The sequence below is a fragment of the Pseudomonas sp. ABFPK genome, from assembly GCF_001586765.1.
Lineage (GTDB): Bacteria > Pseudomonadota > Gammaproteobacteria > Pseudomonadales > Pseudomonadaceae > Aquipseudomonas > Aquipseudomonas asiatica.
In genome coordinates, this window is record NZ_LQXW01000014.1 from 57,216 (window position 1) to 113,659 (window position 56,444).

The 56,444-nt window shown below is 63.5% G+C and carries 52 protein-coding genes (2 of these 52 cut by a window edge); 22 read left to right on the forward strand and 30 right to left on the reverse strand.

Annotated elements, in window-relative coordinates:
* From astD to acs, 10 genes are all read right to left on the reverse strand, one after another.
* Nucleotides 1-1,175 carry the 5' portion of a succinylglutamate-semialdehyde dehydrogenase gene (gene astD, locus WM94_RS11775; protein WP_061551276.1) on the reverse strand. The gene continues 289 nt to the left of window position 1, outside the view, so the window shows 1,175 of its 1,464 coding nt (coding positions 1-1,175); it begins with the start codon at nt 1,173-1,175; the stop codon falls past the left edge of the window.
* Nucleotides 1,176-2,204, reverse strand: coding sequence for an arginine N-succinyltransferase (gene astA, locus WM94_RS11780; protein WP_013973651.1), 1,029 nt, complete (start codon nt 2,202-2,204; stop codon nt 1,176-1,178).
* A 78-nt stretch (nt 2,205-2,282) separates the two neighbouring features.
* Entirely contained in the window at nt 2,283-3,302 is a 1,020-nt protein-coding gene (gene aruF / locus WM94_RS11785; RefSeq protein ID WP_013973652.1) for an arginine/ornithine succinyltransferase subunit alpha, read from the reverse strand.
* A 146-nt stretch (nt 3,303-3,448) separates the two neighbouring features.
* Nucleotides 3,449-4,669 (reverse strand): aspartate aminotransferase family protein, encoded by a 1,221-nt coding sequence (locus WM94_RS11790; protein ID WP_013973653.1) that lies wholly within the window; start codon nt 4,667-4,669, stop codon nt 3,449-3,451.
* A gap of 547 nt (nt 4,670-5,216) precedes the next feature.
* A complete protein-coding gene (gene argR / locus WM94_RS11795; protein WP_024087503.1) occupies nt 5,217-6,197 on the reverse strand; it encodes a transcriptional regulator ArgR in 981 nt (326 codons plus the stop codon).
* A 97-nt stretch (nt 6,198-6,294) separates the two neighbouring features.
* Complete coding sequence (locus tag WM94_RS11800; protein WP_025340127.1) at nt 6,295-7,059, reverse strand: ABC transporter ATP-binding protein; 765 nt, start codon at nt 7,057-7,059, stop codon at nt 6,295-6,297.
* Nucleotides 7,060-7,081: 22 nt separating this feature from the next.
* Nucleotides 7,082-7,780 carry an ABC transporter permease gene (locus tag WM94_RS11805; RefSeq protein ID WP_003260115.1) on the reverse strand — a complete coding sequence of 233 codons (699 nt, stop codon included), beginning with the start codon at nt 7,778-7,780 and terminating at the stop codon, nt 7,082-7,084.
* Entirely contained in the window at nt 7,777-8,466 is a 690-nt protein-coding gene (locus WM94_RS11810) for an ABC transporter permease (protein ID WP_003260113.1), read from the reverse strand. Before WM94_RS11810 ends, WM94_RS11805 begins: the two co-directional genes overlap by 4 nt.
* A gap of 88 nt (nt 8,467-8,554) precedes the next feature.
* Nucleotides 8,555-9,340 (reverse strand): ABC transporter substrate-binding protein, encoded by a 786-nt coding sequence (locus tag WM94_RS11815; RefSeq protein WP_054573801.1) that lies wholly within the window; start codon nt 9,338-9,340, stop codon nt 8,555-8,557.
* Nucleotides 9,341-9,979: 639 nt separating this feature from the next.
* Complete coding sequence (gene acs, locus WM94_RS11820) at nt 9,980-11,941, reverse strand: acetate--CoA ligase (RefSeq protein WP_015271271.1); 1,962 nt, start codon at nt 11,939-11,941, stop codon at nt 9,980-9,982.
* A 398-nt stretch (nt 11,942-12,339) separates the two neighbouring features.
* On the opposite strand from acs, the gene WM94_RS11825 reads away from it, so the two are divergent.
* A complete protein-coding gene (locus WM94_RS11825) occupies nt 12,340-12,594 on the forward strand; it encodes a DUF2790 domain-containing protein (RefSeq protein ID WP_003260110.1) in 255 nt (84 codons plus the stop codon).
* A gap of 141 nt (nt 12,595-12,735) precedes the next feature.
* On the opposite strand, the gene WM94_RS11830 is transcribed toward WM94_RS11825, so the two are convergent.
* The gene (locus WM94_RS11830; RefSeq protein ID WP_025340129.1) at nt 12,736-14,295 is read right to left on the reverse strand and encodes a sigma-54-dependent phenylalanine hydroxylase transcriptional regulator PhhR; all 1,560 of its coding nucleotides are present in this window, start codon (nt 14,293-14,295) and stop codon (nt 12,736-12,738) included.
* A gap of 256 nt (nt 14,296-14,551) precedes the next feature.
* Here WM94_RS11830 and phhA point away from each other — a divergent pair, with 256 nt between their 5' ends.
* The 4 genes from phhA (at nt 14,552) to WM94_RS11850 (ending at nt 17,335) form a co-directional block, all read left to right on the forward strand.
* Nucleotides 14,552-15,340 (forward strand): phenylalanine 4-monooxygenase, encoded by a 789-nt coding sequence (gene phhA, locus WM94_RS11835; protein WP_003260109.1) that lies wholly within the window; start codon nt 14,552-14,554, stop codon nt 15,338-15,340.
* 39 nt (nt 15,341-15,379) lie between these two features.
* On the forward strand, nt 15,380-15,736 hold the full coding sequence (locus WM94_RS11840; protein WP_003254532.1) for a 4a-hydroxytetrahydrobiopterin dehydratase: 357 nt from the start codon (nt 15,380-15,382) through the stop codon (nt 15,734-15,736).
* A gap of 191 nt (nt 15,737-15,927) precedes the next feature.
* On the forward strand, nt 15,928-16,056 hold the full coding sequence (locus tag WM94_RS30760; protein WP_015271274.1) for a hypothetical protein: 129 nt from the start codon (nt 15,928-15,930) through the stop codon (nt 16,054-16,056).
* 91 nt (nt 16,057-16,147) lie between these two features.
* Entirely contained in the window at nt 16,148-17,335 is a 1,188-nt protein-coding gene (locus tag WM94_RS11850) for an MFS transporter (RefSeq protein ID WP_039612608.1), read from the forward strand.
* A 124-nt stretch (nt 17,336-17,459) separates the two neighbouring features.
* Here the strand turns inward: WM94_RS11850 and WM94_RS11855 are convergent, their stop codons facing one another.
* A complete protein-coding gene (locus WM94_RS11855) occupies nt 17,460-20,480 on the reverse strand; it encodes an FAD-binding and (Fe-S)-binding domain-containing protein (RefSeq protein ID WP_061551277.1) in 3,021 nt (1,006 codons plus the stop codon).
* Between the two features lie 152 nt (nt 20,481-20,632).
* On the opposite strand from WM94_RS11855, the gene WM94_RS11860 reads away from it, so the two are divergent.
* Nucleotides 20,633-21,517, forward strand: coding sequence for a LysR substrate-binding domain-containing protein (locus WM94_RS11860; protein ID WP_061551278.1), 885 nt, complete (start codon nt 20,633-20,635; stop codon nt 21,515-21,517).
* Nucleotides 21,518-21,693: 176 nt separating this feature from the next.
* Here WM94_RS11860 and WM94_RS11865 read toward each other — a convergent pair whose 3' ends face one another.
* From WM94_RS11865 to WM94_RS11890, 6 genes are all read right to left on the reverse strand, one after another.
* The gene (locus WM94_RS11865) at nt 21,694-23,112 is read right to left on the reverse strand and encodes an amino acid permease (protein ID WP_161551429.1); all 1,419 of its coding nucleotides are present in this window, start codon (nt 23,110-23,112) and stop codon (nt 21,694-21,696) included.
* A 723-nt stretch (nt 23,113-23,835) separates the two neighbouring features.
* Nucleotides 23,836-24,903, reverse strand: coding sequence for a 23S rRNA pseudouridine(2605) synthase RluB (rluB, locus tag WM94_RS11870; protein ID WP_013973666.1), 1,068 nt, complete (start codon nt 24,901-24,903; stop codon nt 23,836-23,838).
* Between the two features lie 274 nt (nt 24,904-25,177).
* On the reverse strand, nt 25,178-25,948 hold the full coding sequence (scpB, locus tag WM94_RS11875; protein ID WP_061551279.1) for an SMC-Scp complex subunit ScpB: 771 nt from the start codon (nt 25,946-25,948) through the stop codon (nt 25,178-25,180).
* Nucleotides 25,935-26,660, reverse strand: coding sequence for a ScpA family protein (locus WM94_RS11880; RefSeq protein ID WP_161551480.1), 726 nt, complete (start codon nt 26,658-26,660; stop codon nt 25,935-25,937). Before WM94_RS11880 ends, scpB begins: the two co-directional genes overlap by 14 nt.
* A 125-nt stretch (nt 26,661-26,785) precedes the next feature.
* Nucleotides 26,786-27,415: an L-threonylcarbamoyladenylate synthase gene (locus WM94_RS11885; protein ID WP_061551289.1), complete on the reverse strand. Its 630-nt coding sequence runs from the start codon at nt 27,413-27,415 to the stop codon at nt 26,786-26,788.
* 13 nt (nt 27,416-27,428) lie between these two features.
* On the reverse strand, nt 27,429-28,289 hold the full coding sequence (locus tag WM94_RS11890; protein ID WP_061551280.1) for a PHP domain-containing protein: 861 nt from the start codon (nt 28,287-28,289) through the stop codon (nt 27,429-27,431).
* A 67-nt stretch (nt 28,290-28,356) separates the two neighbouring features.
* On the opposite strand from WM94_RS11890, the gene WM94_RS11895 reads away from it, so the two are divergent.
* The 5 genes from WM94_RS11895 (at nt 28,357) to WM94_RS11915 (ending at nt 32,052) form a co-directional block, all read left to right on the forward strand.
* The gene (locus tag WM94_RS11895) at nt 28,357-28,950 is read left to right on the forward strand and encodes a septation protein A (RefSeq protein WP_003259096.1); all 594 of its coding nucleotides are present in this window, start codon (nt 28,357-28,359) and stop codon (nt 28,948-28,950) included.
* Between the two features lies 1 nt (nt 28,951).
* The gene (locus WM94_RS11900) at nt 28,952-29,251 is read left to right on the forward strand and encodes a YciI family protein (RefSeq protein WP_015271283.1); all 300 of its coding nucleotides are present in this window, start codon (nt 28,952-28,954) and stop codon (nt 29,249-29,251) included.
* A 204-nt stretch (nt 29,252-29,455) separates the two neighbouring features.
* A complete protein-coding gene (locus tag WM94_RS11905; RefSeq protein WP_013973673.1) occupies nt 29,456-30,133 on the forward strand; it encodes a response regulator transcription factor in 678 nt (225 codons plus the stop codon).
* A gap of 101 nt (nt 30,134-30,234) precedes the next feature.
* Entirely contained in the window at nt 30,235-30,651 is a 417-nt protein-coding gene (locus tag WM94_RS11910) for a Spy/CpxP family protein refolding chaperone (RefSeq protein ID WP_013973674.1), read from the forward strand.
* Nucleotides 30,652-30,711: 60 nt separating this feature from the next.
* Nucleotides 30,712-32,052: a HAMP domain-containing sensor histidine kinase gene (locus WM94_RS11915; RefSeq protein ID WP_061551281.1), complete on the forward strand. Its 1,341-nt coding sequence runs from the start codon at nt 30,712-30,714 to the stop codon at nt 32,050-32,052.
* 148 nt (nt 32,053-32,200) lie between these two features.
* Here WM94_RS11915 and WM94_RS11920 read toward each other — a convergent pair whose 3' ends face one another.
* Nucleotides 32,201-32,758, reverse strand: coding sequence for a nitroreductase family protein (locus WM94_RS11920; RefSeq protein WP_039612600.1), 558 nt, complete (start codon nt 32,756-32,758; stop codon nt 32,201-32,203).
* A 102-nt stretch (nt 32,759-32,860) separates the two neighbouring features.
* Between WM94_RS11920 and WM94_RS11925 the strand changes: the two genes are divergently transcribed.
* Nucleotides 32,861-34,315, forward strand: coding sequence for a TrkH family potassium uptake protein (locus WM94_RS11925; RefSeq protein ID WP_013973677.1), 1,455 nt, complete (start codon nt 32,861-32,863; stop codon nt 34,313-34,315).
* Here the strand turns inward: WM94_RS11925 and WM94_RS11930 are convergent.
* Entirely contained in the window at nt 34,272-35,333 is a 1,062-nt protein-coding gene (locus WM94_RS11930) for an AraC family transcriptional regulator (protein ID WP_023662138.1), read from the reverse strand. The two genes, WM94_RS11925 and WM94_RS11930, sit on opposite strands and share 44 nt — an antisense overlap.
* Before the next feature lie 153 nt (nt 35,334-35,486).
* Between WM94_RS11930 and WM94_RS11935 the strand changes: the two genes are divergently transcribed.
* Nucleotides 35,487-35,798: a DUF962 domain-containing protein gene (locus tag WM94_RS11935; protein WP_013973679.1), complete on the forward strand. Its 312-nt coding sequence runs from the start codon at nt 35,487-35,489 to the stop codon at nt 35,796-35,798.
* 40 nt (nt 35,799-35,838) lie between these two features.
* Here WM94_RS11935 and WM94_RS11940 read toward each other — a convergent pair whose 3' ends face one another.
* Complete coding sequence (locus tag WM94_RS11940) at nt 35,839-36,651, reverse strand: UDP-2,3-diacylglucosamine diphosphatase (protein ID WP_039612598.1); 813 nt, start codon at nt 36,649-36,651, stop codon at nt 35,839-35,841.
* A gap of 131 nt (nt 36,652-36,782) precedes the next feature.
* Between WM94_RS11940 and WM94_RS11945 the strand changes: the two genes are divergently transcribed.
* Nucleotides 36,783-37,556, forward strand: coding sequence for an AraC family transcriptional regulator (locus WM94_RS11945; protein ID WP_015271288.1), 774 nt, complete (start codon nt 36,783-36,785; stop codon nt 37,554-37,556).
* 178 nt (nt 37,557-37,734) lie between these two features.
* Nucleotides 37,735-38,625, forward strand: coding sequence for a DMT family transporter (locus WM94_RS11950; RefSeq protein ID WP_061551282.1), 891 nt, complete (start codon nt 37,735-37,737; stop codon nt 38,623-38,625).
* 1 nt (nt 38,626) lies between these two features.
* Here the strand turns inward: WM94_RS11950 and WM94_RS11955 are convergent, their stop codons facing one another.
* Entirely contained in the window at nt 38,627-38,908 is a 282-nt protein-coding gene (locus WM94_RS11955; RefSeq protein WP_061551283.1) for a SelT/SelW/SelH family protein, read from the reverse strand.
* 67 nt (nt 38,909-38,975) lie between these two features.
* Between WM94_RS11955 and WM94_RS11960 the strand changes: the two genes are divergently transcribed.
* Entirely contained in the window at nt 38,976-41,162 is a 2,187-nt protein-coding gene (locus WM94_RS11960; RefSeq protein ID WP_013973684.1) for a patatin-like phospholipase family protein, read from the forward strand.
* Nucleotides 41,163-41,291: 129 nt separating this feature from the next.
* Here WM94_RS11960 and WM94_RS11965 read toward each other — a convergent pair whose 3' ends face one another.
* Nucleotides 41,292-41,729 (reverse strand): MarR family transcriptional regulator, encoded by a 438-nt coding sequence (locus tag WM94_RS11965; RefSeq protein WP_013973685.1) that lies wholly within the window; start codon nt 41,727-41,729, stop codon nt 41,292-41,294.
* A 150-nt stretch (nt 41,730-41,879) separates the two neighbouring features.
* Nucleotides 41,880-44,027 carry a DNA helicase RecQ gene (recQ, locus tag WM94_RS11970; RefSeq protein ID WP_061551284.1) on the reverse strand — a complete coding sequence of 716 codons (2,148 nt, stop codon included), beginning with the start codon at nt 44,025-44,027 and terminating at the stop codon, nt 41,880-41,882.
* 246 nt (nt 44,028-44,273) lie between these two features.
* Between recQ and WM94_RS11975 the strand changes: the two genes are divergently transcribed.
* The 3 genes from WM94_RS11975 to WM94_RS11985 all read left to right on the forward strand — a co-directional run bounded on the left by WM94_RS11975 (nt 44,274) and on the right by WM94_RS11985 (nt 46,904).
* Nucleotides 44,274-44,861, forward strand: coding sequence for a YecA family protein (locus WM94_RS11975; RefSeq protein ID WP_013973687.1), 588 nt, complete (start codon nt 44,274-44,276; stop codon nt 44,859-44,861).
* On the forward strand, nt 44,815-45,234 hold the full coding sequence (locus tag WM94_RS11980) for a YbaN family protein (RefSeq protein WP_161551430.1): 420 nt from the start codon (nt 44,815-44,817) through the stop codon (nt 45,232-45,234). Before WM94_RS11975 ends, WM94_RS11980 begins: the two co-directional genes overlap by 47 nt.
* 311 nt (nt 45,235-45,545) lie before the next feature.
* Complete coding sequence (locus WM94_RS11985; protein ID WP_003259075.1) at nt 45,546-46,904, forward strand: TolC family outer membrane protein; 1,359 nt, start codon at nt 45,546-45,548, stop codon at nt 46,902-46,904.
* A 128-nt stretch (nt 46,905-47,032) separates the two neighbouring features.
* Here the strand turns inward: WM94_RS11985 and WM94_RS11990 are convergent, their stop codons facing one another.
* From WM94_RS11990 to WM94_RS12000, 3 genes are all read right to left on the reverse strand, one after another.
* Complete coding sequence (locus tag WM94_RS11990; RefSeq protein ID WP_061551285.1) at nt 47,033-47,632, reverse strand: tRNA-uridine aminocarboxypropyltransferase; 600 nt, start codon at nt 47,630-47,632, stop codon at nt 47,033-47,035.
* 64 nt (nt 47,633-47,696) lie between these two features.
* Nucleotides 47,697-49,262: a PAS domain-containing methyl-accepting chemotaxis protein gene (locus WM94_RS11995; protein ID WP_061551286.1), complete on the reverse strand. Its 1,566-nt coding sequence runs from the start codon at nt 49,260-49,262 to the stop codon at nt 47,697-47,699.
* A gap of 139 nt (nt 49,263-49,401) precedes the next feature.
* Entirely contained in the window at nt 49,402-50,295 is an 894-nt protein-coding gene (locus tag WM94_RS12000) for a LysR family transcriptional regulator (RefSeq protein WP_013973692.1), read from the reverse strand.
* Nucleotides 50,296-50,520: 225 nt separating this feature from the next.
* Here WM94_RS12000 and speB point away from each other — a divergent pair, with 225 nt between their 5' ends.
* Together speB and WM94_RS12010 are read left to right on the forward strand one after the other, a co-directional pair.
* Entirely contained in the window at nt 50,521-51,471 is a 951-nt protein-coding gene (gene speB / locus WM94_RS12005) for an agmatinase (RefSeq protein ID WP_025340154.1), read from the forward strand.
* Between the two features lie 133 nt (nt 51,472-51,604).
* Nucleotides 51,605-52,984 (forward strand): sodium:solute symporter, encoded by a 1,380-nt coding sequence (locus tag WM94_RS12010; RefSeq protein WP_013973694.1) that lies wholly within the window; start codon nt 51,605-51,607, stop codon nt 52,982-52,984.
* A gap of 189 nt (nt 52,985-53,173) precedes the next feature.
* Here the strand turns inward: WM94_RS12010 and WM94_RS30765 are convergent, their stop codons facing one another.
* Both WM94_RS30765 and WM94_RS12015 read right to left on the reverse strand, forming a co-directional pair.
* Nucleotides 53,174-53,302 carry a PA1414 family protein gene (locus WM94_RS30765; RefSeq protein WP_009683677.1) on the reverse strand — a complete coding sequence of 43 codons (129 nt, stop codon included), beginning with the start codon at nt 53,300-53,302 and terminating at the stop codon, nt 53,174-53,176.
* 124 nt (nt 53,303-53,426) lie between these two features.
* Nucleotides 53,427-54,320, reverse strand: a complete 894-nt coding sequence (locus WM94_RS12015; RefSeq protein ID WP_015271294.1) for a LysR family transcriptional regulator — start codon at nt 54,318-54,320, stop codon at nt 53,427-53,429.
* A 106-nt stretch (nt 54,321-54,426) separates the two neighbouring features.
* Here WM94_RS12015 and WM94_RS12020 point away from each other — a divergent pair, with 106 nt between their 5' ends.
* Nucleotides 54,427-55,599, forward strand: coding sequence for an MFS transporter (locus WM94_RS12020; protein ID WP_061551287.1), 1,173 nt, complete (start codon nt 54,427-54,429; stop codon nt 55,597-55,599).
* A gap of 127 nt (nt 55,600-55,726) precedes the next feature.
* Here WM94_RS12020 and WM94_RS12025 read toward each other — a convergent pair whose 3' ends face one another.
* On the reverse strand, nt 55,727-56,444 hold the 3' portion of the coding sequence (locus tag WM94_RS12025; RefSeq protein WP_013973697.1) for a DMT family transporter. It continues 209 nt past the right edge of the window; the window shows 718 of its 927 coding nt (coding positions 210-927); its start codon lies off the right edge, out of view; its stop codon occupies nt 55,727-55,729.

Consider the following 56,444-nt stretch of genomic DNA (forward strand, 5'->3'; position numbering starts at 1 on the left):
GCATCGAAGTCGGCATAGCGGATCACCTGTAGCAGCGGGCCGAAGAACTCTTCGTCCGGGCGCTCGGCCACAGCGGTGACATCGACAATGCCCGGGGTCAGCAGTGCGGCATCGGCCTGTGGCTGGGTCATTTCCAGCAGCTTCACGGCGCCCTTGGCGACCAGTTCGGCCTGGGCCGCAATTAGCGCCCGCGCCGCCTGCAGCGAGATCACCGAACCCATGAACGGCGCCGGCTGCTGGTCGAACGCCCCGACCGTGATGGATCTGCTCACCTCGACCAGGCGCGCGATCAGCGCATCACCCCAGGCGCCTTGGGGCACCAGCAGACGACGGGCGCAGGTGCAGCGCTGGCCGGCGGAAATGAACGCCGACTGGATAATGGTGTACACCGCCGCATCGAGGTCCTTGACCTCGTCCACCACCAGCGGGTTGTTACCGCCCATTTCCAGGGCCAGGATCTTCTCCGGGCGGCCGGCGAACTGCTGGTGCAGCAGGTTGCCGGTGCGGCTGGAGCCGGTGAAGAACAAGCCATCGATACCTGGGTTGGCGGCCAGCGCCACACCAGTTTCGCGCGCACCCTGCACCAGGTTGAGCACACCCGCCGGCAGCCCGGCGGCAATCCAGCAATTGACGGTCAGTTCGGCCACCTTGGGCGTCAGCTCACTGGGCTTGAACACCACGCAGTTGCCAGCCAGCAGCGCTGGCACGATATGGCCGTTGGGCAGGTGACCAGGGAAGTTGTACGGGCCGAACACCGCCACCACGCCATGGGGCTTGTGCCGCAGCACGGCCGTGGCATCGGCCAGCGGGCCGCTCTTCTCGCCGGTGCGCTCGCGGTAGCTCTGCACCGAGATCGCGACCTTGTTGATCATGCTGGTGACTTCGGTCGCCGACTCCCACAAGGGCTTGCCGGTTTCCTCGCCGATGCACTGGGCCATGGCTTCGGCATGCGCTTTCAGTTGCGCGGCGAACTTCTCCAGCACATCGATACGCGCCTCCAGGCTCAATTGCGCCCAGGCCGGGAAGGCCTGACGCGCAGCCTGCACGGCGGCACCCACCTGGCTGGCGTCAGCGCCCTGCCCCTGCCAGACGACGGCTTGCGTCACCGGGTTGAGCGACTGCAGGGTTTCGCCCTGGCCAACCTGCCAATTGCCTGCGATGTAATGCGTGGTCATCTACTGGGCCTCCCGGCTTGCCGACAGCGGCACGGCGCGCACGTTGTCGCCGGCGCCCATGCGCAGGCGTTTGGCGGTCAAGGGGTCGACCACCAGGGTACCGGCAGCCAGCCGCGCAGGTGCGGCCGTGATGCGGCAGTCGTCGCGCTTGCGGTTGTGGATGATGTAAGGCGTCGCGTCATCGCCCGGCGTGCCCACCGCCAGCACCAGGGTCTGGCTCTCGCGCACGGCGCGGATCCTGGAGGTGTCGCACTCGATGGCGGGGCCGGCGTCGAAGATGTCGACGTAGCCCTGGTAGTTGAAGCCTTCCTGCTTGAGCATGGCCAGCGCCGGCTCGGTGTCCTTGTGCACGCGGCCGATCACGTTGCGCGCCGCCTCGGACAGGAAGCAGGTGTACAGCGGGAACTTCGGCATGAGTTCGGCAATGAACGACTTGTTGCCCACGCCGGTGAGGTAGTCGGCCTGGCTGAACTCCATCTTGAAGAAGTGCCGGCCCAGACTTTCCCAGAACGGCGAGCGGCCCTGCTCGTCGGACATGCCGCGCATTTCGGCGATGATCTTCTTGCCGAACAGCTCGGGGAACTCGGCGATGAACAGCATGCGCGCCCGCGACAGCAGGCGGCCGTTGAGGCCGGAGCGGTAGTCGCTGCGCAGGAACAGCGAGCACAGCTCGGAGTTGCCGGTCAGGTCGTTGGCCAGGAACAAGGTGGGGATTTCGCGGTAAATCTTCAGCTCCTGCGAGGCGCTGACGGTCAGCCCGACCCGATAGTTGTACCAGGGCTCGCGCAGGCCGACGGCACCAGCGATGGCACTGATGCCCACCACCATGCCTTCGTCGTTTTCCAGCACGAACAGGTAGTCGGTGTCGCCACGCTCGGCTTCGCCGCGGAAGCTCTTCTCCGCCCAGCCAACGCGATGCCCCAGGCGCTCTTCGTTGGCCGGCAGCGTGGTCAGCCCGGTGGTACCGGTGCTGCGTGCCAATTCGATCAACGCAGGCAAATCGCTGCTGCGTACAGGACGAACGATCATGCTATCTCCTTTTGCGGCGGCGGCGGCCGGCGCGAAACTCTTCTAACGCATCAATCCCGAAACGTCTGTTGCCAGACCTCAGACCGCAACCAGGCGCACGCTGGCTCCCTCGCCCACCCCCAGCGCCTCGGCGGCTGCCGGGCTCAGGCTGACCGGTTTGCCCGGCACCCAGTCCAGGTCCAGCAGCACCGCGCGGTAGTCCTGCAACTGGCCGTTGCACACCAGGTACGGGCGCCCGCCCTTGACCGGGGCTTCCTCGAGCCTCACCGGCACAACCCGGCTCTGGGCGATCGAGCGGATACCCGAGGTACGCGCATGCAGGGTCGGGCCACCGTCGAAGATGTCGATGTAGTGCTCGGTCTCGAAGCCTTCGCGCATGAGGATGTCGAAGGTAATCTGCGCCCGCGGGTGCACCTGGCCCATGGCTTCCTGAGCCAGGTCAGGCAGCAGCGGCACGTAGATCGGGTAGTGCGGCATCAGTTCGGCGAGGAAGGTGCGGCTCTTCAGGCCGCACAGGCGCTCGGCGTCGGCGTAGTTGAGGTCGAAGAAGTTGCGGCCGATGGCATCCCAGAACGGCGATTCGCCCTGCTCGTCGCTGTAGCCGACGATCTCGGTCACCACCGAGTCGGCGAAACGCTCCGGGTGAGCGGCCATGAACAGCAGGCGGCCACGCGAATTGAGCTCGGCCCAGCCACTGTTCACCAGTTCCGGCAGCACATAGAAGCTGGTCAGCAAGCTGTTGCCGGTCAGGTCATGGCACAGCGACAGCACATGGATCTTGTTGTGGATCTTCAGCTCGCGCGAGGCGTGCACGAAGGTCTCGTTACGAAAGCTGTAGAACGGCTCGGAGTAGCCGGCCGAAGCGACGATGGCCGAGCAACCGGCCAGCTTGCCGGTTTCGCTGTCCTCGAGCACGAAGAAGTAGCTTTCTTCACCGTTGAAGCTGACCTCGGCGGCGAAGGAAGTCTCGGATGCGGCGATCTTGTCGCCCAGGCGAGCGGTGTCGTCCGGCAGCGAGGTGACACCAATGGGGCTGTCTGCAGCCATGCGCTGCACTTCGTTCAGATCAGCCATTTGCGCGGGGCGCATCACCAGCATGGTGTCACTCCTTTGGAATCGGGCCGCTCACGGCGGCACGGAAAAACGGCAGATGCACTGGCACCTGCACTGGAATCGGGTATCACCGGCCCGGTACAGACTCGGGCTGAGCCTGCACCGTGGCCGGCAAAGGGACCGCGGGCGGATCAGCCCTTGGTCAGGGTGGCCACGGCGCGCTCGAAGCGGTCCAGGCCTTCGTCGATGTCGGCGTCTTCAACTACCAGGCTTGGCGCGAAGCGGACCACGTCCGGGCCGGCCTGCAGCACCATCACGCCTTCTTTCTCGGCGGCGTTGAGCACGTCCTTGGCCTTGCCTTTCCAGGCCTCGGTCAACACGCAGCCCAGCAGCAGGCCAACGCCACGCACCTGGCTGAACAGGTTGTACTTCTGGCCGATCTGCTCCAGGCGGACCTTGAAGCGCTCATGCTTGGCCTTGATACCGGCCAGGGTTTCCGGGGTGTTGACCACGTCCAGCACCGCGCAGGCGACGGCGCAGCCCAGCGGGTTGCCGCCGTAGGTGGTGCCGTGGGTGCCGACAGCCAAGTGCTTGGCCAGCTCGGTGGTGGTCAGCATGGCACCGATCGGGAAACCGCCGCCCAGGCTCTTGGCGCTGGTCAGGATGTCCGGGGTAACGCCGTAGTGCTGGTAGGCATACAGCGAACCGGTACGGCCAACGCCGGTCTGCACTTCGTCGAAGATCAGCAGGGCGTTGTGTTCGTCACACAGTTTGCGCGCACCTTCCAGGTAGGCCTTGTCGGCCGGCACCACGCCGCTCTCGCCCTGGATCGGCTCGATCACCACGGCGCAGGTCTTGTCGGAAATCTGTGCCTTCAGCGCTTCCAGGTCGTTGTACGGCACATGGCTGATGCCGGTGATCTTCGGGCCGAAACCATCGGAGTACTTCGGCTGGCCACCGACGCTTACGGTGAACAGGGTACGGCCGTGGAAGCTGTTCACGGTGGCGATGATTTCGTGCTTTTCCGGGCCGAAGCGGTCGTGGGCAACACGACGGGCCAGCTTGAAGGCGGCCTCGTTGGACTCAGCGCCGGAGTTGCAGAAGAACGCACGGTCGGCAAAGGTGGCGTCCACCAGCTTGTGGGCCAGGCGCAGGGCCGGCTCGTTGGTGAACACGTTGGATACGTGCCAGAGGGTATTGGCCTGCTCGGTCAGGGCCTTGACCAGTGCCGGGTGGCAGTGGCCCAGAGCGTTGACCGCGATGCCACCGGCAAAATCGATCAATTCGCGACCCGACTGGTCCCAGACACGGGAGCCCTCGCCTCGCACAGGAATGAAGGCCGCCGGAGAATAGTTGGGGACCATGACCTGGTCGAAATCGGCACGTTGCACCGGGGCTTGCTCAACGGACATCTGAGTCTCCTGAAGAGGAACGCTGGCCTGGAAGTGGCGAGCGATGGGGGGATTGTAAGGACTGATCCGCGCCTGTCCTTGCGGCCAAGCGACAACTTGTTACAGCGCAAAACCCAGTTTTGACAAGGCTTTCGGCAATGCGACAAACACTGTCGCAATCGCGCAGTGTACGGGAGAGAGGGGGCTGGGTGAACGGGTGTACACGAAGGTTTGTGAGGGGCTGGTTATCTGGTGAATCGTGCGGGATCTCCGGCGAGAGGCGTGTGGCGCCTGCAAGATCGAGCGCCGCCCGCGCGGCGCTTCGCAGCACAAGGCTGCTCCTACATCTGTTTCCGGCCAGTCACGCCTGCACCATCGCACGCGACCGCCTTGTTGGTCCGACGCAATATCGAGGCGAACACCAAGTGGTCGCGCGCCCCCGCCTCAGGAATAACTGGCCCGAAACAGATGTAGGAGCAGCCTTGTGCTGCGAAGCGCCGCGCGGGCGGCGCTCGATTTCCGCCGCACCATCAAACCCAAGGCATACGCCCCGAACCCACCCGAAATATCAGCCTTTTTCGGCAGGCGCCGAGCTCAGTTCGAATGGGCTGCTGCTACGCCGCTGGTTGCGGTCCTCCCGCGGCGTTGCGCCAAAGAAGTTGCGGTAGGCACTGGAAAAATGCGGCCCTGAGGAGAAGCCGCAGGACAGCCCGATCTGGATGATCGACTTGCTGGTCTGCATCAGCATCTGCCGCGCCTTGTTCAGCCGCAGCTCCAGGTAATACTGGCTCGGCACGCGGTTCAGGTACTGCTTGAAGATGCGCTCCAGCTGCCGGCGCGACACGCACACGTGCTGGGCAATTTCGTCGGTGGTCAGCGGCTCTTCGATGTTGGCTTCCATCAGCAGCACCGCCTGGGTCAGCTTGGGGTGGCTGGAGCCCAGGCGGTTCTGCAGCGGAATACGCTGGCGCTCGCCACCCTCGCGAATGCGCTCGACCACCAGTTCCTCCGACACCGCCCCGGCCAGCTCCGCCCCGTGATCACGGGCCAACACTGCCAGCAGCAGGTCGGTCACGGCCATGCCGCCACAAGCGGTCAGGCGATCGCGGTCCCAGTCGAACAGGTGACTGGTGGCGATGACCTTGGGGAAGCGCTCGGCAAAATCATCCTGCCAGCGCCAGTGCACCGCAGCCCGGTAACCGTCGAGCAGGCCCAGCATCGCCAGAGGGTAAACCCCGGCCGACAGGCCGCCAATCATGCAGCCACTGCGCGCCAACTGCTTGAGCGCCGTCGACAACGCAGCCCCCACCGTCAGCGGCTGCTCGTCAGCCAACAGGAACAGCTTGTGACACCCCTCCAGGCGACCGTTCCACGGCTCGCCCGGCAAACGCCAGCTACCCTCTTGCGCCGGCTCAGCCTGCAGGAAGACCAGATCGTAGACCACTTCCGGGTGCACCCGCTGCGCCACCTGCAACACTTCCTCGGCCAGCGCCAGAGTCAAGGGCTTGGTGCTTGGCCAGATGAGAAAACCGATTCGCTGGGTGGTCATAGGTGCGGTCCGAAACCTGAGGTCGTTCGAGTCTGTGCGCCGGGTCAGGCTGCGCTCGCCGCGCAGCATGCCCTATTCTGGTGCAAAAATGCAGCTTTTACTTCAGGCTGCCGGAGAGGAACTGCTTCAGGCGCTCCGACTGCGGATTGGCCAGCACTTCGCGCGGGCAGCCGGTTTCTTCCACCAGGCCCTTGTGCAGGAACACCAGCTGGTTGGAAACCTCACGGGCAAAGCCCATTTCGTGGGTCACCACCACCATGGTGCGGCCTTCCTGGGCCAGCGCCTGCATCACCTTGAGCACATCGCCCACCAGTTCCGGGTCCAGCGCCGAGGTCGGCTCGTCGAACAGCATGACCTCCGGCTCCATGGCCAGCGCCCGGGCAATTGCCACGCGCTGCTGCTCGCCACCGGACATGTGCCCCGGGAAGGCATCCTTGCGGTGGGCGACTCCGACCTTGGCCAGGTAATGCTCGGCCTTTTCCAGGGCCTCCTTGCGATTCACACCCAGCACATGCACCGGCGCTTCGATGATGTTTTCCAGCGCGGTCATGTGCGACCACAGGTTGAAGTGCTGGAAAACCATCGACAGGCGCGAGCGCATGCGCTGCAGCTGACGCGGGTCGGCTGCCTTGAGCGCGCCGTCCTTGCCCGGTACCAGCTTCAACTCTTCGTTGTTGAGCAGGATCTTGCCAGCGTGCGGCTGCTCCAGCAGGTTGATGCAGCGCAGGAAGGTCGACTTGCCCGAACCGCTGGAGCCGATGATGCTGATGACATCGCCTGCCTTGGCCGACAGGGACACGCCCTTGAGCACTTCATGGCTGCCGTAGCGCTTGTGCAGGTCTTGGACTTCGAGTTTGTACATGCTGTCGATTCTCACAAAGCGGTCAGTGCTTGCGCGGCGCCAGGTAGCCGAGCCAGCGGCGTTCGGCCATCTTGAACAGGCGCACCAGGATGAAGGTCAGGCACAGGTAGAACACGCCCGCCGTGATATAGGCCTCGAAAGGCAGGTAGTACTGGGCATTGACCGTGCGCGCAGCGCCAGTGATGTCGATCAGGGTAACGATCGACGCCAGGCTGGTGGTCTGCAGCATCATGATCACTTCGTTGCTGTACTGCGGCAGCGCCCGGCGCAGGGCCGACGGTAGCAGGATGCGCCGGTACATCTTCATGCGCGACATGCCCATGGCCTTGGCCGCCTCGATTTCGCCATGCGGCGTGGCCTTGAGGCTGCCAGCGATGATTTCGGCGGTGTAGGCACTGGTGTTGATGCCGAACGCCAGGCAGGCGCAGAAGGTAGCGCTGGACAACAGCGGCCACAGGAAGCTTTCGCGCACCGCCTCGAACTGCGCCAGGCCGTAGTAGATCAGGAACAGCTGCACCAGCATCGGCGTGCCGCGGATCACGTAGGTGTAAAGCCACGCCACGAGATTGACCGCTGGCTGCTTGGACACCCGCATCAGGCCCAGCGGAATGGCCGCCAGCAGCCCGAAGAACAGCGAAATCGCCAGCAGCTTGAGGGTGGTCAGCAGGCCGCCGAAATACATCGGCAGTGCCTCCCAGACGACGTTGTAGTCGAAGATCATAGTTCAGCCACCTTGACGCCAACCGAGTAGCGGCGCTCGAGATACTTCAGGGCCAGCAGCGAGATGCTGGTCAGCACCAGGTACAGGGCCGCCACCGCCAGGAAGAAGGTGAAAGGCTCGCGGGTGGCATCGGCCGCCTGCTTGGCCTTGAACATCATGTCCTGCAGGCCCACTACCGAAATCAGCGCGGTGGCCTTGGTCAGCACCAGCCAGTTGTTGGTGAAGCCCGGGATCGCCAGGCGAATCATTTGCGGCACCTGGATGCGGAAGAACACCTGGCGGTTGCTCATGCCATACGCCACGCCGGCTTCGGCCTGGCCTTTCGGAATACCAAGGAACGCACCGCGGAAGGTTTCCGACAGGTAGGCACCAAAGATGAAGCCCAGGGTACCGATACCCGCGATCAGCGGATTCAGGTCGATGTAGTCTTCATAACCGAGCAGCGGCGCAACCCGGTTGATGATGTCCTGCCCGCCGTAGAAGATCAGCAGGATCAGGACCAGGTCCGGAATACCACGAATCACCGTGGAATACAGATCGCCCAGCCAGGCCAGCCAGCGCACCGGCGACAAGCGCAGTGCCACACCGATCAGGCCGAGCACGATGGCCAGGGCCATCGACGACAGGGCGAGCTGAAGCGTCAGCCACGCCCCGTCGAGGATGACTGCCCCGTAGCCTTTCAACATGATGAGGTCCTCGACCTAGAGAATGAAAAATGGTGCAAACCTCAGAGCCTCTGCTGTTTGCACCATTGCACAGGTGAAACCCGACGTCTTATTTCGAGTCTGGACCGTAGATATCGAAGTTGAAGTACTTCTTCTCGATTTCTTTGTACTTGCCGTTGGCACGAATGGCGTCGATGGCCGCGTTGATGCGGTCGACGTTGGCCTTGTCACCTTTGCGCACGGCAATGCCGATGCCGTCGCCAAAGTACTTGGCGTCGGTGAAGGACGGCCCTACGAAGGCGAAGCCCTTGCCGGCGTCGGTCTTGAGGAAGCCATCTTCCAGCAGGGTGGCGTCGGCCACGGTGCCATCGAGGCGGCCAGCCGCCACGTCCAGGTAGATTTCGTTCTGGGTGCCGTAAGGAACCACGGTGGCACCTTTGGCGCCCAGTACTTCCTTGGCGAAGCGGTCGTGGATCGAACCGCGCTGCACACCAATCTTCTTGCCCTTGAGCTCATCCAGGCTGTCGCTGACGGCGGTACCTTCCTTCATCACCAGGCGAGCCGGGGTCAGGTAGTAGCGCTTGGTGAAGTCGACCGATTTCTTGCGGTCTTCGGTGATCGACATGGACGACAGGATGGCGTCGATCTTGCGCACTTTCAGCGCCGGGATCAGGCCGTCGAACTCCTGCTCGACCCAGGTGCACTTGGTCTTCATCTCTTCGCACAGAGCGTTGCCGATGTCGTAGTCAAAACCGGCAATGCTGCCGTCTGGCTGCTTGAAGGCGAAGGGTGGGTAGGCGGCTTCGATGCCGATTTTCAGCGGTTTTTCATCGGCCTGCGACACCAGGGAAAACACGGACAGCGCCAGGGCGCCAAGCAGTGCGAGCTTCTTCATCAGGTAACTCCATCGGTACAGGGCAATACAAGGCAGGTAACGGCTGCCCGATATGCGAATGGGTACAACGCGAGCCGCGCAGGGTTCGACCAAGGCCGCAGACCACGAGCGAGTGAGTGGCATTTTAACGACAGCCCGGTAGTCGATATTTCTTCAAAGCGACAACTACTTACAGAAGCGCTTGAAACGGCAACGGGCGATGTTGACAGCCATTGCAAAATATGCAAGAGCGCAAGAAATAGAACGTATAGTACTAGCAATTCCCGGGCCTATTATTGGCAAAGCCTTGTATTACGGCAAGTGCAGCGTGCCGGGTCGCAAAAAAGACTGCGAAAACGCACCGAAACAGGCCGGATTTGTTTCCTGGCGCCCCGATATTGTGCGACGCCGGTGACAGAACAGTTACCGATGAATGTCGGGTAACAGTAAAGCAAAAACCCCGCCGGTTGCCCGGGCGGGGTTCTTGTTGGCTGGCCTCACTGATACAACACAGCCCTCAGGCATATACCTCACCCTGTGGGAGCGGCTTCAGCCGCGAACACCGGCAACGCCGGTGCCATCCACCGCGCTGGGTTCTTCGCGGCTAAAGCCGCTCCCACAGAGATAGCGCAACGCCTCCAGCGTTTGCGAGCTTCGCTATCAGGCCGAAGCCAGGCTCATGGCCTTGTGGGTATCGATCAGGTGCTGCACCACACCCGGGTCGGCCAGGGTCGAGATATCACCCAGAGCATCGTACTCACCGGTGGCAATCTTGCGCAGGATGCGGCGCATGATCTTGCCCGACCGGGTCTTCGGCAGCCCCGGCGCCCACTGGATCACATCCGGCGAGGCGATCGGGCCGATTTCCTTGCGCACCCAGTTCTTCAGCTCCAGGCGCAGCTGCTCGCTGGCCTCGATACCGGCATTGAGGGTGACATACACATAGATGCCCTGCCCCTTGATGTCGTGTGGCACACCTACCACCGCGGCCTCGGCCACTTTCGCATGCGCGACCATGGCACTTTCGATCTCGGCAGTACCCATGCGGTGACCGGACACGTTCAGCACGTCATCCACGCGACCGGTGATCCAGTAGTAGCCATCCTCGTCGCGGCGCGCACCGTCGCCGGTGAAGTACATGCCACGGAAGGTCTTGAAGTAGGTATCGACGAAACGGTCGTGGTCGCCGTACAGCGAACGCGACTGGCCCGGCCAGGAATCGAGGATCACCAGGTTGCCTTCGGCAGCGCCCTCGATCAGGTTGCCCAGGTTGTCCACCAGCGCCGGCACCACGCCGAAGAATGGGCGGGTTGCCGAGCCCGGCTTGAGGCCGGTGGCGCCCGGCAGCGGGCTGATCAGGATGCCGCCGGTCTCGGTCTGCCACCAGGTGTCGACGATCGGGCAACGCTCCTTGCCCACGGTCTTGTAGTACCAGTTCCAGGCTTCGGGGTTGATCGGCTCACCCACCGAGCCCAGCAGGCGCAGGCTGGAGCCATCGGCACCTTCAACAGCAGCCTGCCCTTCGGCCATCATCGCGCGGATGGCGGTTGGCGCGGTGTACAGGATGTTGACCTTGTGCTTGTCAACGATCTTCGACACGCGCGTGATGTCGGGGTAGTTCGGCACGCCTTCGAACAGCAAGGTAGTGGCGCCGTTGGCCAGCGGGCCGTAAACGATGTAGCTGTGGCCGGTGACCCAACCCACGTCGGCGGTGCACCAGTACACCTCGCCCGGGCGATAGTCGAACACGCGCTCATGGGTGAGCGCGGCGTACACCAGGTAGCCACCGGTGGTGTGCAGCACGCCCTTCGGCTTGCCGGTGGAGCCGGAGGTATAAAGGATGAACAGCGCTTCCTCGGCACCCATCTCTTTCGGCGCGCAATGGCTGGAGGCGACTTTCATCAGGTCTTCGTACCAGATGTCGCGGTGCTGGTGCCAGGCAATGTCGCCACCGGTGCGCTTGCACACGATGATCTTCTGCACGCTATTGGTTTCAGGGTTGGTCAGCGCCAGGTCGACGTTGGCCTTGAGCGGGGTACGCCGGCCACCGCGTACGCCTTCGTCGGCGGTAATCACGACCTTGGACTTGCAGTCGATGATGCGACCGGCCAGCGCCTCGGGCGAGAAGCCGCCGAACACCACTGAATGGATCGCACCGATACGGGCACAGGCCAGCATGGCGACCACGGCTTCGGGGATCATCGGCATGTAGATGGTGACCACGTCACCCCGGTGCACATCCTGGCCACGCAGGGCGTTGGCGAACTTGCAGACCTGCTCGTGCAGTTCGCGGTAGGTGATGTTGCGGTGTTCGGAAGGGTCGTCGCCTTCCCAGATGATGGCCAACTGGTCACCGCGCTCTTCGAGATGGCGGTCCAGGCAGTTGGAGGAAACGTTCAGAGTGCCGTCGGCGAACCATTTGATATCGACGTGATGGTCGTCGAAGGAGGTCTGCTTGACCTTGGTGAACGGCTTGATCCAGTCGATGCGCTGGGCCTGCTCGCGCCAGAAGCCGTCCGGGTTGATCACCGATTGCTGGTACATGGCCTTGTAGGTGGCCTCGTCGGTCAGGGTGGTGGCCGCAACCTCGGGACGAACGGGATACAGTGGAGCCGCACTCATCTGTGTTACCTCGGTGTAATAGTTGTTTTTGTATGGAACCGTTTGTAACTGTACCAGAGCGACAAAAGCCATTCGACGTTGGTAGTAATTTGGTACGCCCGTTCTGACAAAACGCTCTGGCACGCACCTTACAGCCCAGGCGAGAAATTACGGGCGCGGTTTACCAGAGGATTGTTACAGATTCTGTCAAAACACTTTATCAAAAGACCCACTGTTTCGGCCTTGGCCCCAGCCATAAAATTCACCTCGCCAGCAACGGCAAGGCGATTAACAACTGGTAACAGCCCCCACGAAGGCAAGCGTTAATCCCCCTCCAAACCTGATAGTTAAAACTAGCAATACTCGCGGCGCCATAAGCGCCGCGTGCCCCCTCACGACCTTAGACAGGTAAATTGAAAATGAAAGCTTTACTGGTATTGGTACTTGGCAGTCTTTGCGGCGCGGCGATGGCCGGCGAAGCCAAAGATGCCGAGCAGATTCCGGTTGAACAGTACAGTTACTCGCAGCACCTGGACATTGCCCGCGTCATTTCCATGAGCGAAGTGCCCAATGTGTGCGAAGTCGTGCCAGCCCGCATGACCTACGAGGACTCCAAGGGCCAGAAGCACATTCTCGAATACCGCGTGATGGGGAACGGCTGCTCGAACGGCTGATACCTTGTGAATTTGGGGCCCTGCGGGCCCCTTTCGCGACACAAGGCCGCTCCTACATTGATAGGCGTACGCAGGCCTTTGTAGGAGCGGCCTTGTGTCGCGAAAGGACTGCGCAGCAGTCCCGCCTTTTATAAAGGCGGATTAATCTGCAGACTTGCCAAGTGAATAATCCCTCAACTTGTTGGCAATAGTAGTATGCGAAACACCCAGTCTTTTACCTAAAGCCCGACTACTCGGGAATTCCCCCATCAAACTTTCCAGTACCGCTTTTTCAAAACGTCCGACAATCTGCGAAAGATCCCCATCCAGCGAAAATTCACCCAGCGGTTGGCGCACGCCGTAATCCGGCAAACGTATATGTTCACTTTTGACCACGCCGCCTTCGCATAACGAAACCGCCTGGAACAACACGTTTTCCAACTGCCTTACATTACCCGGCCAATGATACTGGCCGAGTTTGTCCATCGCCGCCGGCGCCAGGCGCGGCATGGCGCAGCCGATCTGCCGGCTGGCCTGGTCGAGAAAGTGCTGCACCAGCCCTTCCAGGCCATCCATGCATTCGCGCAATGGTGGAATGTGCAGCGACAACACATTGAGCCGGTGATACAGGTCCTGACGAAACTCGCCCCGGGCACACAATTCGGACAAATCCACCTGGGTCGCGCAGATCACTCGCACATCCAGGTACACCTCTTCATCGCTGCCTACGCGGCGGAAGCAGCCATCTTGCAGAAAACGCAGCAGCTTCACCTGCAAGCGCGGGCTCATCTCCCCTACCCCGTCGAGAAACAGAGTGCCACCGGCGGTCAGTTCCAGCAGCCCCAGCTTGCCCTCGGCCCGCGCCCCTTCGAATGCCCCGGGGCCGTAGCCGAACAGCTCGGTCTCGGCCATCGACTCGGGCAACCCGGCGCAGTTGAGCGCCATCAACGGCGACTGGCCGCGCGGGCTTGCCAGGTGGCAGGCACGCGCCAGCAACTCCTTGCCGGTGCCGGTCTCGCCCTCGATCAGCAATGGTGCGTCCAGCGGCGCCATGCGCCGCGCCTCGCGTACCACTGCAGCCATCACCCGCGAGCTCTGGAAGATACTGTCGAAACCGCGCAGCTCCTGCTTGCGCACGTTATAGATGCGCTCACCGATACGGTCGGCGCGGTGCAGGGTCAGCACCGCGCCGGCCAGCGCCTCGCTGTCGTCGTGCTCGGACTGCAGCGGCGCGATATCGGCCAGGAACACATCGCCCTTGACCTTGATGCGCAGGCCGTTGATGCGCGACTTGTTGGCGCGCACCAGCTCTGGCAGGTCGAAGTCCTCCACATAGCGCGCCAGCGGCATGCCCGGCACCTCGTCCACCCGCACCCCCAGCAGCTGCGCAGCGGCACGGTTGGCGGCGACGATGCTGCCGCCCATGTCGATCGACAGCACCGGGAAGTCCAGCGCCCCCAGCAGCGCATTCAGCTCCATGTGCCGGCGCTCGCTGGGCATCAGCCCCACGCGCTTGACACCGAATACCCCGGCAATCGCCTCGAACTTCGGCCGCAGCGCCTGGAACTGCAGATTGATCAGGTTCGGGCAATGCAGGTAGATGGCGTTGCCATGGTCACCACCCACCTCGCCGCGCAGCACGTTGATGCCGTACTCCACCAGCAGGTTGAGGATGTCGCGCAGGATGCCAATGCGGTTCTGGCAATGCACTTTGATACGCATGAGGGCTCTCGAAGCGCCAATGTTTTTCAACACCGCGCGGAAAAGTCGTAAAGATAAGCTGACAAAAACAGCCGAAGCTTCAGCCAGATGCCTCGGATTTTCCGACACCTGCGCCTTTTTGTAAAATTATCGTTACGAAACCGTCGCCCAAAGCCAGCCCCGCCCACTGGCTTACCCCGTGCAAAGTGGCCAGCGAAGGGATATTCCTTAGGCATGTCCTGCACATAACAAGAAAAGCCCTCACCAGGAGAGCCACATGAAACAGACGCAATACGTGGCACGCGAGCCCGATGCGCATGGTTTTATCGATTACCCGCAGCAAGAGCATGCGGTATGGAACACCCTGATCACCCGTCAGCTGAAAGTGATCGAAGGCCGCGCGTGCCAGGAATACCTGGACGGCATCGACCAGCTCAAGCTGCCCCATGACCGTATTCCGCAACTGGGCGAGATCAACAAGGTGCTGGGCGCCACCACCGGTTGGCAGGTTGCCCGGGTCCCGGCGCTGATCCCCTTCCAGACCTTCTTCGAACTGCTGGCCAGCAAGCGCTTCCCGGTGGCCACCTTCATCCGCACCCCGGAAGAGCTGGACTACCTGCAAGAGCCCGATATCTTCCACGAGATCTTCGGCCACTGCCCTCTGCTGACCAACCCCTGGTTCGCCGAATTCACCCATACCTACGGCAAGCTCGGCCTGGCCGCGACCAAGGAACAACGCGTTTACCTGGCGCGCCTGTACTGGATGACCATCGAGTTCGGCCTGATGGAAACCGCGCAGGGCCGCAAGATCTATGGCGGCGGCATCCTCTCGTCGCCAAAGGAGACCGTCTACAGTCTGTCTGGCGAGCCCGAGCACCAGGCCTTCGACCCGATCGAGGCCATGCGCACACCTTACCGCATCGACATCCTGCAGCCGCTGTATTTCGTGCTACCGAACATGAAGCGTCTGTTCGACCTGGCCCACGAAGACATCATGGGCATGGTTCACAAAGCCATGCAGCTGGGCCTGCACGCACCGAAGTTTCCACCCAAGGTCGCTGCCTGAGCGACCTTGCCGATAACAACTCGAACCGGAAAACACCACATGAATGCCTTGAACCAAGCCCATTGCGAAGCCTGCCGCGCCGACGCACCAAAGGTCACCGACGAAGAGCTGGCCGAGCTGATTCGCGAAATCCCGGACTGGAACATCGAAGTACGTGACGGCCACATGGAGCTGGAACGCGTGTTCCTGTTCAAGAACTTCAAGCACGCCCTGGCGTTCACCAATGCCGTGGGCGAAATCGCCGAAGCCGAAGGCCACCACCCGGGCCTGCTGACCGAGTGGGGCAAGGTCACCGTGACCTGGTGGAGCCACTCGATCAAAGGCCTGCACCGCAATGACTTCATCATGTGCGCACGCACCGACAAGGTGGCGGAGACGGCTGAAGGCCGCAAGTAAGCACTGAGAAAATGGGGCCCGGTGGCCCCATTTTTTATGGAAAAAATGTCCGCTGTTCGCCCGCAAAACCGACAAGCGACCGCCAAAAAAACCCAAACTGTCATCCAGACTTGTGTATCCTGCCCCAGCTTTGCAAAGCTTCAAACGCGCCTGGCGCAGACTTTTCACTCACACTTGCGAGGAACGACGAGATGCATGAAATCCCGAATCTTCCCTTCCCAAGCCTGAACCCAGAAGAGCCAACCGTGACCGTTCACGCCGAACCGGCAGCTGCCGTCGAGCAGGATGGTGACGATCAATCCAGCGCTGACCAGGAATAACCGCGCATCCCCGACAGTGTGAAAACGGCTGACCTGCGGGCTACCCCCCGTCATCACGTTTTCACACCGTCCAGAACCCACGTAGGCCCTCATGCCCCACTCACCGCGCCCCCTTGCGGTCACCCTGCAAGTCGTCTCCATCGTCCTCTTCACCTTCATCGGCTACCTGAACATCGGCATCCCGCTGGCCGTATTGCCCGGCTATGTGCACAACGACCTGGGCTTCAGTGCCGTGGTCGCTGGCCTGGTGATCAGCGTGCAGTATCTGGCCACCCTGCTCAGCCGCCCCACCGCCAGCCGCATCATCGACAACCACGGCAGCAAGAAGGCGGTCATGTATGGCCTGGCCGGCTGCGGGCTCAGCGGGGTGTTCATGCTGGCCTGCGCCTTCCTCACCCATCTCCCCTGGCTCAGCCTGGCCTGCCTGCTGGTCGGCCGCCTGGTACTCGGCAGTGCGGAAAGCCTGGTGGGCTCCGGTTCCATTGGCTGGGGCATTGGCCGCGTAGGTGCTGAAAACACGGCCAAGGTCATTTCCTGGAACGGCATCGCCAGCTATGGCGCGCTGGCCATCGGCGCTCCGTTGGGCGTGCTGATGGTCAAGAGCCTGGGCCTGTGGAGCATGGGCGTGAGCATCATCCTGCTGTGTGCGCTAGGGTTGCTGCTGGCCTGGCCCAAACAGGCCGCACCGATCGTCAGTGGCGTGCGCCTGCCGTTCCTGCGGGTGCTGGGCAAGGTGTTCCCGCACGGCTCGGGGCTTGCCTTGGGCTCGATCGGCTTTGGCACCATCGCCACCTTCATCACCTTGTATTACGCCAGCCGTGGCTGGGCCAATGCGGCACTGACCCTGAGCCTGTTCGGCGCCAGCTTCATCAGTGCGCGACTACTGTTCGGCAACCTGATCAACAGGCTTGGCGGGTTCCGGGTGGCGATCGCCTGCCTGTCGGTGGAAACACTCGGGCTGCTGATGCTGTGGCTGGCGCCCAGCGCCGAATTGGCGTTGGCGGGGGCCGCACTGAGCGGGTTCGGCTTTTCGCTGGTGTTCCCGGCACTGGGGGTGGAGGCGGTGAACCAGGTGTCGGCGGCCAACCGCGGGGCGGCGGTGGGGGCTTATTCGCTGTTCATCGATTTGTCGCTGGGGGTGACCGGGCCACTGGTAGGCGCGGTGGCGGCGGGGTTCGGGTTTGCTTCGATGTTTCTGTTTGCGGCAGCGGCGGCGGCTTGCGGGCTGGTGTTGAGCCTGTATCTGTATCGGCAGGCGCGGCGTCAGCGGGGTCTTTAAAAACAGGGGGGCGCTTTGCGCCCCTTTCGCGACACAAGGCCGCTCCTACAAGAGACCGCGTTTTTCTTGTAGGAGCGGCCTTGTGTCGCGATGGGCTGCAAGGCAGCCCCCGGGGCCGTGAAGGTCAGCGCTGAGCGTACTGCAGCACCACTTCCAGCGGGTGGCGCATCTGCCGCTCGGTCATGCGCTTGACCTGGCTGCGGCACGAGTAGCCTGTCGCCAGCGGCTCGCCTTCCTTGTCCAGCTTGGTAGCCCACGACTGCTCGAAGATGGTCCGCGAGGTGTCCTGGTTGCGCGCCTCGTGCCCATAGGTACCGGACATACCGCAGCAGCCAGTCGCCTCGGTCACCAGCTTCAGGCCAAGGCGGGCAAACACCTGCTCCCACTGCTTGGTGCTGGCCGGCACGTTGGTCTTCTCGGTGCAGTGCGCCATCAGGCGGAAAGTGCCCGGCGCAGTCGGTGCCTGCTCCGGCAGCACGTCCATCAACCACTCCTGCGGCAACAGCACCTGCGGGCAGCCATCCAGGCCCGGCACTTTCTGGTACTCCTGGCGATACACCAGGGTCATCGCCGGGTCCAGGCCCACCAGCGGCACGCCGCAGTCAGCCAGGGCCTTGAGCTGGGTGGCATTGCGGATCGCCGCCTTGGCGAACGCACCGAGGAAGCCCTGAACGTGCAGTGGCTTGCCGTTGGCACTATACGGCGCCAGGAACACCCGGTGGCCCAGGCGGTGCGCCAGGTCGATGAAGGCCGACAGCAGCGGTGTCTCGAAGTAACGGGTAAAGGCATCCTGCACCAGCACGATGCTGCGCTCGCGCTGGGCCGGGGTCAGTTCACGCAGGGCCGGCACGCTGGCCACGCCGACACGGCAGCGGGTCAGGGTGGCCTGGAAGTTGAAGCGGCTGATCAGCGGGCTGTCGACCATGCCGACCTTGTCGGCCAGCAGCTTGCTCACCCACTTCGAGCCCATCACCGCGTTGTACAGCCCGGGCGCGTGAGCCAGGTACGGGATGGTGAACTCCAGCGAACCGATCAGGTAGTCACGCAGCGGGCGCTGGTAGCGGCCGTGGTACAGCTCGAGGAAGCGCGAGCGGAAGTCCGGCACGTTGACCTTGATCGGGCACTGACCGGCGCACGACTTGCACGCAAGGCAGCCGGCCATGGCGTCGTACACCTCATGAGAGAAGTCTTCCTGGCCCTGGCTGCGCGCACGGTTGTTGCGCAGGCGTGCCGGCAGGCCCTTGAGCCACGACACTTTGTTGCGTGCCGCCGCCAGCACGTCGATGTTGGCCTCGCCCTGCAGGCGCAGCCATTCGCGCATCAGCGAGGCACGGCCCTTGGGTGAGTGCTGGCGCTCGCGGGTGGCCTTCCACGACGGGCACATGGCGTCGTTGGGGTCGTAGTTGTAGCAGGCGCCGTTGCCGTTGCAGTGCACGGCGCTGGGGAAGTCCTGCCACACGCGTTCGTCGATGGTGCGGTCGAGGTCACCGCGCAGGGTCACGCCATCGACCTTGGTCAGGCCCTCGGCGCTCCCTGGCGGGGTGCAGATCTTGCCGGGGTTGAGCTGGTTATGCGGGTCGAAAGCGCCCTTCAGGCGCTGCAGCGCCGGGTACAGCTCGCCGAAGTATTCCGGCACGTATTCAGAACGCAGGCCCTTGCCGTGCTCGCCCCACAGCAAGCCGCCATAGCTTTTGGTCAGCGCCGCCACGGCGTCGGAAATCGGCTTGACCAGTGCGGCCTGGGCCGGGTCCTTCATGTCCAGCGCCGGGCGCACGTGCAGCACGCCGGCATCGACGTGGCCGAACATGCCATAAGCCAGGCCGTAGCCATCGAGCAGTGCACGGAAGTCGGCGATGTAGTCGGCCAGTTGCTCCGGCGGTACCGCGGTGTCTTCCACGAACGGTTGCGGGCGTACTTCGCCCTCGACGTTGCCCAGCAGGCCCACCGAACGTTTACGCATGGTGTAGACGCGGGTCACCGCCTCGGCACCCTCGGCCAGGGTATGGCCCAGGCGCTCGACGCTGGTGTCGCTCTGCAGGTGCTGGATGAACGCTTGCACCTTGGCATTGACCTCGGCCGGCTCGTCGCCGCAGAACTCCACCAGGTTGATGCCCAGGGTCGGGCGCTCGGGGTCGGCCGGAAAGTATTCGGCGACGCTGTGCCAGACGATATCCTTCATCGCCAGCATCAGCACCTTGGAGTCGACGGTCTCGATCGACAGCGGCTTGTGCGCCATCAGCGCGTTGGCATCACGCAGTGCATCCATGAAGCTGGTGTAGCGCACGTTGACCAGCACGGCGTACTTGGGGATCGGCAGCACATTGAGCTTGGCTTCGACCACATAGCCCAGCGAGCCCTCGGCACCGCACAGCACGCTGTTGAGGTTGAAGCGGCCCTGCTCGTCGCGCAGGTGGGCCAGGTCATAACCGGTCAGGCAACGGTTGAGCTTGGGGAAAGTGGCTTCGATGAGATCGGCCTGGGTTTCCTGGATCTCCCGCGCCATGCGGTACACCTCGCCGACCCGGCCGGGCGCGGCACAGGCCTGTTCCAGCGCGGTATCGTCGATCGGCAGGCTGTGCAGGCGCTCGCCGCCGAGCAGCACGCTGTGCAGCTCCAGTACGTGGTCGCGGGTCTTGCCATAGGTGCAACTGCCCTGGCCACTGGCATCGGTGTTGATCATGCCGCCGACAGTGGCACGGTTGGAGGTGGACAGCTCGGGGGCGAAGAACAGCCCGTGCGGCTTGAGCGCAGCGTTGAGCTGGTCCTTGACAGTACCGGCCTGCACCCGCACCCAGCGTTCCTCGACGTTGATTTCGAGGATCTTGTTCATGTGCCGCGACAGGTCGACGACGATACCGTCGGTCAGCGACTGCCCGTTGGTGCCGGTACCACCACCGCGTGGGGTCAGCTTGACCTGCTGGAAGCGCCCCTCGGCCATCAGCGTGGCGACCCGCGCCACATCGTCGGCGTCCAGCGGGAACACCGCCGCCTGTGGCAAGCTCTGGTAGATCGAGTTGTCGGTGGCCAGCACCGTGCGGGTGCCGTAGTCGGCACTGATCTGGCCACGGAAGCCGCTGTTGCGCAGGGCTTCGAGGAATTCGGGGTAGTTGGCGCTCGGGGCAACGGTCGGCAGCTGGGCGATCATCGAAGGATGGCCTCTTGATATTGGCTAATTCACGGGATTCCTGTCGTTCCGGCATGGGTGATGACATGCGGAGGTGACGTGCAGGCCAATGTTCCTGTAGTTTCGCTTCAGGGGCAAACGGATAATCCTGCCGCTATTAATGACTTTCATGAATGAATTACCGCCATCTCACCCCGTCCATGTCGCTGCTACTGGCTTTTGAGGCTGCCGCCCGGCATGAAAGCTACACCCGAGCCGCCGCCGAGCTGTCGCTCACCCAGAGCGCGGTCAGCCGCCAGGTGCAGGCGCTGGAGCAGCAACTGGGCCTGACCCTGTTCCGCCGCGAGGGGCGCCAGGTGCAGCTGACCGATGTCGGCCGCCTGTACCAGCGCGAGCTCAGCGAAGCACTGGGGCGCATCCGCAGCGCCACCTTGCAGGCGTTGGCCTACCAGTCGGGGGTAGGCACCTTGCGCCTGGCCACCCTGCCCACCTTCGGTTCGAAATGGCTGCTGCCGCGGTTGCATGCCTTCTACAGCGCAAACCCGGGCATGCTGGTGCACATTCATTCACGCATCGAAGCCATCAACTTCGACACCAGCGAGATCGATGCCGCCATCGGCGTGGCCAGCCACGACCTGCCGGGGTTGATCTGCCATCGCCTGCATGCCGAGGAACTGGTGGTGATATTGCCGCCTGAGGCTGGTGCGGACAGCCAAGGCTGGAGCCCTGCACGCATCACTGAAGAGGTGCTGCTGAATGTGGCCAACAACCCGCATGCCTGGGGCGAGTGGTTCTCGCACCATGGCCTGGCGCACCGGGCGATGCGCCTGGGGCCGAGCTTCGAGCTGACCTCGCACCTGATCCAGGCGGTACGGGCCGGGATCGGCATCGGCCTGGTGCCGCGCATACTGGTGGAGGAAGAACTGGCCAAGGGTGAGCTCTACAGCCCAGGGGTGGCATTTGCCAGCCAGCGCAGTTATTACCTGATCTACCCGCCGCGCAATGAGGCGTTGCCGTCGCTGCGGGCGTTTCGCAGTTGGTTGCTGGAGCAGATCTGATTCTTGCCTGTGCCGGCCTCTTCGCGGATAAACCCGCTCCCACAGGTATAGCGCTGCTTTCAGGTCAGGTGATGTCCCTGCGGGAGCGGGTTTACCCGCGAAGAGGCCGTTACAGGCATAAAAAAACCCGAAGCCAGTTCCTGACTTCGGGTCTTTTGTACGCTACCTGCAGCGCCTTACTTGGCCACGCTACCAGCAGCCCCAAGGGCCTGCGCCTTGCGACGCGGCTTGACCATGTAGACCACGAACATGGCGAACAGCCACACCGGGATCGCATACACGGAAACCTGGATACCCGGGATCATCGCCATGATGCCCAGAATCAGCACCACGAACGCCAGGCAGATATAGTTGCCATAGGGGTACCACAGCGCCTTGAACAGCGGCTTCTGGCCAGTGCGGTCCAGGTGCTGGCGGAACTTCAGGTGCGAGTAACTGATCATCGCCCAGTTGATCACCAGGGTAGCCACCACCAGCGACATCAGCAGCTCCAGCGCGTTTTGCGGCATCAGGTAGTTGAGCAGCACCGCGATCAGCGTCACGCCTGCCGACGCCAGGATCGAGCGCACCGGCACACCGCGGCTGTCGACCTTGGCCAGCGACGCCGGAGCGTCACCTTGTTCGGCCATGCCCAGCAGCATGCGGGCGTTGCAGTAGGTGCCGCTGTTGTACACCGAGAGCGCTGCAGTCAGGACCACGAAGTTCAGCAGGTGCGCGGCCACGTCACTGCCCAGCAGCGAGAACACCTGCACGAACGGGCTGCTGCCATAGCTGCCACCGGAGGCATCGATGCTGGCGACCAGGTTGTCCCATGGGGTCAGCGACAGCAGCACCACCAGGGCACCGACATAGAAGATCAGGATACGGTAGATGACCTGGTTGATTGCCTTGGGGATCACGGTCTTCGGCTTGTCGGCCTCGGCAGCGGTGAAGCCAAGCATTTCCAGGCCACCGAAGGAGAACATGATGAACGCCAGGGCCATCACCAGCCCGCTGACACCGTTCGGGAAGAAGCCACCGTGCGACCACAGGTTGGCCACGGTGGCTTCCGGGCCGCCGCTGCCGCTGGTCAGCAGGTAGGCACCCAGGCCGATCATGCTGACGATGGCCACCACCTTGATGATGGCAAACCAGAATTCGGCCTCACCGAAGAACTTCACGTTCATCAGGTTGATGGCGTTGATCAGCACGAAGAACGCTGCCGCTGTGACCCAGGTGGGGATCTCCGGCCACCAGTAGTGGACATACTTGCCGACCGCCGAAAGCTCCGACATGCCCACCAGGATGTACAGCACCCAGCAGTTCCAGCCCGACAGGAAGCCGGCGAAACCACCCCAGTAGGTGTGGGCGAAATGGCTGAACGAGCCGGCCACCGGCTCTTCGACGATCATTTCGCCGAGCTGGCGCATGATCATGAAGGCGATGAAGCCGCAGATGGCGTAGCCAAGGATCATCGACGGGCCAGCGGATTTCATCACGCCTGCCGAGCCGAGGAACAGGCCGGTACCAATCGCACCGCCGAGGGCGATCAACTGGATATGGCGGTTCTTCAGGCCCCGCTTGAGCTCGCCTGAATGCATGTTTTGTCCACTCATGAACGAAGTCACCTGCATTGTTTTTATCTGTGACGGAATCGGACCCACCGCGCTCGTGGCGCAGCGGAATGGGCAAGGTGGTTACCTTGGGTTTCCTGACCTCAGGTGCCGCCGGAGCGGATCAACCAGGCGTGATCAAGAGTGCGCGGTACGCAAAGGAGTCACAGGTAAAACGCGGCGCACTGTATACCCCTGCAAACGCGCAGGCGTCAACGCGTTGCATCCTTTCCTCGGGAAAAAACGCAGCGATCCTGTGGTGTGGGCCTTGAAAGGCGAAGTGATCGGCGTACATGGCGCCTCCATTTGTTGTTTTGTCAGCCCGGCTCTGTGGACAGGCTTTTGCACACGGCAATGGCGGCTATAACACCGTGGGGCGGGGCTTTGGGCAAGGGTGGGCGGGGCTTGGCTGGCTGTTTTGATGGGGAGTCGGCGGCAAGGTTTGTTTACACGATTCGACCTAATCTGAAATCCGGGCTGAAACCGACCACATTCGTACAGTTTTCTTTACAAGGTGGTTCGAGAACTTGCCAGTCGTCCGAAAATTCTTTTTGTTCAATATCTTGGGGCCGCTTTGCGGCCCATCGCGACACAAGACCGCTCCCACAGGTGACGCGTTTTCTGTGGGAGCGGCCTTGTGTCGCGATGGGCTGCGCAGCAGCCCCAAATTCTCACAGCTATAAAAAACCAGCCCGAAGGCTGGTTCTGTTTCAACGCAAAGGCCAATCAGCCACGCGGTTTGCCGCGGCCACGGCCTGCCGGCTTGTCACCTTCAGGCTTGGCCGGACGCTTGCGCATCTCGCTCGGGCGTTCGGCCACGGTGCTGCCACGGCCGGTCTTGCGCGGGGCCTCTTCACGCGCCTGGCGCGCCGGGCGTTCGCCGGCAGCAGCACCTTCGTGGGCCGGGCGCAGGCTGCGTACGCGCTCGCCACGGCCCAGCGGGCGGGTCGATTTGCGCTGCAGGCGCTCCATCTTGTCCTTGGCCTTGAGCTTCATGGCTGGCAGCGCCACCGGCTGCAGGCCCACTTCAGCAGCGAGGATGTCGATTTCGCCCTGGGTCATTTCACGCCAGCGGCCCATCGGCAGGTCGGAGTTGAGGAACACCGGGCCGAAACGCACGCGCTTCAGGCGGCTGACCACCATGCCCTGGGACTCCCACAGGCGACGCACTTCACGGTTACGGCCTTCCATCACCACGCAGTGGTACCAGTGGTTGAAGCCTTCACCACCGGGTGCCTTCTGGATGTCGGTGAACTTGGCCGGGCCATCTTCCAGCATCACGCCGGCCTTCAGGCGCTCGATCATCTCGTCGTCGACCTCACCACGCACACGTACCGCGTACTCACGGTCCATCTCGTAGGACGGGTGCATCAGGCGGTTGGCCAGTTCACCGTCGGTGGTGAACAGCAGCAGGCCGGTGGTGTTGATATCGAGGCGGCCGATGTTGATCCAGCGGCCTTCTTTCGGACGTGGCAGGCGGTCGAACACGGTCGGGCGGCCTTCCGGGTCGTCACGGGTGCAGATCTCGCCATCGGGCTTGTTGTACATGATCACCCGGCGGGTGGCCTCGGCGGCCTCTTCGCGCTTGATCAGCTTGCCATCCACGGCAATGGCGTCGTGCAGGTCGACGCGCTGGCCGAGGGTGGCCTCGACGCCGTTGACCTTGATGCGGCCCTGGCTGATCCAGGCCTCGACGTCACGGCGCGAGCCAACGCCAATGCGCGCCAGCACTTTCTGCAGCTTTTCGCCGGATGGAGGGGTGATCTCGGTATCTTGCAGGTCTTGCTCACTCATCTGGGCACCTCCCGGTGTAGGAATGAAATAAGGGTTCTGGCGACGAACGCGCCAAAAGGCCGCGCATCATACGCGGTTCGGCGGGGGAACGCACTGGAGGGTAGAGGGTTTTGTGGGCTTTGCGAGGGGTTTCTGCCTAATGGTTATGTATTGGCAGTACCGGCCTCTTCGCGGGTAAACCCGCCCCCACAGGTACCGCATCACTCTCAGGGCCTGGAATATCCCTGTGGGAGCGGGTTTACCCGCGAAAGGGCCAGCACAGACAACAGAAGATTCAAGGCTGCACCTTGCCCTCTTCTTCAACAGCAGCCTCAGCCTCTTCCTCGCGCAAATCATCGAAATCGGTCTTCAGCCCCTCTTCCATCGCATCCAGCTCCACCAGCAGGCTACGGAAGCTGGTCTCCTCCTTCGGCTCGGCAACCTCTTCCTCTTCCCCAAGGCTGGCATCCGCCAATGCCTGCAGGTGCGCCGGCACTGGCGCATCATCCGGGTCGAGCAGCGGCTCGGGCTCCATCTCCCGCAGCTCGGCCAAGGCTGGCAGCTCGTCCAGGCTCTTGAGGTTGAAATGGTCGAGAAACGCCTTGGTAGTGGCAAACATCGCCGGCCGCCCGGGCACTTCGCGGTAGCCGACCACGCGGATCCACTCGCGCTCCATCAGGGTCTTGATGATGTTGCTGTTCACCGCCACGCCGCGCACATCCTCGATTTCGCCACGGGTGATGGGCTGGCGGTAGGCGATCAGGGCCAGGGTTTCCAGCAGCGCGCGCGAGTAGCGCTGCGGGCGTTCTTCCCACAGGCGCCCGACCCACGGCGCAAAGTCCTCGCGAATCTGCAGGCGGTAACCGCTGGCCACCTCCTTGAGTTCGAAGGCGCGGCCGTTGCACGACTTGCCCAGCAGCTCCAGAGCCTGCCTGAAGACCTTGGGCTCCGGTCGCTCGGCTTCCTCGAACAGTTCGTACAGGCGCTCCAGGGATTGCGGCTTGCCCGAAGCCAGCAGGAAGGCTTCGATCAGCGACGCCAGGTCGCGGGGTTCATTCAGGTTCATCAGGGTCTTCAACAAGCGCCGGGCGAAGCCGCACGTGGATGGCGGCAAAGGGTTCATTCTGCACCAGTTCGATCAGCGATTCCTTCACCAGCTCGAGAATCGCCATGAAGGTCACCACCACGCCCAGCTTGCCCTCCTCGGCGGCGAACAGCTCGACGAACGGCACGAAACCGCCACCCTTCAGGCGTTCCAGCACCTGGCTCATGCGTTCGCGGGTGGACAAGGTCTCGCGGGTGATCTGATGGCTTTCGAACAGGTCGTTGCGGCGCATCACCTCGGCCATCGACACCAGCAGCTCTTCCAGGCTGACCTGGGGCAACAGCTTGCGCACCTTGGCCTGTGGCGCCTCCAGGCGCGGCACCACCACCTCGCGGCCGACCCGTGGCAATTCATCGATACCTTCGGCGGCAGCCTTGAAGCGCTCGTACTCCTGCAGCCGGCGAATCAGTTCGGCGCGCGGGTCACCCTCCTCCTCCTCGACCTCGGCCGAGCGCGGCAGCAACATGCGCGACTTGATCTCGGCGAGCATGGCAGCCATCACCAGGTATTCGGCGGCCAGCTCCAGGCGCACGCTCTTCATCAGCTCCACGTAGCCCATGTACTGGCGGGTGATTTCCGCCACCGGGATGTCGAGGATGTCGATGTTCTGCTTGCGGATCAGGTACAGCAACAGGTCCAGCGGCCCTTCGAAGGCTTCGAGGATGACTTCCAGGGCGTCCGGCGGGATGTACAGGTCCAGCGGCAGCTCGGTCAGGGCTTCGCCATAGACCAGGGCCAATTGCAGTTGGCGAGGCACCTCGGCCTGTTCGGCCGGCGCCTCGGGCGCTTCCACCTGGCTCACGCGTTGACCAGGAACGGCGTGGGGTCGCCGCAGCCTTCACGGACCAGAGCAGGCTCATCACCAGTCAGATCGATGATGGTCGAAGCCTTGAGGTCGCCGTAGCCGCCATCGATGATCAGGTCGACATGGTGCTCCAGACGCTGACGTATCTCATAGGGGTCGGTCATCGGCTCTTCTTCGGGCGGCAAAATCAGGCTCACGCTCATCAGCGGCTCGCCCAACTCCTCCAACAACGCCAGAACAATGGGGTTGGACGGTACGCGCAACCCGATAGTACGGCGCTTCTCGTGCATCAAAAGCCGTGGCACTTCACGGGTGGCATTGAGGATGAACGTATAAGGCCCAGGAATATGCGCTTTGAGCAGGCGGAAGGTGGACGTATCAATCTTGGCAAACAACCCCATTTGCGAAAGGTCGCAGCATAGCAAGGTGAAGTTGTGCTGCTTGTCCAGTTGGCGCAAGCGCCGGACCCTCTCGATGGCGCCCTTGTCGCCGATCTGGCAGCCGAGCGCGTATGCCGAGTCGGTCGGATAAACCACCACGCCGCCCTTGCGGATGATCTCGACGGCCTGTTTGATCAGGCGCACCTGCGGATTCTCCGCATGAATCTGGAAAAATTGGCTCACGTAGTCGTCCTGTTCATACCGCCAAAGGCTGTTCATGGCTGAATCGGCGCCACAGAGGTGGCAGGTCCTCGGGCAAAGGCCGGTAGGCACCGATCTCGCCCCAGGTGCCGGGGCCGTGGAAGTCACTGCCAGCGCTTGCCAGCAGGCCGAACTCACGGGTGAGGATGGACATGGTGCCCACCTGCTCGGCAGGCATCATCCCGTTGACCACTTCAAGCGCCTGCCCGCCTGCCTGAATATAGTCGGCAATCAGCCTTCTGCGCTTGCTGCGGGTCAGATCGTAGTGCATGGGATGCGCCAGGCTCACCCAAGCGTTGGACTGGCGCAAGGTCGCGACGGTTTCATCAAGGGTCGGCCAGTGCTGCTTGACGTCCCCCAGCTTGCCGGCGCCCAGCCATTTGCGAAACGCCTCGCCGCGATCCTTGACGTGCCCGGCACGCACCAGGTACTCGGCAAAATGCGGGCGCGCCGGGGCGTTGCCGCTATCGCCCAGTTCGTGCTGCACGGCGCGAGCGCCGTCGAGGGTACCGCGCATGCCCTTGGCCGCCAGCCGTTTGTCGATTTCTTCGGCGCGTAGCCAGCGGCCACGGTGCAGCGCTTCGATCGCCGCCAGCAGGGGCGGTGCGTCGAGCGGGAAGTCATAGCCCAGCACATGGATGGTCGCGCCACCCCAGGTGCACGATAGCTCCACCCCGCTGACCCAGTGCATGCCCTTGTCGCGGCACGCCTGGCGCGCCTCGGGCAGGCCTTCGATGGTGTCATGGTCAGTCAGTGCCAGCGTTTGCACCCCATGCTCATGGGCCCGGGCGACCAGTATCGAGGGCGACAGGGCGCCGTCGGAGGCCGTGCTGTGACAGTGCAGATCAACATTCATGGAGGAGCGCTTTCGCTGGAATCGATGTTTGTTATTATGCCGTCACATCCCGATTCTGGCTGCCATTGTGAAACAATTCATCGATTTCATCCCGCTGCTGCTGTTCTTCATCGTCTACAAGCTCGACCCGCGCCCCATGGAAGTCGCCGGCCACAGCTTCGAATTCGGCGGCATCTACAGCGCCACGGCCATGCTGATCATCAGCTCGCTGGTGGTCTACGGCGCGCTGTTCCTGCGCCAGCGCAAGCTGGAAAAGGGCCAGTGGCTCACCCTGGTGGCCTGCCTGGTGTTCGGCGGCCTGACCCTGACCTTCCACAGCGAAACCTTCCTCAAGTGGAAGGCACCGGTGGTGAACTGGCTGTTCGCCCTGGGCTTCGCCGGCAGCCACTTCATCGGCGACCGGGTGCTGATCAAGCGCATCATGGGCCACGCCCTGAGCCTGCCCGATGCCATCTGGACCCGCCTGAACCTGGCCTGGATCGGCTTCTTCCTGTTCTGTGGCGCGGCCAACCTGTTCGTCGCCTTCACCTTCCAGGACTTCTGGGTCGACTTCAAGGTGTTTGGCAGCCTGGGCATGACCGTGATGTTCCTGGTAGCGCAGGGCGTGTACCTGTCGCGCCACCTGCACGACGACCCTTCTACCTCCAAACCCAAGGATTGACATGCTCTACGCCATCATCGCCAGCGACGTCGCAAACTCCCTGGAAAAGCGCCTGGCTGCCCGCCCGGCGCACATCGAACGCCTGCAGCAGCTGAAGGCCGAGGGCCGCGTGGTACTGGCCGGCCCGCACCCGGCCATCGACAGCAACGACCCGGGCGAAGCGGGTTTCAGCGGTAGCCTGATCGTTGCCGAGTTCGACTCCCTTGCCGCGGCCCAGGCCTGGGCCGACGCCGACCCTTACATTGCCGCGGGCGTGTACGACAAGGTGGTGGTCAAGCCGTTCAAGCAAGTGCTGCCTTGATCTGAGACCGCGTGGGCTTCTTCGCGGGTAAACCCGCTCCTACAGGCGCAGTGCAAGCTTGAAGCCTGCGCCGTCCCTGTGGGAGCGGGTTTACCCGCGAAGAAGGCCACGCGGTACCAGCAGTTATACTGTTGCCATCAGTCTGCGGTATCTTTGCCACTGGCGGGCCGAATAGCCGCCGTCAATGGTTGAATTGAGTGAGTCATGAGCGAGCTGTTACTGATAGATGATGACCAGGAGCTGTGCGAGCTGCTCGGCAGCTGGCTGACCCAGGAGGGGTTTACCGTGCGCGCCTGCCACGATGGCCAGAGCGCACGTCAGGCCTTGGCCACACATGCCCCGGCGGCCGTGGTGCTGGACGTGATGCTGCCCGACGGCAGTGGCCTGGAACTGCTCAAGCAGTTGCGCAGCGAGCATGCCGAACTGCCGGTACTGATGCTCTCGGCCCGCGGCGAGCCGCTGGACCGTATCCTTGGCCTGGAACTGGGCGCCGACGACTACCTGGCCAAACCTTGCGACCCGCGTGAACTCACCGCTCGCCTGCGTGCCGTGCTGCGCCGCAGCCACCCCACCGCCACCACCAGCCAGGTGGAGCTGGGCGACCTGGTCTACAGCCCTGCCCGTGGCGTGGCCAGCATCGATGGCCGTGAAATGACCCTGACCCTGTCCGAAAGCCGCATTCTCGAAGCGTTGCTGCGCCAACCCGGCGAGCCGCTGGACAAGCAGGAACTGGCGCAGATCAGCCTGGGCCGCAAGCTGACCCTGTACGACCGCAGCCTGGACATGCACGTCAGCAACCTGCGCAAGAAGATCGGCCCCCACGCCGATGGCCGGCCACGCATCGTCGCCCTGCGCAGCCGTGGCTATTACTACTGCCTCTGAACATCTTTACCGAGCCTTTACCATCCGCTGACCGCGCTTGACGGTGATCTCCCTAGACTGTGCTCATCCGGTAACCACCGGCCCATGAAAGGAGAGACACCATGCGCAAGACCCTTATCGCCCTGATGTTCGCCGCCGCCCTGCCGACCGTGGCCATGGCCATGCCTGAAGGCGGCATGCGCCACGATGGCCCACATCATCGCGGTGATGCGCCTTTCCACCAGCTGGACCTGAGCCGTGACCAGCGCCAGCAGATCGGCAAGCTGATGGGCGAGCAGATGAAACAGCGCCGCGACATCACCGAGCGCTACCTGTCCAAACTGCCGGCCGCCGACCAGAAGGCGATGAAGGACGAACTGCAGGCCAACCGCGACAAGACCGACAGCGCGGTCCGCGCCCTGCTCAAGCCTGAGCAGCAGAAGAAGTTCGACGAACTGCAGAAGGAACGCGCCGCACAGAAAGCCGAGTGGCAGGAGTTCCAGGCCTGGAAAGCTGAAAAAGGCAACAAGGCCCAGTAAGCTGTCCGCCCGATGCCCGGCCCGCCTCAGTGCGAGCCGGGCTTTTCTTGTTAGCAGGAGGTGCACTTGCGTTCACTGTTCTGGCGCATCCTGGCCAGTTTCTGGCTGGCCATCACCCTGGTTGCGGGCCTGTCGATCCTGCTGGGCCACATGCTCAACCAGGACGCCTGGATCCTCAGCCGCCACCCGGGCCTGAATACCCTGGCCAGCAAGTGGGCCAAGCATTACGAACAGGAAGGCCTGGCTTCGGCACAGCATTTCCTGGAACGGCGCAAGGACCGCTACAAGATCGACGTGCAGGTGCTCGACGACAGTGGCGAAGCCGTGGTGCCCGGCACCTTCCCGCGCCGTGCGGCGGCCTTCGAGGCACGCCAGCACAATGACCAGCGGCGCCTGCCGTGGCGCCGGCTGACCGAGGAATACACCAGCCCCGACACCGGCCAGACGTACCTGCTGATCTACCGCATCCCCCACCCGGCGCTGGATGCCTGGCACCGCGAAAGCCTGCTGTGGCCGCTCAGTGCGCTGGGCATTGCCCTGGTGGTGCTGACCCTGTTCAGCCTGCTGGTGACCCTGTCCATCACCCGCCCGCTCAGCCGTCTGCGCAGCGCCGTGCACGACCTGGGCCAGACCACTTACCAGCAGAACAGCCTGGCGCAGCTGGCGGCGCGGCGTGACGAATTCGGCGTGCTGGCCAAGGACTTCAACAAGATGGGCGCGCGCCTGCAAAGCACCATCGGCAGCCAGCGCCAGTTGCTGCGCGATGTGTCCCATGAATTGCGTTCACCGCTGGCCAGGCTGCGTATTGCCCTGGCCTTGGCCGAGCGCGCCGAGCCTGAGCAACGTGAAGCGCTGTGGCCACGCCTGACCCGCGAATGCGACCGCCTGGAAGACCTGATCAGCGAAATTCTCGCCCTGGCACGGGTCGATGCCGAACAGGCCCATGCCGAGCCGGTCGACCTCAACGCCCTGCTCGGCAGCGTGCGCAAGGATGCCCAGCTAAGCGCACCGGAGCAGGACGTGCGCCTGGAGGCACAGCCAGGGTTGACCTTGCTAGGTTGGCCAACGCTGATCGAGCGTGCCGTGGACAACCTGCTGCGCAACGCACTGCGCTTCAACCCGCAGGGCCAGCCGATCGAAGTCAGCGCCGTGCGCGAGCAGGACCGTATCCTGATCAGCGTGCGTGACCATGGGCCGGGGGCGGCGGCGGAGCACCTTGCGCAGTTGGGGGAACCGTTCTTCCGTGCGCCGGGGCAGGAAGCGCCGGGGCATGGGCTGGGGCTGGCGATTGCACGCAAGGCGGCGGAGCGCCATGGTGGCAGCCTGGTACTGGAGAACCATCCACAGGGGGGCTTCGTGGCGCGGCTGGAGTTGCCTGTGACTGAAGCGACAGGCAGTTGATTTGATGTAAACGCTCCCGGCCTCTTCGCGGGTAAACCCGCTCCCACAGGTAACCGTGCAAGGCCTGAAACTTGCGCCACACCTGTGGGAGCGGGTTTACCCGCGAAAGGGCCGGATGCCTTGATACTGCAATCAGCCCAAGGCTGCGTTACTCGCCCCAGGCACTGACGAAATCAGCAGTTTCCAGAATCGGCGCGGTGCGCGGCTCGGTCAGCGGCGTACCCACATACAGGTAACCGATCAGCTCCTCGTTCGCGGCCAGCCCCAGGCCCTTGTGCACATGGGCATCGAAAGCCATGTCCCCGGTGCGCCAGACCGCACCGATACCTTGCGCATGCGCCGCAATCAGGATGCCGTGCGCGGCACAGCCCGCCGCCAGCCGCTGCTCGGACTTGGGCACCTTGAAGTGGTCCTGCAGCCTGGCAATCACCACGATCAGCAACGGCGCCCGCAGGGGCATGGCACGGGCTTTGTCCAGGGCTGCCTGGGTGGCATCCCCCTTGTGCTGCAGCGCTTCGGCGAACAGCTCACCCAGCTTCTCGCGGCCCTGGCCTTCGATGGTGAGAAAGCGCCACGGCCGCAGCTGGCCGTGGTCCGGGGCGCGCAGGGCGGCCTGGAACAGCGCCTCGCGCTGGGCGGCATTGGGCGCCGGGTCGGTCAGGCGTGGCACGGAAACACGGTTGAGCAATGCGTCGAGAGCCTCCATCGGCTACCCTCCTGGCAGGTAAATGTGCGGCCATTCTAGCGTTTACATCACCAGACCCATAGGTAGAATGGCGCCCTTCCGTTTCGAGTCAGAGCAGATCACATGGCGTTGCCGACCTTAAGGATCATTGGTTTCATCATCGGCATCTTCCTGATTACCCTCGCCGTCAGCATGGCCGTGCCCATGGCGACCCTGGTGATCTTCGAACGCACCCGTGACATGCCGTCGTTCCTCTGGTCGAGCCTGATCACCTTCATTGCCGGCCTGGCCCTGGTGCTTCAGGGTCGCCCCGAGCATGTGCACCTGCGCCCGCGCGACATGTACTTGCTGACCGTCAGCAGCTGGCTGGTGGTGTGCGTGTTCGCCGCCCTGCCTTTCCTGCTGACCCAGCACATCAGCTACACCGACGCCTTCTTCGAGAGCATGTCGGGCATCACCGCCACCGGCGCCACCGTACTCAGCGGGCTGGACAACATGTCACCGGGCATCCTGATGTGGCGGTCGATGCTGCACTGGCTCGGCGGCATCGGCTTCATCGGCATGGCGGTAGCGATCCTGCCGCTGCTGCGCATCGGTGGCATGCGCCTGTTCCAGACCGAATCGTCCGACCGCTCGGAGAAGGTCATGCCGCGCTCGCACATGGTCGCCAAGTCGATCGTGGGGGTATACGTCGGCTTCTCGATCCTGGGCGCGCTTGGCTTCTGGTGGGCCGGCATGAGCCCGTTCGATGCGATCAACCACGCCATGTCGGCGATTTCCACTGGCGGGTTTTCCACCTCCGACCAGTCGCTTGCCAAGTGGGATATCCCGGCCGTGCACTGGGTCGCGGTGGTGGTAATGATCCTCGGCAGCCTGCCCTTCACCCTTTACGTGGCGACCCTGCGCGGCAACCGCAAGGCACTGATCCGCGACCAGCAGGTGCAGGGTTTGCTGGGCATGCTGGTGGTTACCTGGCTGGTGCTCGGCACCTGGTACTGGGCCACCACCAACCTGCACTGGCTCGACGCCCTGCGCCACGTGGCGCTGAACGTGACCTCGGTGGTCACCACCACCGGCTTCGCCCTGGGTGACTACAGCCTGTGGGGCAACTTCTCGCTGATGCTGTTCTTCTACCTGGGCTTCGTCGGCGGCTGCTCCGGCTCGACGGCTGGTGGCATCAAGATCTTCCGCTTCCAGGTCGCCTACATCCTGCTCAAGGCCAGCCTCAATCAGCTGATCCACCCACGCGCGGTGATCAAGCAGAAGTACAACGGCCACCGCCTCGACGAAGAAATCGTGCGCTCGATCCTGACCTTCTCGTTCTTCTTCGCCATCACCATCTGCGTCATGGCGCTGCTGCTGTCTTTGCTTGGCGTGGACTGGATGACCGCCCTGACCGGCGCTGCGGGTACGGTTTCGGGTGTGGGGCCGGGCCTGGGTGAAGTGATCGGCCCATCGGGCAACTACGCCACGCTGCCGGATGCTGCCAAGTGGATTCTCGCCAGCGGCATGTTGCTCGGCCGATTGGAAATCATCACCGTGCTAGTGTTGTGCATGCCGGCGTTCTGGCGCCACTGACCACCTCGGGCTCGGCGCCCAGGCGGGCGCGGTACTCGCTGGGCGTGACATGGAACCAGCGGCGAAACGCACGGTAGAAATTGCTGGGGTCGGCAAAACCCAGCAGGTAGGCGGTTTCCAGCAGGGTCATGCCCGGCTGCGCCAGGTACTGTTCGGCCAGTTCGCGGCGGGTGTCGTCAAGCAGGGTCTGGAAGCTGGTACCCTCCTCCTGCAGCCGCCGCTGCAAGGTGCGCTGCGACAGGTGCAGGGCCTGGGCCAGGGTTTCGCGCTTGGGCTCGCCCTGCGGCAGGATGCGGCACAATACCTGGCGCACCCGGTGGGTGACCCGGCTTTCCGAGAAACGCGCCAGGTATTCGCCGGCAAAACGGTCATGCAGTATCGCCATGGCTTCATTGGCGGTGGGCAGCGGTGCCTCCATGTCGGCGCGCTCGAACACCAGCGCATCGTGCGGCGCACCGAACACCAGCGGCGAATGGAACGCCACCTTGTAGGGTTCGATATTCTTTGGCTGCGGCCCCTGCACCAGCACCCGGCGCGGTTGCACCGGCCGACCGCTGAGCCAGCTGCACAGCGCCAGCGCACAGGCCAGCGATGCTTCGGCGCTGTGCCGGGTCGGTGGCAGGTGGTCGCCGTGTACGGTCAGGATCAGCGAATAGCCCTCAGGGCCGAGGACGAAGCTGAGGTCGGAGCTTTCGGCAATGATGCGCTGGTAACGCACCAGGCGCTCGAAGCCTTCGGCCAGGGTGCGGCTGGACATCAACGCATAACCCACCACATGGAACGATGCCGGGCGCACCACCCGCGCCATGTTAAGGCCTATGGCCTCGTTGCCCGACAGCTCCACCGCCAGTTGCCACAGCCGGGTCATGGAGTCCTGGGGGAAGCGCGCGTCGGGGTCGTCGAGGGCAGCGAAATCCAGCCCCAGCTGCTTGAACATGGCCCGGCAGTCCAGCCCTTCCAGTTCGAGTGCCTTCACGATCCCTGATGCCCAGCTGGCTGACGTGGTTCTTTCGCTCATGACAGGCTTCTTATGCTGACCGCTCCTGCGGTGAACCCCAAGGATATTCAATTGGCGCCTATTGTCACTGATAGGCTTCGCCAGTCACTCTAGACTCGAATCAGGCTCCACGCCGTGCATCTTGTCCAGAAGTGTTAATCCCGGAGCACAGCCATGAACCGCACAGCGCAGTTTCGCAGTTTTGCCGAGTTCTATCCTTACTACCTGGGGGAACACAGCAACCCCACCTGCCGCCGCCTGCACTTCGTCGGCACCAGCCTGGTGATTGCCCTGCTGGCCTACACCATCGGCAGTGGCAAATGGTTGCTGCTGCTGGCCTTGCCGGTGTTCGGCTACGGCTTTGCCTGGGTCGGGCATTTCTTTTTCGAAAGGAACCGACCTGCGACCTTTACCCATCCGCTGTACAGCCTGATCGGGGATTTCGTGATGTTCAGGGATATCCTGCTGGGCAAGATCAGCCTGTAGATCTTTTGGGGCTGCTTTGCAGCCCCTGGGCTATCAAGCCCTAAGCCGGTTCGCGCACCGCCGCTGCTGCCTTCACCTCTCGCGCCTGTGCTTCCGCCAGCCGATAAAGCTCGATCGTGCCATCCCAATGCTCGATCAACGCCGTGCACGACTCCACCCAATCCCCGCAATTGAGGTACTCCACCTCCCCTACCTGGCGAATCTCGGCATGGTGGATATGCCCGCACACCACCCCATGAAAACCGCGGCGGGTGCACTCGTGGGCAATGGCATCCTCGAAGTCGCTGATGAAGTTCACCGCACCTTTGACCTTGTGCTTCAGGTACGCCGACAGTGACCAATAGCCGTATCCATAGCGGGCACGCCAGTGGTTGAGCCAGCGGTTGAGCACCAGGGTGAACTCGTAGGCACGGTCACCGAGGAACGCCAGCCAGCGGTGGTAACGGGTAATCACGTCGAACTGGTCGCCATGGATCACCAGCAGGCGGCGGCCATCGGCGGTCAGGTGCTCGGCCTCGTCCACCAGCTGGATGTTGCCGAGGATCAGCCTGGAGTAACGGCGCAGGAATTCGTCATGGTTGCCGGTGACGTAGATCACTTCGGTGCCACGCTTGCTCATGGTCAGCAGGCGGCGAATCACGTTTGTGTGGGCTTGAGGCCAGTAGATACCACCGCGCAGCTTCCAGCCGTCGATGATATCGCCCACCAGGTAGATACGGTCGGCCTGGTAGCCCTTGAGGAACTGCGACAGGTGTTCGGCCTGACAGTCGCGGGTGCCCAGGTGCACATCGGAAATCCACAGGGTACGCACGCGTTGCTTGCGCGAGGGACGTGACAGTTCGGCATGGGTCATGGGCAGGCTCCGGCGCAGTTTGCTGGAGACTGGCAGGCGCGGATGACAGCGCGGTGGCAAAACCGTTACGAGTGATGGACTGCGGGGTTTGAGGCACAATGCGGTTCTGCCCTGCGAGGACGACTCTCCCCATGACCGCCGGCCCGATCCTCTCGCTGCGCCATTACCGCGACAGCCTGATCGCCCACAGCCACGAACACCCGCAACTGGTGTTCGGCCTGCGTGGTCGCCTGGACTTCGAGGTGCAGGGGCATGGCGCCGGGATCGATCGACAGGGGTTGATCGTGGTACCGGCGGGCGCCCATCACACCTGCGCCAGCGATGGCGGCAGCGATTGCCTGGTGCTGGATGTACCAGGGGACCATTGGTTGCGCGAGCAACTGGGCGAACATGCAGATGCCAGCCGCCGCCTGCTCGACCGCCCCGCCGCCCTGGGCCTGGATGAGCGCCAGCAACAGTTGGTGGACTGGCTGGCGACCAGCCCCATGCACGACCCGCTGATTGCCCGACAAGGGGCAGCGCTGCTGCTGGCCAGCCTCAACCCCACGGCGGCCGCCAGCGTCACAGCCAGCCAGCGTCTGCCCTATGCCGCCTTCGATGCACATATCGAGCGGCATGCCGCCTACCCGCTGCAAGTGGCTGACCTGGCGCGCATCGCCGGGTTGTCCAGTGCCCGCCTGCATGCGCGCTTTACTGCGGAATGCGGGATGACGCCGATGGACTACATTCGCCAGCGGCGCTTGCTCAAGGCGCGACGGCTGGTGATGCAGACCTTGCTACCGATGGGGGAGATTGCGGCGCAGGTGGGGTACAGCTCGCAAAGTGCGTTTTCGGCGGCGATGTTGCGGGCGTTCGGGTGTACGCCGTTGGCTTTGCGGCGAGAGTCTGGCGACAAACCACACTAGCCTTGCGACAGAATGCATTCTCCTGAGCCTATACACTTGGTCTGTGCCGGCCCTTTCGCGGGTAAACCCGCTCCCACAGGTACTGCAAAGGCTTCGAAAGCGGTGCAGTAGCTATGGGAGCGGGTTTACCCGCGAAGAGGCCGGCACAGCCAGTAGAGATCTTGAGCAAGGACCACCCATGAACCACCGCACCGCCCTCGGCGCCCTGCACATCGGCGCGCTGTTCTTCGGCCTCACCGGCGTCTTCGGCAAACTGGCCGCCAGCGCCAGCCCGGCGATCATCGTCTTCGGCCGCGCCGCCTTCGCCGTGCTCGCCCTGGCCCTGTTCGCCAGCCTGGCCGGCCCGGGCTGGCAACGCCTGAGCGGCCAGGACACTCGCCGCCTGCTGCTCGGTGGCGTGCTGCTGGCCGGCCACTGGGTCAGCTTCTTCATCGCGGTAAAGGTTGCCGGCGTGGCCATCGCCACCCTCGGTTTCGCCAGCTTCCCGGCCTTTACCGTGATCCTCGAGGGCCTGCTGTTCCGCGAACGCATCCGCCGCAATGAGGCTTTGCTGGTACTGCTGGTCAGCATCGGCCTGGTACTGGTCACGCCGGCATTCGACCTGGCGAGTGAAGCCACCGGTGGCCTGCTCTGGTCATTGCTGTCGGGGCTGCTGTTCTCCCTGCTGTCACTCACCAACCGCGCCGGCTCCGGCCGCCTGCCTGCAGTGCAGGCGGCGCTGTGGCAGAACCTGGTGGTGGGCCTGTGCCTGCTGCCGTTCGCGGCACCGGACCTGGCCGGCGTAGCCACCATGGACTGGCTGTGGATCGCCCTGCTCGGCATCTTCTGCACCGGCGTGGCGCACAGCCTGTTCGTCGCCAGCCTGTCGGTGATCAAGGCGCGTACCGCCGCCGTGGTGTTCGGCATGGAACCGGTCTACGGCATCGCCGTGGCCTGGATGGTGTTCGCCGAAACCCCCACCCTGCGCATGTTGCTGGGCGGTGCACTGATCATCTTCGCCATCGTGCTTTCGAGCCGCCTGGCCGCCGAACAACCGCCCAGGCAGCGGCCTCTGGCCGAAAGCGCCTGATTCAGCGGTCGTTATGGCCCAGGTCACGCTGCGGGTCGATCTGGTCGCGCACCCGCTGCTTCAGCACCTTGGCTTCGGGGAAGCCACCGTCGGCTTTGCGCTCCCAGATCTGCACGCCATTGCAGGTAATGCGGAAGATACCGCCGGTGCCAGGCTCCAGGGCCACTCGGCCGAGGTTGTCGGCAAAGGTGCTGAGCAGTTCCTGGGCCAGCCAGGCGGCCCTCAGCAGCCATTGGCACTGGGTGCAATACGTGATGACAATTTCCGGTTTGCTGTCGGCCATGGTGAGGCATCTCCAGATGAGTGGCCGCTTATACTAGCGGTCTTTAGCCCACGGTTTGAGACTCACGATGCGCCGTTTGCTGTTCTGTTTCCTGCTCACCCTCTCCTCCTTCACAGCATTCGCCGCCGAACCGGCCAGGCCCAAGGTTGGCCTGGTGCTGTCGGGGGGCGCGGCCCGCGGCCTGGCCCATATCGGTGTGCTCAAGGCCCTGGAGGAACAGGGGGTACGCATCGACGCTATCGCAGGCACCAGCATGGGGGCGGTGATAGGCGGCCTGTATGCCTCTGGCTACAGCGTCGAAGAGCTGGAAAAACTTGCCACCACCCTCGACTGGCAACAGGCGCTGTCCGATGCCCCGCCGCGCAAGGACGTGCCGTTCCGGCGCAAGCAGGATGACCGCGACTTTCTGGTCAAACAGAAGCTCAGCTTTCGCGACGACGGCAGCCTGGGCCTGCCGCTGGGGGTGATTCAGGGCCAGAACCTGGCGCTGCTGCTGGAAAGCAAGCTGGCGCACACCGCCGACACCCGTGACTTCGACAAGCTGCCAATCCCCTTCCGCGCCGTGGCCACCGACATTGCCAGTGGCGAAAAGGTGGTGTTCCGCCGTGGTCACCTGCCCCAGGTGATCCGCGCCAGCATGTCGATCCCGGCGGTGTTTGCCCCGGTCGAGCTGGACGGCCGGCTGCTGGTGGACGGCGGCATGGTCGACAACATCCCGGTGGACGTCGCCCGCGAAATGGGTGTGGACCTGGCCATCGTGGTCGACATCGGTACGCCGCTGCGTGACCGCAAGCAGCTGGCCACGGTAGTCGACGTGCTCAACCAGTCGATCACCCTGATGACCCGGCGCAACTCGGAAGAACAACTGGCCAGCCTGCACCGCGACGACATCCTCATCCAGCCACCGCTGACCGCCTTCGGCGTCACCGATTTTGGCCGCGCCCGGGAAATGATCGAGGCCGGCTACCGCGCCACCCGCCTGCTCGACCCGCGCCTTGTCGCCCTGCGCCAGCCCGAAGGTGACAGCAGCCTGGCCGTGGCCCGCTCGCCACGCCAACGCACGCCGACGATCACCGCGATCAGGATCGAAAACGACTCCAAGGTCAGCGACGAGGTCATCCGCTCGTACATCCGCCAGCCGATCGGTGCACCGCTGGAGCTAGGTCGCCTGCAGACCGACATGGGCACGCTGTACGGCCTGGACTACTTCGACCGGGTGCAGTACCGCGTGGTGCACAAGGGCGACGACAACACCCTGGTGATCAACGCCCGCGGCCGACGCGGTGGCACCGACTACCTGCGCCTGGGCCTGAACCTGTCGGACGACCTGCGCGGCGACAGCGCCTTCAATCTGGGCGCCAGCTACCGGGTAAACGGCATCAACAGCCTCGGCGCCGAATGGCTGACCCGTGGCCAGATCGGCGACCAGCAGGAGTTGTACAGCGAGTTCTACCAGCCGCTGGACGTGGGCTCGCGCTATTTCATCGCACCGTACCTGGACTTCAGCTCGCAGAACATCGAAGCCACCCTGGACAACGACCCGGTGGCCGAGTACCGCCTGGAGCGTTACGGTTTTGGCCTTAACGTGGGGCGGCAGATCGGTACCAACGGTGAAGTGCGCCTGGGCGTGGGCAAGGCCTGGGGCGAGGCCGAGGTGCGCATCGGCGACCAGGACCTGCCCAAGGTCAGTTTCAACGAAGGTTTCTACGAGCTGAAGTACTCGTTCGACACCCTGGACAACGTGTACTTCCCGCACAGTGGCGAGGATATCGGCCTGACCTTGCGCAAGTACGACCAGTCGCTGGATTCCGACCAGGATTACCGGCAGTGGATGTTCAACCTGGACAAGGCCATCAGCAGCGGGCCGAACACCTTCGTGCTGGGCGGGCGCTACGGGCGCACGCTGGATGATACCGAGGTGGTGACGTCGAGCTTCGTGCTGGGTGGCGCGCGGGAGCTGTCAGGCTTTCGCCAGGACTCGGTGTCAGGGCAGAACGTGAGCCTGATGCGCATGGTCTACTACCGCCGCCTGACGCCACGGGCCTACGTACCGCTGGACTTCCCGCTGTACATCGGCGGGTCGCTGGAGCGAGGGCGGGCGTGGAACAACGACAACGAGTTCGACAGTGGGTACATCAATGCGGCGAGCATCTTCCTGGGGCTGGAGACGCCGCTGGGGCCCTTGAACTTCACTTATGGTGCCAACAGTGCGCATGAGCAGGCGGTGTACCTGAACCTTGGGCATACCTTCTAGGGCCTGCACTGAACCTGTAGGAGCAGCCTTGTGCTGCGAAGAGGCAGGTTTGACATAAGATGTTCTGTGCCTGGAATGACCTCTTCGCAGCACAAGGCTGCTCCTACAACGATCGCGAGTGCAGGTTGATCAGGATTTCTCCAGGTTGGCCAGAATCTTGGCATGCACCCGCATGCACACCTGCAGCTCCGCCTCATCCACCCCGGTAAACAGCTCTACCCGCAGTTGATTGGCAATGGTCTCGATCTGGTCGATCAGCGGCTTGGCCGGCGGGCACAGCACTATCTTCTTCGCCCGCCGGTCCTCCAGCACCGCCTGCCGGCGTACCAGCCCCTGCGCTTCCAGGCTATCGAGCAGGCGTGCCAGGGTTGGGCCTTCGACGCCCACGCTCTGGGCCAGCTCACGCTGGGTCGGGGCCTCTTCGAAACGGGCCAGGTGCAGCAACACCAGCCAGCGCGCCTGTGAAAGGTTGAGCCCGGCCAGGCGGCGGTCCAGCTCGGCACGCCAACCCCGGGACATCTGGGCCAGCTGCATGCCGAAGCGGTGTTGGTTGTCGGTCAGGGGCATAAGCAACTCATTGAATAGATCTAATTATTAGGCAGCTAACCATGGCCCGTCCCACGAGGCAAGGCTCGGGCACTCTGGAATGTTCGATAATCGTCAAAAAACATGACAAAGGTCAGCAGATGGCAGTTCTGCCTCCGATCCTGTCACCACTTACAGCTCGAACTCGGCCGCCAGCGCAGCCCGCACGCAGTACAGCACGCCCTCCGGCACCCGTCCCCCGAACAGCGGCACGATCGCAGACACCGGTGGCAGCTCGCCCTCGCCATCGAGGAAGGCATCCTGCACTTCCATCAACAGGTCTTCCGGCAGGTCCAGGGCCTGTTCCAGGCTCAGTTCCTGGCGCCCCAGCGCCTCGGCCAGCAGGCTGTAGACGTTCTTCTCGCTGCAGTTGAGCTGGCCGGCGATCTGCGCCGGGGTCATGCCGGCGCGGGCCAGGCTGACCAGTTCGTGGCGCAGGTCGAGCACCACTTTCGGTGCTTCGTCGGTGCCACCGCTATTGTTCAGCACCTCGAGGAAGGCCTGGCCATAACGCTCCAGCTTGCGCGCACCCACGCCGCTGACCTGGGCCATGTCGCTGAGGCTGACCGGCTGGCTGCGCAGCATCTCCAGCAGCGTCGAGTCGGGGAAGATGACATAGGGCGGCACGCTGTGCTCCTCGGCCAGCTTGCGCCGCAGGGTACGCAGTGCTTCCCACAGCTCGCGCTCTTCGGCACGCACCAGCTGGCTGGCCGGGCTGCCGCCACTGGACGACGACGTCCTGGCGGTGGTCTGCGGCTTGAGGTCACGGCGCAGCTGCAAGGTCACCTCGCCCCGCAGCAGCGGCCGGCAGCTGTCGGACAGGCGCAGGCCACCGTAGCCTTCCAGGTCGATATCGACCAGGCCGCGCGCCACCAGCTGACGGAACAGCGAACGCCACTCGACCTCGGCCAGTCCCTTGCCGACGCCAAAAACCGAGAGTTGTTCGTGGCCGAAATTGCGCACCTTTTCGGTGTCCTTGCCCAGCAGCACGTCGACCAGGTGCCCGACGCCGTAGCGCTGGCCGGTGCGGAACACCGCCGACAGCGCCTGGCGGGCAGGCTCGGTGGCATCCCAGGTCTGCACCTGGTCGACACAGTTGTCACAGTGCCCGCACGGTTGCTCCAGGGTTTCGTCGAAATAGGCCAGCAGTGACTGGCGGCGGCAGCGGGTTTCTTCGCACAGGGCCAGCATGGCATCGAGCTTGTGCTGCTCGATGCGCTTGTGGCGCTCGTCCCCTTCGGAGTTCTGCAGCATCTGCTTGAGCATGACCATGTCCTGCAGCCCGTAGGCCATCCAGGCATCGGACGGCAGCCCGTCACGGCCGGCACGGCCGGTCTCCTGGTAGTACGCCTCGAGCGACTTGGGCAGGTCAAGGTGGGCAACAAAACGCACGTTCGGCTTGTCGATGCCCATGCCGAAGGCAATGGTGGCGACCATGATCAGCCCTTCCTCGTTGAGGAAGCGGTGCTGGTTGGCCGCACGCGTCTCGGCAGCCAGGCCGGCGTGATAGGGCAGCGCGGGGAAGCCCTGGTCACAGAGGAAGGCAGCGGTTTCGTCGACCTTCTTGCGTGACAGGCAATAAACGATACCGGCGTTGCCGCGGCGCTCGCCGAGGAAAGCCATCAGCTGCTTGCGCGGCGCCTCCTTGGGCACGATGCGGTAGAAGATGTTGGGCCGGTCGAAACTCGACAGGAAGCGTTCGGCGCCTTGCAGGTGCAGGCGCTGGACGATCTCTTCACGGGTGCGCATGTCGGCGGTGGCGGTCAGCGCTATGCGCGGCACATGCGGGAACAGCTCGGCCAACTGGCCCAGTTGCAGGTATTCGGGGCGGAAATCGTGGCCCCATTGCGACACGCAGTGGGCCTCGTCGATGGCGAACAGCGAAATATCCAGATCACGCAGGAAGTCGAGCATGCGCGGCTGCACCAGGCGTTCCGGCGCCAGGTACAGCATCTTCACTTCGCCACGGCGCAGGCGCCCGGCCAGGTCACGCTGCTGCTCGGGGGTCAGCGTGGAGTTCAGCGCGGCGGCCGGCACACCCAGTTCGTCGAGCGTGGCGACCTGGTCGTCCATCAGCGCGATCAGTGGCGAGACCACCACTGTCAGGCCCGGACGCAACAGCCCCGGCACCTGGAAACACAACGACTTGCCGCCGCCGGTGGGCATCAGCACCAGGGCATCGCCGCCATTGGCCACGCAGTCGATGATCGCTGCCTGGCGCCCGCGGAAACTGTCGTAGCCAAAGACGTCCTTGAGAACGCGCTGAGCCTGTTCGAGCATGTGCAACTCCACAAATCGCCGTACCATCCCGGATACAGGCTGGACGAAAAACCCGCCCCGCACACGCCAAATGCGTAAGCGGTTTTTGCCAGGCGGCCGGCAAATCCTGCCCCTGGATGAAAAATCGCGGAGTATACCGCAGCACCGCCCCGCGCAGGGCACCACGGCGATAGACGTTCCCTTTGCCCCGCTGCCGTCGCAAGGTGCTAGAATTCGTTATCGTTTATTCCCCAAGGTAGCCCTGTAATGTCCTTCGCCGAGCAACTGACCCGCCTGCAAGCCTTCCTCGACGCCGACGAGCTGCACGAAGAAGCGCTGGACTATGTCGCCGCCCACGGCTACCTCACCGCCCTGTCGATCAATGCCGAGGAAGTGCCCGAGCGCGAATGGATCGACGCCCTGTTCGCCGAAGAGCCGCACTACGCCAGCGACGCTCAGCGCACCGAGATCGAGGCCACCCTGGTGGCGCTCAAGGCACACATCGCCCGCCAGCTGGCCAGCGACGACGAATTCGAGCTGCCGTGCGACCTCGACCTGACCGAAGAGCCGGACGATTCCGACCTGCGCGGCTGGTGCATCGGCTTCATGGAAGGCGTATTCCTGCGTGAAGAGGCCTGGTTCGAAAACGCCGAGGAAGAAGTCAGCGAGATGCTGCTGCCAATCATGGTCGGCTCGGGCCTGTTCGACGAGCAGCCGGAGTTCGCCGACATCGCCAGCAACGCCAACCTGCAGGACGACATGATCGTACAGATCCCCGAAGCACTGACGGCGCTGTTCCTGCTGCTGCATGCCCCTGACGAAAAGCCGGCACTGCTCAAGCCACGTCACCACTAAGTCGCCTGTGCGCTACCTGCTGCTGGCCACCGGCTGGCTCAGCGTCGCGTTGGGGGTGTTGGGGATATTCCTGCCGGTATTGCCCACCACCCCGTTCCTGCTATTGGCGGCTGCCTGCTTTGCCCGCAGTTCGCCGCGCTTTCACCACTGGCTGGTTCATCACCCCAAGCTCGGGCCATGGATCCGTGACTACCTAAGTGGTGAAGGTATCCCCCTCAAGGGCAAGGTCTACGCCATCGGCCTGATGTGGGCCAGCATCGGCCTGTCGTGCTATCTGGTGCCCCTGTTCTGGGCACGCATCTTCATGTTGTCCAGTGCCGTCCTGGTAAGCCTGTATATCCTCAGCCAGAAAACCCTGCACAAGCCAAAGTGACAATATTCTGTCGCCAAATATCACTTTCGCCTAATTCGTGCTTCCCTTATCCGAAATGATTCTGGAACTCGGTTAAAGCCCTGTATTCATTGGCCTTAATGGAGTTTTACGCCGCCATTTCCAAGGTTCACCTGCGAGCCTGTTAGATAATTTAATTAGGTTATGGCAATCTGATATGAATAAATCTTCTTGCCTATCGCGTTGAATGTACTTAGCTGTGTTATTAAAAACCTGCAACACTATATGAAATAACTTTATCGTCATTTTTTTGGCGAACAGCAGGATCAATTCCAGGATCAGGGAGATGTACCATGCGCGTTTTGAACCCCATCACCAGTGCATTACTGTTGGCCCTGGCGAGTGCCAACGTACAGGCGATGTCGATCACCGAGGCTGTCCAGAGCGCCGTGGACTACCACCCGCAGGTCAGCTCCAACCGCAACAGCAAGCTGTCTGCCGATGAAGATGTGAAGTTTGCGCGTGGTGGCTACTACCCTTCCGTGGATCTGGTTGCCGGCTATGGCCGCCAGCGTTCTGACAACACCACGACGCGTGCCGAGGGCAACCACAACAAGGAAACCCTCAACTACACCCAGTCCGAGCTGCGCCTGCGGCAGATGATCTTCGACGGCTTCAACACCTCGAATGAAGTGGGCCGCACCGAAGCGGTCTCCACCTCCCGCGCCTACTACACCCAGGCCGTTGCCCAGGATGTCGCCCTGCGTGCAGTCGAGGTGTACCTGGAAGTGCTCAAACGCCGTGAACTGGTGACCCTGGCCAGGAACAACCTGCAAGCCCACCTGCGCGTCAACGACCAGATCGGCCTGCGCAACGAGCGCGGCGTCGGCAGCACCGCCGACCTTGACCAGTCCCGCGCACGTCGCGCCCTGGCGGAAAACAACCTGGACACCGCCGAAGTCGACCTGGCCGATGCCGAGGCCAACTTCTTCAGCGTCGTCGGCCGCATGCCGGACGAGCTGGAAAGCCCGCAGTCCATCAAGGGCGAAGTGCCTGGCACCCTGGACGAAGCCCGCGACGGCATGCGCCAGAACAACCCGTACATCAAGTCTGCCCAGGCTGACGTCAATGCTGCCGAGCAGCAATACGAAGTGGCCAAGTCGACCTTCTACCCACGCTTCGACGCCATTCTGGCTACCGGTGCCAACAACAACACCGGTGGCGAGAAGGGCCACAACAACAACGACTGGCAAGCCGGCGTGGAGATGAACTACAACCTGTTCCGCGGCGGCAGCGACAAGGCTCGCCTGCAGTCCGACGCGCACAAGATCAACCAGGCCCTCGACATCCGCAACAACGCCCTGCGTGAGCTGACCGAAAACCTGAGCCTGGCGTGGAACGCCATGAACAACGCCAGCAAGCAGCTGCCGACTGCGCGTGAATACGCCGAGACCACCAAGCGCGTGCGTGCCGCCTACCAGGACCAGTTCGGCCTGGGTCAGCGCACCCTGCTTGACGTGCTGGACAGTGAAAACGAGCTGTACAACGCCGACCGTCGCTACACCGAGGTGCGTTATACCGAGGAGTTCTCGCGCTACCGCGTGCTTGCGACCATGGGCGAGCTGTTGACCAAGCAACGTATTTCGCTGCCGCCGGAAGCGCTGGCTACCACCGAAGTACGCACCGAGGCGCGTTTGCCTGATATGCGTTGATCGGGTTCGAGATAGCCGGGGCCGCTTTGCGGCCCATTCGCAGCACAAGGCTGCTCCTACAGATGTTGCGCGCTTTCCTGTAGGAGCAGCCTTGTGCTGCGAATGGGCTGCAAAGCAGCCCCCTGCCCTCACTCACTACCATGGTTACGCTGGAACGTCTCCAAACCCATGGCCCTGATCTGCCCCTCGATCAACGCCTCGAACGGTGCCAGCAGCGCATCGAAACAGGCAGGCCGCTCCAACGCGTTCAGCGCTCCTACCACCGCCTCGATAGTCGACAACGCCCCCGCCTCCGGCGCCTTGCGCAAGCGGTAGCGTGAAGGCGCGACAGGCCCCAGCGTCACTCGCGGCAACGCCTCCAGCAACGGGTTCAGGTACAGCAGCTTGCGCGCCTTGCGCCAGGTGCCGTCGGGTACGATCAACAGCAAGGGTTTGTCGTCCGTCTCGCCATAGGCCACCAACTCCTGGGCGTCGTCGCCCGGGAACAGCAGGGCCGGCCGGTAACCGGGGGTCGCCAGCAATTCGTTCAGGTCATCGAATACCTCGCCTACCCGCAACTCGGCGTTGTTCAGGCCAAGGGCGGCCAGGCGGGCGGTATTCAAGGCATGGGCGGTTTCACTGGGGTGCTGCAGCAGGATGACGCGGGTACGGCTGTCGAGCGCAGGGATCAGTGAGCAGAGGCAATGGTCGAGCGGGCGCTGGCAGCGCTCGCAGCGGGGTCTGGGCATGGGGTTCTCCTTGGCGGGAACAGTTTGCCACAGAACCGGGGCCCGCTTTGCGGCCCCGGCGATCTCAACGGTTGAACCGCTCTGCCAGGCTATGCAGGTATTCCGCCATGCGCTCAAGGTCCTGGCTGATTTCAGCGCCCTGCCTGGCTTGCCCGGCACTCTGGTCGCACAGGTGGGCTATGCGCACGATCTGCTGGTTGATGTCCTCGGCCACATGGCTCTGCTGCTCCGACGCCGTCGCCATCTGCTGGCTCATGCCGGTGATGCGGCTGACCGCCTGGGCAATCCCGCTCAACGCTGCCTGCACCGCCTCGACGCTGTGCACGCTGTCCCGCGAGATCTGCTCGCCACGGCTGGCGGTGCTGACCGCGCGCTCTGCACCGGCGCGCAACGAGGCGATGATCTGGTGGATCTCCTCGGTCGAGGCACGGGTGCGCTGGGCCAGCGAACGCACCTCGTCGGCCACCACGGCAAACCCGCGCCCCTGTTCGCCGGCACGCGCCGCCTCGATGGCTGCGTTGAGCGCCAGCAGGTTGGTCTGCTCGGCGATCGAGGTAATCACATCGACCACGCTGCCGATCGACTGGGTCTGCTCGGCCAGGGCATTGACCGCCTGGCCGATGTCGTTGACCGCATTGCTCATGCTGCCCATGGCTTGCAGGCTCTGCATCGCCAGCTCGCTGCCCTGTTGCGCCAGCTGGTCGGCATCGCCCGCTGCGTGCGCCGTGCTCTGCACGTTGTGGGTAACCTGCTGGATGGTCGCCGCCATCTGCGCGATGGCGGCGGCGGACTGGTCGGTCTCGTTGCGCTGGCGGTCGAGCATCTGTGCCTGGGCATCGGACAAGTCGGACGACTGCGCTGCCCGCGACTTCACCCCGACCCCGGCATCCACCAGGCGGGTCAAGGCCGTTTGCAGGCGTGCTTCTTCACTGATGATGGCAAGATCCAGCTGGCCTTGCAGGCCTGGGTTATCACTGTAGGTCAGTGCCACCAGCGGGCTGGTGAAGGCCTTGGGATGCTCGGCCAGCGTGCGGCGGACCGCCTGGTTCTGCCGGTGCTCGACCAGATACCAGGCCACCAGCAGGCTGGCCATCAGCACCCCGAGCGCCGCGTAGGGCGGTAGCCACAGGTAGCCCGCCGCCGACAGCAGGCCCGCACTTATCAATGGCCAACCGTGGCCCAGGCCATGCAGCAGGCGGGCCGCCCACGGCACCGGTGTGCGGCCGGCCCGCAGGCGCGCATACAACGCCTCGGCGCGACGGATCTGCTCGCGAGTGGGCACCGAGCGCACCGACTCGTAACCACTGATGCGGCCCTGCTCATAGATGGCCGTGACGTAGGCGCTGACCCAGTAGTAATCACCGTTCTTCGCCCGGTTCTTGACGACCCCCATCCACGGTTTGCCTTGCTTGATGGTTTCCCACATGTGGCCGAACACTGCCGGCGGCATGTCCGGGTGGCGCACCAGGTTGTGGGGTTGGCCGACCAGCTCGTCGTAGGTGAACCCGCTGATCGCCACGAAAGCGTCGTTGCAGTAGGTGATGCGGCTGTTGAGGTCAGTGGTGGAAATCAGGCGTTGATCGTTGGGAAAGGTTCTTTCGTGCTCAGTGACGGGCAAATTCATGCGCATCTTGGGCAATCCTTGCAGGATGAAAGGGAGGTAGACAGCAGCACACGCAAATTTGATATATAGCAGGACGCCATTACGTTGTCGGTCGACAGCACCAACAATTTAACGGGTGCCGACGAAATACAGCATATGCCGGGCTTCAGCCCACGTTGAGCTGGCTTTTGAGGAGGTCGCGGAAGGTCTGGATCAATGGCTCACGGCTGCGCCCACGGCGAATGATCAGCGAGAACGGAGCCTGGTAGCCGAAGGTCGACGGCGACAGCACGCGCAAGTCGCCCTTGTCGACCCAGGCCTGGGCATAGTGCTCGGGCAGGTAGCCGATGTAGGCCCCGGACAGGATCAGGATCAACTGCGCCTCCATGCTCTCCACCGTCGCCGCGCTGTGCTTGAAGCCATGCCGGGCCAGTTCGGCCTGGCTCCAGTAGCCACGCCCGACCATGCGCTGCTGGGTCACCACCTGCTCGGGGATGCGCCGTTCGGCATACAACGGGTGGCGGCTGCTGCAGTACAGCCAGTGCTGCTCACGGTACAGCGGCTGGTAGAGCAGCCCGCTCATGCGCGAGGAGAACGCCCCGATCGCCAGGTCCAGACGGTTGTCCTGCACACCCAGTTGCAGCTCGTAAGGGCTGGATACCGACAAATGCAGGTGCACCGCCGGGTGTTCCTGGCTGTAGGCGCCGATGGCTTCGGCCAGCGGCAAGGCCCTGTCACCGACCGTGGAATCGATCACCCCCAGGTTGAGGGTGCCACGCAACTCGCCCTTGAGGGCGGCGGCGTACTGTTCGAAGCCGTCCAGCTCGGCCAGCAGGCGCAGGGTTTCCTGGTGGAACAGCTCACCCTTGCTGGTCAGGCTGAAGCCGCCACGGCCACGGTGGCACAGCACGATCCCCAGGGCACCTTCCAGCTGGCTCATGTAGGTGCTGATGGCCGAGGTCGACAGGTTCAGCTCGCGCTGGGCATTGGCAAAGCCCTGGTGGCGCACCACGCTGACGAAGATGCGCAGCAGTTTCAGGTCGGGCAAGGTCGAGGCCATGGTGCAACGGTTCCGCAGGGGGTATTAGCGCGCAGTCTAACCGCTCTGCCGCCTTTAGTTCAGAAATTCCTGAACTAAGTATTTGCCGGTAGCGATTTTTCCCCGGCACTACCTTCAGCAGACTTGGCCGAAATGTCCCTGCCCGCCGGCAAGACCACACCTGGAAGGCGCGCGGCGGCACAGGTTCGAACAAACAGAACAATCGACCGACTGATGAGGCCCACCGTGGACAAGATCCTCCACCAACCACTGGGCGGCAACGAAATGCCGCGTTTCGGCGGCATCGCCACCATGCTCCGTCTCCCCCACCTGCAAAGTGCCCAAGGCCTGGACGCCGCCTTCATCGGCGTGCCACTGGACATCGGTACTTCGCTGCGCTCCGGCACCCGTTTCGGCCCGCGTCAGATCCGCGCCGAATCGGTGATGATCCGCCCGTACAACATGGCCACGGGAGCTGCACCGTTCGACTCGCTGTCGGTGGCCGACATCGGTGACGTGGCGATCAACACCTTCAACCTGCTGGACGCCGTGCGCATCATCGAAGAAGCGTATGACGAGGTCCTCGAGCACAACATCATCCCGCTGACCTTGGGTGGCGACCACACCATCACCCTGCCGATCCTGCGCGCGCTGCACAAGAAGCACGGCAAGATCGGCCTGGTGCACATCGATGCCCATGCCGACGTCAACGACCACATGTTCGGCGAGAAGATCGCCCACGGCACCACCTTCCGCCGTGCCGTGGAAGAAGGCCTGCTCGATTGCGAGCGCGTGGTGCAGATCGGCCTGCGCGCCCAGGGCTACACCGCCGATGACTTCAACTGGAGCCGCCGTCAGGGCTTCCGTGTAGTCCAGGCCGAAGAGTGCTGGCACAAGTCGCTGGAACCGCTGATGGCCGAAGTGCGCGAAAAGGTCGGCGGTGGCCCGGTGTACCTGTCGTTCGACATCGATGGCATCGACCCGGCCTGGGCTCCCGGTACCGGCACCCCGGAAATCGGCGGCTTGACCACCATCCAGGCGATGGAGATCATTCGCGGCTGCCACGGCCTGGACCTGATCGGCTGTGACCTCGTCGAAGTCTCCCCGCCTTACGACACCACCGGCAACACCTCGCTGCTCGGTGCCAACCTGCTGTTCGAGATGCTCTGCGTGCTACCGGGCGTAGTGCGTCGTTAATACCGCTATACCCCGGCAGGAGCCATGAGGGAGGGCCACAGAGGCCCGCCAACAACACGACAAGACCGCCGGGCGCCGTGAACCCGCCCGCGTGGTCGATCTCGCCATAATAAAGATAATCGGGAGACCCCCAATGGCCTTGGACATCATTGTTGTAATGATCTATACCGCCGGCATGCTCGGGCTTGGCTGGTACGGCATGCGGCGCGCGAAAACCCATGAGGACTACCTGGTGGCCGGGCGCAACCTCGGCCCGGTCCTGTACATGGGCACCATGGCCACCACCGTACTCGGTGGCGCTTCCACCGTCGGCACCGTGCGCCTGGGCTACGTCCACGGCATCTCCGGCTTCTGGCTGTGCGCAGCCCTGGGCCTGGGCATCATCGCCCTCAACCTGTTGCTGGCCAAACCCTTGCTGCGCCTGCGCATCTTCACCGTGACCCAGGTGCTGGAACAGCGCTACAACCCGGCCGCACGCCAGGCCAGCGCCGTGATCATGCTGGCCTACGCACTGATGATCGGCGTCACCTCGACCCTGGCCATGGCCACCGTATTGCAGGTGCTGCTCGACCTGCCGTTCTGGGCCTCGCTGCTGCTGGGCGGTGGTGTGGTGGTGCTGTACTCGACCATTGGCGGCATGTGGTCGCTGACGCTGACCGACATCGTCCAGTTCGTGATCAAGACCGTCGGCCTGATGTTCATCCTGCTGCCTGTGTGCCTGTACAAGGCCGGTGGCTGGGACACCCTGGTGGCCAAGCTGCCGGCGGCCAGCTTCCAGCTGACCACCATTGGCTGGGACACCATCATCACCTACTTCCTGATCTACTTCTTCGGCATCCTCATCGGCCAGGACATCTGGCAGCGGGTGTTCACTGCCCGTGACGAGAAGGTCTGCCAGCGTGCCGGCACCACCGCCGGTGTGTACTGCATACTGTACGGCCTGGCCTGCGCCGCGATCGGCATGGCTGCGCATGTGCTGATGCCCGACCTGGCCAACCCGAACAATGCCTTTGCCGAGATGATCAAGACCACGCTGCCCGATGGCATCCGTGGCCTGCTGATGGCAGCGGCGCTGGCCGCCATGATGTCCACCGCCAGCGCCGGCCTGCTGGCTGCGTCCACCACCCTGACCGAAGACCTGCTGCCCAAGCTGCGTGGCGGCAAGGCGTCGAGCCTGGGCGTCAGCCGCCTGTTCACCCTGCTCACCGGCCTGGTGGTGCTGGGCATTGCGCTGGTGGTGAACGATGTGATCAACGCCCTGACCCTGGCCTACAACCTGCTGGTCGGCGGTATGCTGATCCCGCTGATCGGGGCGATCTTCTGGAAGCGCGCTACCACCGCCGGGGCTATCGCCAGCATGTCGCTGGGCTTTGCCACCGCGCTGCTGTTCATGTTCAAGGATGGGCTGGAGGCCAATACGCCGATCTACTACAGCCTGGCAGTTGGTCTGGTCAGCTTTGTGGTGGTCAGCCTGATGTCGCGTAAATCGGTGGCGGCGGTGAAGCTGGCCTGATAGGTACCGGTTGCCTGTACTGGCCCTTTCGCGGGTAAACCCGCTCCTACAGGAATATCACAGGCCTCGAGTGCTGTGGGTTACCTGTGGGAGCGGGCAAGCCCGCGAAGAGGCAGGTACAGGCAACACACAACTGGCAGACACAAAAAGGCCGCTGCACCCACCCAGGTGCAGCGGCCTTTGTCTGTATCAGCGACGACGCGGTTGGCGTTTGCGCTGCTCTTCATCAGTCGGGATCGGTACCGGCTGCAAGGGCGGTGGAATCAGCCCCAAGGCGACAGCCAGGTCATGGAGCCAGTTGGACAGTGGTTTATTCATAATGCCCCCTTGACGGGTCAGCCTCACGGCAATTCAATCCTGCGATGTTTCATACAGATCATAGCCCTATGTCCTGTATTACGCATGCCTCTAAAGCTACAGATACGGGCCATTTTGATACGGATCAAGCCGTAACGGCGCATTCCGACGACTGGTTAATCGTTTCGCTTTGTTGCAGGTCGATCCAGGCCTGCAAATTTGCCCCGCGCATGCCCTGGCGCCACATCAACCAGGTGACCGCCTGATCGAACGGCGCCTGCAGCTGGTGCACCCGCACCCGGTCGCGCCCGGGCAGGCTGTCGAGCATCGACCTGGCCATCATCGCCACACCCGCGCCGGCGATCACGCAGGCCAGCATGCTCTGGTACGACTCGATCTCCATCACCCTGCCCATGGGCGTATGGGCATGGGCATACCAGGCCTCCAGGCGCATGCGGTACGAGCAGCCCTGGCGGAAGGTGAACACCGCCTTGCCGGCCACATCCTTGGCAGTGTGTACCGCAGGGTGCTCGGGGCTGGTGATCAGCACCAACTGCTCATCGCACAGCGGCACGCCATCCAGCCCGGCCAGGCTCGGTGGCCCGTCCACCAGGGCCGCGTCCAAGGTGTGATTGAGCAGGCCTTCCAGCAACTCGCCACTGGGCGCCGCACGCACCTGCAAGTTAACCGCCGGGTAGGCCTGGTGATAACGCGCCAGCAACCCCGGCAAATGGGTCGCCGCCGTGCTGTACATGGTCCCCAGCACGAAGTCCCCGGCCGGTTGGCCGCCCCGCACGGCGGCCAGCGCCTCGTCGCGCAAGGCTGACATGCGGTTGGCGTAGTCCAGCAGCACCTTGCCCGCGGGCGACAGCTGCAGGCGCTGGCGCTCGCGCAGGAACAGCTCGACACCCAGTTGCTCTTCAAGCTGGCGCAAGCGCGTCGACAGGTTCGACGGCACCCGATGCAGGCGCTCTGCGGCGCGGGTGACCGAACCTTCCTCGGCCACGGCCTGGAAGATACGCAGTTGGCTGAATTCCACGGCATTCTCCAAAACAGAATAACTTGATCATCATTATTCAATTTTATTGAAAAAGAAACCGCCCTAACCTGCCAGCCATCGCTTACATCCGCGCAGGAGACTTGTCATGTCGCCACTCATTCAACTGCTGGCCAGCGCCGTGGCGCTGATGATGGCCATGGGCATCGGCCGTTTCGCCCTGACCCCGCAGCTGCCGCAACTGATCGCCGAAGGCCAGTTCGACCTGACGGTCGCCGGGCTGGTGGCCGCGGCCAACTACCTGGGTTACTTCATCGGCGCGGTCGATGCCATGTTCGCCCGCTCGCCGGGCCAGGTGCGCCTGCGCCTGCACGGTGGGCTGTGGCTGTGCGTACTGCTGACTCTGGCCTCATGGGCCGCAGACGGGTTCTGGAGCCACCTGCTGCTGCGCTTCGGCACCGGCGTGGCCAGCGCCTGGGTGCTGGTGATGATCACCAGCCTCAGCCAACAGGTGGCCAATGCAAACAACCGCCAGCGCCTGGGTGCCCTGGTGTTCGCGGGGCCCGGCCTGGGCATTGCGCTGACTGGTTTGTTGGCGCTGGTGGCGCATTTGTGGGGGCTCGGCTCGGCAGCACTGTGGCTGATCTATGCCGTGGCCGCGCTGGTGATGCTGCTGGCGGTGCGGCCTTGGCTGCCCAGGGCGCTGCAAGCCGCGCCGGTATCGCCCGCTACACACCTGGGCCCGACCCGCAGTGTCGGCATCGGTCGCCTGGGGCTGGTATATGCGCTGTATGGCGTAGGTTACATCCTGCCGGCCACCTTCCTGTCGCAGATGGCCAACCAGCAGTTCCACGGGCAGTGGCTCGCAGACCTGTTCTGGCCGGCATTCGGCCTGGCGGCGGCGCTGGGGGTTCTGCTCGTGAGCCTGCGGCGTGGCGGCCGAACCGCGACGTGGCTCACCGCCACCCTGTGGCTGCAGGGGCTGGGTGTGCTGGCCTGCCTGATGGGCGGAGGTGTCGGGCTGGCGTTGGGCGTGGTGCTGTGTGGCGGGCCGTTCCTGGCCTGCATGCAACTGGTGATGCAACGTTCGCGGGAGCTGGCGCCGCATGCCACGCAGCGCAATGCCGGGCTGCTGACAGCCTGTTTTGCCCTGGGGCAGTTGAGTGGGCCGCTGCTGGCTGCGGTCAGCAGCCATTACAGCGGCGGGTTGCAGCCTGCGCTGATGGTGGCTGCGGGTGGGTTGGTGGTGGCTGGGGGGCTGGTGCTGTTTGGCAGCTCTGCACAGCAGGGCAGCGCCTGTCAGGCCAAGGCTGCATCCTGAATCGTAGCTGCCTGTGCCGGCCTCTTCGCGGGTAAACCCGCTCCCACAGGTACTGCACAGGCCTTGAAGATTGTGCGGCCCCTGTGGGAGCGGGTTTACCCGCGAAGAGGCCGTAACAGGCTAAAACTCACCCCACAAACTTACGCAACTGCTGCTTCACCCAAGGCTCGGCACTCACCAGCACCACCCCCAGCAGCACCATCAACGCGCCAACCACAAAGTTCAGGCTAAGCGGCTCATCCAGCAACAAAACGCCAAAGGTCACCCCGAACAGCGGGGTGATGAACGAGAACACTGCCAGGTTCGACGCCAGGTATTTGCGCAGCAACCAGAACCAGGTCAGGTAGCTGATGAACGACACCACAATCCCCTGGAACAGCACGCTGCCCATCGCCAGCGGCGTCAGCGTCACCGCGCCGATCTGGCCGCTGAGCAAGGCAATCAGCAGCAACCCGGCAAAGCCCACCGCCAGCTGATAGAACAGGGTCAGGGTCGCCGGTGCTTCCGACAGCCGCGAGCAGCGCACCACCACCGTAGTCGCCCCCCAGGCCAGCCCGGCGATCACGCCAAAGGCATCCCCCAGCAGAGTGCGGCCATCCATGTGCTCGAACGACATACCGCCGGCAAACGCCATGGCAATGCCGCCGAACGCCAGCAGGATCCCAAGCCATTGCAGCAGCCGCAGGCGTTCGCTGGGCAGCCTGAAATGCAGGCCCAACGCGGTAAACACCGGCGCTGTATAGAGGAACACCGACATGTGCGCCGCCGACGTCAGCTTCAGCCCCTCGGCAATGAACAGGAACTCCAGGCCGAACAATCCGCCCGCCACCACCCCGGCACGCCAG

Excerpts from the sequence above, each read along its gene's own strand:
- astA (WP_013973651.1), bottom strand. The coding sequence starts at position 2,204 with ATGATCGTTCGTCCTGTACGCAGCAGCGATTTGCCTGCGTTGATCGAA.
- aruF (WP_013973652.1), bottom strand. The coding sequence starts at position 3,302 with ATGCTGGTGATGCGCCCCGCGCAAATGGCTGATCTGAACGAAGTGCAG.
- WM94_RS11790 (WP_013973653.1), bottom strand. The coding sequence starts at position 4,669 with ATGTCCGTTGAGCAAGCCCCGGTGCAACGTGCCGATTTCGACCAGGTC.
- argR (WP_024087503.1), bottom strand. The coding sequence starts at position 6,197 with ATGACCACCCAGCGAATCGGTTTTCTCATCTGGCCAAGCACCAAGCCC.
- WM94_RS11800 (WP_025340127.1), bottom strand. The coding sequence starts at position 7,059 with ATGTACAAACTCGAAGTCCAAGACCTGCACAAGCGCTACGGCAGCCAT.
- WM94_RS11805 (WP_003260115.1), bottom strand. The coding sequence starts at position 7,780 with ATGATCTTCGACTACAACGTCGTCTGGGAGGCACTGCCGATGTATTTC.
- WM94_RS11810 (WP_003260113.1), bottom strand. The coding sequence starts at position 8,466 with ATGTTGAAAGGCTACGGGGCAGTCATCCTCGACGGGGCGTGGCTGACG.
- WM94_RS11815 (WP_054573801.1), bottom strand. The coding sequence starts at position 9,340 with ATGAAGAAGCTCGCACTGCTTGGCGCCCTGGCGCTGTCCGTGTTTTCC.
- acs (WP_015271271.1), bottom strand. The coding sequence starts at position 11,941 with ATGAGTGCGGCTCCACTGTATCCCGTTCGTCCCGAGGTTGCGGCCACC.
- WM94_RS11825 (WP_003260110.1), top strand. The coding sequence starts at position 12,340 with ATGAAAGCTTTACTGGTATTGGTACTTGGCAGTCTTTGCGGCGCGGCG.
- WM94_RS11830 (WP_025340129.1), bottom strand. The coding sequence starts at position 14,295 with ATGCGTATCAAAGTGCATTGCCAGAACCGCATTGGCATCCTGCGCGAC.
- phhA (WP_003260109.1), top strand. The coding sequence starts at position 14,552 with ATGAAACAGACGCAATACGTGGCACGCGAGCCCGATGCGCATGGTTTT.
- WM94_RS11840 (WP_003254532.1), top strand. The coding sequence starts at position 15,380 with ATGAATGCCTTGAACCAAGCCCATTGCGAAGCCTGCCGCGCCGACGCA.
- WM94_RS30760 (WP_015271274.1), top strand. The coding sequence starts at position 15,928 with ATGCATGAAATCCCGAATCTTCCCTTCCCAAGCCTGAACCCAGAAGAG.
- WM94_RS11850 (WP_039612608.1), top strand. The coding sequence starts at position 16,148 with ATGCCCCACTCACCGCGCCCCCTTGCGGTCACCCTGCAAGTCGTCTCC.
- WM94_RS11855 (WP_061551277.1), bottom strand. The coding sequence starts at position 20,480 with ATGATCGCCCAGCTGCCGACCGTTGCCCCGAGCGCCAACTACCCCGAA.
- WM94_RS11860 (WP_061551278.1), top strand. The coding sequence starts at position 20,633 with ATGAATTACCGCCATCTCACCCCGTCCATGTCGCTGCTACTGGCTTTT.
- WM94_RS11865 (WP_161551429.1), bottom strand. The coding sequence starts at position 23,112 with ATGAGTGGACAAAACATGCATTCAGGCGAGCTCAAGCGGGGCCTGAAG.
- rluB (WP_013973666.1), bottom strand. The coding sequence starts at position 24,903 with ATGAGTGAGCAAGACCTGCAAGATACCGAGATCACCCCTCCATCCGGC.
- scpB (WP_061551279.1), bottom strand. The coding sequence starts at position 25,948 with ATGAACCTGAATGAACCCCGCGACCTGGCGTCGCTGATCGAAGCCTTC.
- WM94_RS11890 (WP_061551280.1), bottom strand. The coding sequence starts at position 28,289 with ATGAATGTTGATCTGCACTGTCACAGCACGGCCTCCGACGGCGCCCTG.
- WM94_RS11900 (WP_015271283.1), top strand. The coding sequence starts at position 28,952 with ATGCTCTACGCCATCATCGCCAGCGACGTCGCAAACTCCCTGGAAAAG.
- WM94_RS11905 (WP_013973673.1), top strand. The coding sequence starts at position 29,456 with ATGAGCGAGCTGTTACTGATAGATGATGACCAGGAGCTGTGCGAGCTG.
- WM94_RS11910 (WP_013973674.1), top strand. The coding sequence starts at position 30,235 with ATGCGCAAGACCCTTATCGCCCTGATGTTCGCCGCCGCCCTGCCGACC.
- WM94_RS11920 (WP_039612600.1), bottom strand. The coding sequence starts at position 32,758 with ATGGAGGCTCTCGACGCATTGCTCAACCGTGTTTCCGTGCCACGCCTG.
- WM94_RS11925 (WP_013973677.1), top strand. The coding sequence starts at position 32,861 with ATGGCGTTGCCGACCTTAAGGATCATTGGTTTCATCATCGGCATCTTC.
- WM94_RS11930 (WP_023662138.1), bottom strand. The coding sequence starts at position 35,333 with ATGAGCGAAAGAACCACGTCAGCCAGCTGGGCATCAGGGATCGTGAAG.
- WM94_RS11935 (WP_013973679.1), top strand. The coding sequence starts at position 35,487 with ATGAACCGCACAGCGCAGTTTCGCAGTTTTGCCGAGTTCTATCCTTAC.
- WM94_RS11940 (WP_039612598.1), bottom strand. The coding sequence starts at position 36,651 with ATGACCCATGCCGAACTGTCACGTCCCTCGCGCAAGCAACGCGTGCGT.
- WM94_RS11945 (WP_015271288.1), top strand. The coding sequence starts at position 36,783 with ATGACCGCCGGCCCGATCCTCTCGCTGCGCCATTACCGCGACAGCCTG.
- WM94_RS11950 (WP_061551282.1), top strand. The coding sequence starts at position 37,735 with ATGAACCACCGCACCGCCCTCGGCGCCCTGCACATCGGCGCGCTGTTC.
- WM94_RS11955 (WP_061551283.1), bottom strand. The coding sequence starts at position 38,908 with ATGGCCGACAGCAAACCGGAAATTGTCATCACGTATTGCACCCAGTGC.
- WM94_RS11960 (WP_013973684.1), top strand. The coding sequence starts at position 38,976 with ATGCGCCGTTTGCTGTTCTGTTTCCTGCTCACCCTCTCCTCCTTCACA.
- WM94_RS11965 (WP_013973685.1), bottom strand. The coding sequence starts at position 41,729 with ATGCCCCTGACCGACAACCAACACCGCTTCGGCATGCAGCTGGCCCAG.
- recQ (WP_061551284.1), bottom strand. The coding sequence starts at position 44,027 with ATGCTCGAACAGGCTCAGCGCGTTCTCAAGGACGTCTTTGGCTACGAC.
- WM94_RS11975 (WP_013973687.1), top strand. The coding sequence starts at position 44,274 with ATGTCCTTCGCCGAGCAACTGACCCGCCTGCAAGCCTTCCTCGACGCC.
- WM94_RS11980 (WP_161551430.1), top strand. The coding sequence starts at position 44,815 with ATGCCCCTGACGAAAAGCCGGCACTGCTCAAGCCACGTCACCACTAAG.
- WM94_RS11985 (WP_003259075.1), top strand. The coding sequence starts at position 45,546 with ATGCGCGTTTTGAACCCCATCACCAGTGCATTACTGTTGGCCCTGGCG.
- WM94_RS11990 (WP_061551285.1), bottom strand. The coding sequence starts at position 47,632 with ATGCCCAGACCCCGCTGCGAGCGCTGCCAGCGCCCGCTCGACCATTGC.
- WM94_RS11995 (WP_061551286.1), bottom strand. The coding sequence starts at position 49,262 with ATGCGCATGAATTTGCCCGTCACTGAGCACGAAAGAACCTTTCCCAAC.
- WM94_RS12000 (WP_013973692.1), bottom strand. The coding sequence starts at position 50,295 with ATGGCCTCGACCTTGCCCGACCTGAAACTGCTGCGCATCTTCGTCAGC.
- WM94_RS12010 (WP_013973694.1), top strand. The coding sequence starts at position 51,605 with ATGGCCTTGGACATCATTGTTGTAATGATCTATACCGCCGGCATGCTC.
- WM94_RS30765 (WP_009683677.1), bottom strand. The coding sequence starts at position 53,302 with ATGAATAAACCACTGTCCAACTGGCTCCATGACCTGGCTGTCGCCTTG.
- WM94_RS12020 (WP_061551287.1), top strand. The coding sequence starts at position 54,427 with ATGTCGCCACTCATTCAACTGCTGGCCAGCGCCGTGGCGCTGATGATG.